Here is a 57,671-nt window from a genome sequence, read left to right as displayed (position 1 = left end):
TTATTTCATTCCAATGATTGTGCCAATGATTGCTGGATTTATGCGTTTTAAAGTTAATAATGATAAAAAATATATTACATATATCAATTATATTATTATTTGTTTTAGCATTATTAGTTTGATTTATGTCTCACAAGTTTTAGTGGGAGCTTTAATTTGAACAACGTTATTCCCTGATTCGGTTTGACCTGATTATACAAATTGATTATATTCAATTGTTTATAACTTTATTCATAGTTTTATTTTTACTTATCCAATTATGCAAATTGTCATTCCACTTTCATTACGGAGCTTAGCTCCCGTCTTTTGACAACGTTATTTAAAATATGAAGGTTAAAACCTTTAATAAAAACTAGGTGTTTTCTTCCCTAGTTTTTTTGTTATGATGCAGTTTTATTTTTTTTAATAATAATTCTCATCATGTATCATGTACCCTAATTTTTGTTTGGTGGTGATAAATTGGTTTAAATAAATAAATTAGTAATAGTCCTAATCCAATGATTGGGATTCCTAAAATAAAACTAATTAAGAACTGTCATGGTCGTGCTAAATCTTTTAATCCTAATGCTCATGCAATATCACCAACAATATAATTTTCACCAAAATATTGGTTAAATAATTCCGGTGATAAAACTAGTTTGAATTGCTTTTCGTGAAAACTGATAATTTGTTAATCCATATAAATAAACATACATAAAACCAAATAAAGTAAAAGTATGACCAAAATAAAAAACATAATAACTTCATTCTAACAATGTTGGTTGTTTACTTGGAAAAATTAATGTTAAAATTGGTCCCATAATTCCTAATGGAAAAAAACAATCTAAAAAGATTTTATTTGGATAAAATAACATTAGACTTCTTTCATTACTTGTTAAAAAATTGCAAATATTTGTAAAAAAGATACTAATAGAAAAATATAATTTTAATTAATTATGTTTTTTATTTAAAAATTTAATATTTTTCCACAACGAAAAATTAATTTATTATTTAAATTATTTAATTTTAAATAAATATTTTATGTTAAATATAATAATTGTAAATTATAAATTGAGGCAATTAAATTAAATCTTAAACCAAATCTTTTTCTTCGATTACGATATTTTTCTGTAATAATTTTAAATTTTTTAAGAATAGCAAAAATATTTTCAATAATAATTCTCATTTTTGAAACTAGTCTATTATATTGCTTTTGTTCTTTGTTTAAAGGGTTTTTCTTTGTTTTCTTTGTAGGTATTAGAACATTATTGTGATTTTTTTGTATTCCTTGATAACCACTATCAACTATTAATTTGGTATTTTTTAAAATTGGGATTTTTGATTCTTTAAATAAAGCATAATCATGTTTTTTTCCGAGCGAAAAACTTGTTGCAATAATTTTTTTGGTTTCTTGTTCGATAATTACTTGTGTTTTGATCGTGTGTTTTTTCTTTTTACCAGAATAAGATTGTTTTTGTCTTTTTTTGGGCGTTGGATTGGAGTTTCGGTAGCATCAATAATAATAGTTTTATCATTAAAATAATCATTTATTAGTGCTTTTTTACCAGCAAGTTGTTGAAAATCAGAGTTTTTAATTAAAATATCTTCAATTCACTTAATATTACGATAACAATTAGCCTCACTAATATCAAAACTTTTACCAAGATGAAAATAAGTCTGATATTCTCGTCAATATAATAAAGTCATCAATAATCTATTTTCTAATGATAATTTATTAGTTTTACCACCTTTTTTAAATTTTTCTATTTAAGCAACTTTTAAAATATCTAACATTTTATTAAAAGTGGATTTTTTTATTCCTGTTAATCTTAATCATTTTCTATCATTAAGAGTATTAAATTTATTATTGTTCATATTTTTATGTCCTCATAAATTATATTTTATAATAATATTTTAATAAAAAAGGGTATCGCAAGAAGTCTAATGAAAAGATTATTAAGTATATTAGGTGCAATCAGTTTAATAGGAACAAGCACACTAGGAGTAGTAAGTTGCGGTAAAGAACCAAAATGTGAAAATAAAATTATTGGTAATTTAAAAGAAATGTGTTCTTCAAATAATGCATTTCATACTGAAGATAATAAATGATATTTTGTTATTGCAAGAGGAGATAATACTAAATGAAATGTTGTTAAATTTCAAAATAGAAAAAAACCAAACACAATTTATAATTCTAATGAATATGATATCATTTTAAATGAAGGAAAAAGGTTTAATACTGGTTTAGTTTTATGAGTTAAAAAAGAGGATAAAAAATTTCCTTATACATGGGGGCAAGAAAAGAAAAAATATTTTAAAAATGTTTATCAATGACTAAGTAATAACGAGCCAACCAATAATGATATACCTAAAATTGATAATGATGGAAATATTATTATTTAAAAAATAGGGATAAAACCCTATTTTTGTTTTAAATTAATAAATCCTAGACTATCTGTATAGGCATTAAAATGTCCTTTTACTATTCTTGTATTATTAATTGATTGTTTACCTTTGATACTTAATTCATATAAAATTTTCATTTTTAATTTAACACCCTCATTGTAAAATATAATTTGTGTTTTAAAATGATAACCATCTTTATATTTTTCAAAAGGATATTGATAATCTTTTAAATAATTAAAAACAGTAAATCCACTTTGATTTATTTCCTCAATTTTTATCTGTCTTTCAGTTGCTAATGGTTCTTGTCAATTAAAAGAGGGATCAACACTATTAGAACTTATTTTTATTATTCCAGTATTTAAAAATTTAAAATTATCATAATTATCTTGCACTTGTTTTCGTTCTGTCGCTCCAAATATTCCAAAATCAAATAATAAAATATCTTGTGAATATGGTTTTTCATCTTTTGTACCACCTTGTAAATTATCTTCTGCTGAAACATCAATGGTAGTATTAGATTTTTTAAAATCAACAGTTACTGGATAGAAATTAATACTTGGTGGTGGGTCAGGTAATTTAACAGGTCATTCGTGTATGATATCATCATCTATAAACTGGTCTAAATAACTAAGTGAATAAAGAGTTAATCAATCTCTTACTGAATTATTATATAAACTTGTTGTTTGTAAACTAACAAAATAACTCATAATTGAATACGGATCAAAATTATCAATATCATCTGAAAACATATATATTCTTACAGCGGTTTTACCTAAATTATAAAAACCAACTGCATCAATAATATATCGCCCACTACCAATAATATCAGTTTTTACTTCATCTTCTTTTAAAATGGTTGGTAATGATATACTTTCTTCATTCATTAAAAATAAATAATCTTTATCATCATCTTTATAACTTTCAGGAATAAAAACACTACTAATTCAATTTTGTTTACTTATTTCTTGTTTTGTTTTTTTATCTCATCTTGATGCTGTTATTTTATCTGTTAAAGTAAATGCTCAACTTGTATTACTTGCACTAGCCCCAATAATGTCATTTACCTCATCTTGTGTATTATATCTAAAAACATCTAGGGGGATATTACCTTGATTTTTTGCTTTTGCTTCACTATCAACAATAGGTCAATAACTTTCATCATAAAATGTATAATTTGCTTTACCAATAAATAAAGGTATTCCATTATTAATATTTGGATATAAATTATTAGTATTATTATCTATTGTTTTTCAATAAATCTGAATTCCTAAACTTATTGCATTCAAAAATTTACCAACAATCGGTATATCTCTTTGTGTTCATGCAATACTTTCTGTAATATCTATTGGTAAACTAATAATATGATTAACCATAATACTAAATAAATTTAACATATCTTTTAATTGCCCACGGTTTTTACTTGGATTAATAGTATTATGTCCTATTGCTTCATTATATTTAAAATAACCATTTGCTCTAACATCATAATCTTTATTAATTACAGCATTACTTTTATAATTTAAAGCAACATCTTTAACAGTTAAATTATTTGGATTAGTTGCTTGGGTTAATTTTCTATCAGTATTTAAGTATCCCTCATAATTCTTTTTAACCTCTTGGTTAGATTGACCTTGTTTTCTTTTTAATCAATTATCATACTGTCCATTTACAGCAGGTATTCCATTAGTTAATAAATAAGTTGTTAATGGTTTAGATGATTTAGTTAAACTATCTGCTACTGGCATTTTTAAATCATCAATAAATAATCTTCGTTGTGGATATACTTTTTCATTTCATTTACCTAAATTTTCAATAGGGCGACCAAAAATAACTGGGGCAGTAAATCCATTATTACCTAATAATGTTAATTGAATACTTTTAATGCCATTATCCCCAATAAATTTTTCATTAATTTCATAATCTTTTGGAATTCCTAAATCATCTCATATTATTTTAGGAATAACATAACCTTCACCTGGTGCTGAAAATTGTACGAATTGTTGAATGGTTTGTCCAGTAGTATTAATATAATCTTTAACATAACTAAAAGTAATATTTCAATATACTAATTCATTTAAGTCATTATATTTTGGTTGAGCATTTGAGGTAGTAAGAAAAAAGTTGAGGTTTTATAAAAAATATAAATAAAGTAATTAAATACAAATTAAATTAATCGCTTATTAGAGCGATTTTTTTATTTGCATTATTCATCAGATAGTATCTTTAAAATTAAAAATTAACCTATTTTGCCCTACAAACTAGTTAATTTTTATAATTTCCTTTCTGTGATTTATTATATTTTTTCGGTTTAACAACTAATAATATCATTTTTAATAAAGGTACTATCTGATGAATAATGCAAATAAAAAACCCTTTAAAATTAGTAATAACTTTAAAAAGTATTTTTTAGTGTATCAAAATTCATAAATTTATAAATTATTTATTCAAATAAAAATTATGTTTTTAAAAAAGTTGAATTTTTTATAAATTTTGTTATCATTTAATTATAAGCGAAACTTAATTTGTTTCTAATTACTTAATTTTATTAAAAACCTCAAAATAATGTATACTACCGCATTTGATATAAACATTAATAAATTATCGTCAACATCTTCTTTATCAGATTGTAAAGGAACTAAATAAAATCTTAAAAAATCTTCTCTTTGAAAATTATAAGTAGTTTCAATTGTAATAGAACGATCAAGATATCAAGCAGTATATTCACCAAAATATTCTTCACCACCTAATTTAGAAAACTCAACAGTATCATTAATATTAACAATATGACATTTATAAGCATCACCTTTAAATTTTCTTTTAATAGCAAAATTATCTAATGCTTTATTAATTTTTTGTAAATTTATAACATAAACATTATAATTTAAATATTCATCTGAATTAATTCAATTTCAAACATCATCAACACTAAAATTTTGATTAATTTCTGAATTAGTAAATATTTGATCTTTTTCATTTCATAAATAATTTAATTCACCATTATTAAAATAACTTATTTTATCTGTTAAGCTCTTTTTAAAATCATCAATAGAATAAGTAAATCAATCTTTTTCTTTTTGGAAAAAATCATAATTTCAAATATCAGGGATATGTCTAGATCTAATTTTAATTGCATTTTTTCATTGTGCTATAATTCCCTCTTTCCCAGTAAATATTTGCGACATTTGAGTAAAGTTTTGTGGTACTCCATTATTAGGTTGAAAACCTTTATCAGTAATATTTACTAAACCAGTTTTAATATGGATGGGTTAAGATAAATTGGACAACAATAATGTGGAGTAAGGATTATAATTAAATTAATAAATGGAGGTGTAATTATGGCAAAGAATCATTATACCGATGAATTTAAACAACAAATTGTTAGTCTTTATAAAACAGGTAAAACAGCAAAACAATTGTCCAGTGACTATCAGGTCGGTAAATCAACAGTTTGAAAATGAATTTATGAATTCAATAATTCTGGTTCATTTAAAGCAAAAGATAATCGAAGCCCAGAAGAAAATGAACTAATTCATCTAAGAAAAGAAATTAAACAATTACGAATGGAAAATGATATTTTAAAGCAAGCCACACTGATAATAGGCAAAAAATAGTAATTATTAAAAACAACAAAGAAAAATATGCAATTACTAATTTATGCAAAACACTAAAAGTTCCTAGATCAACGTTTTATTATCAATTGAAATCAAATAATCCTAAATCAAACCATACTATTGATAATGCTGTTATCAGTATTTTCTTAAAAAGTCGTAAAAATTATGGTACAAGAAAAATTAAAGTTATGTTAGCACAACAAAATATTTTATTATCACGAATAAAAATTAGTAAAATAATGCAAAGATATAACTTAATTTCCAATTATACAAAACTTAAATATAAACATCAAAGTAACAAAAACGCTACATACAAATATCATAATTTGTTAAATCAAGAATTTAATAATTATAAACTACATGAAGTTGTTGTCAGTGATTTAACACAAGTTGCTATCAATAGCAAATGATATTATGTGTGCTTTCTAATTGATTTATTTAATCGTGAAGTTATTGGTTATGATGTTAGTTCTCATAAAGATGCCAAATTAGTTGAAAATACTTTTAAAAAGCTTAGTTTTTCTTTAGATAATATTAAAATATTTCATACTGATCAAGGCAGCGAATTTAATAACAATATCATTTACAATCTTTTAGCTAAAAACAATGTTGCAAAATCTTATAGTAAACCAGGCTGTCCTTATGATAATGCTGTTTCTGAATCAACCTATAAAATTTTAAAAACAGAATTAATTAAAAACAGAAAATTTAAAAATATTGAACAATTTAAATTAGAATTATTTGACTATGTTAATTGATACAATAATGTACGAATTCACAGCAAATTAAATTATTTAACACCAATTGAATATAAAAATCTTTACTCTACATAAAATTTGTCCAAAAAACCCTTGCCATTCCAATAATAAATGGAAAAAAGAAATAATTACTTTTAATATCAAGTTCTAATTTAGTTAAATCAGATCGAACACTATTATCCATTATTCGCTCATTTAAGTTTTTAAAAATACTATTAATATTAGGTACTTGCATTATTGTATATCTCCTTTGATATCTTCTTCTCTTGTTTGATTATCATCATCAATATAACTCATTTCTTGCTCCAATTGTTCTTTTTGTTCTGTTTTAATTTCTTCAAACATCATTCGTGCTTTTTTATTTGTCACCTTATCTTGTTTATGAATTGCCTCAACATGAGTAATAGTTCTATTATTAATTCTTTTATCAAAAACATCTGATTGTGTAATATCATCAACAATATCTATATCAATAAATTCTATTGTATAAGGTCTAACATTATCATTATTAGGATTGTTATCATTTAAGTTATCTCATTTTTTATAATGTCTAAATATATAATCAAATAATCGATATAATTTTGGTAATCTTAATTCTCTTTTATTTTTAGTTGTTTGTAAATCATTTTTACCATTCATTAATGATTGTGTTTTATTAGTATAGTTAACAGATCCAAATTCATCATAGTCATAACCTGCTCCTTTATAAATCATAGTCATTGAATAATCACTATCAATAGTAATTTCAGTATAATTTTGTTGAGCATGAATTAATCCAACTCCACTAGTACCAGTCATATTTGAATAAGCTTGAACTGTACTAGTAATAATAGCATCAGCACTCACTAATTCTTCATCGCCTTTACCGTTGTCAACAAGCGAGTGAGTAGTATCTTTTCGTCCGACAAAATGAGTACGATTAATAATTCTTTCAATTCTTTTATAGTAAATATTATCTTGTACATCTTTAATTAAATTAAAGACAGATAAACAATCAGGAACATTATCTACTGTTGTTTTTGTACCCTGAACTAATTTAGGTAAATTAATAAATTCAACAATAGGTAATATATCTATTCCAGTATCATATTCCATTGTAGAAACTGGTCTTAGTTTACTTTCTAATTCACCGTAAGTTTGGAATGGCAAGGGTTTTTTGGACAAATTTTATGTAGAGTAAAGATTTTTATATTCAATTGGTGTTAAATAATTTAATTTGCTGTGAATTCGTACATTATTGTATCAATTAACATAGTCAAATAATTCTAATTTAAATTGTTCAATATTTTTAAATTTTCTGTTTTTAATTAATTCTGTTTTTAAAATTTTATAGGTTGATTCAGAAACAGCATTATCATAAGGACAGCCTGGTTTACTATAAGATTTTGCAACATTGTTTTTAGCTAAAAGATTGTAAATGATATTGTTATTAAATTCGCTGCCTTGATCAGTATGAAATATTTTAATATTATCTAAAGAAAAACTAAGCTTTTTAAAAGTATTTTCAACTAATTTGGCATCTTTATGAGAACTAACATCATAACCAATAACTTCACGATTAAATAAATCAATTAGAAAGCACACATAATATCATTTGCTATTGATAGCAACTTGTGTTAAATCACTGACAACAACTTCATGTAGTTTATAATTATTAAATTCTTGATTTAACAAATTATGATATTTGTATATAGCGTTTTTGTTACTTTGATGTTTATATTTAAGTTTTGTATAATTGGAAATTAAGTTATATCTTTGCATTATTTTACTAATTTTTATTCGTGATAATAAAATATTTTGTTGTGCTAACATAACTTTAATTTTTCTTGTGCCATAATTTTTACGACTTTTTAAGAAAATACTGATAACAGCATTATCAATAGTATGGTTTGATTTAGGATTATTTGATTTCAATTGATAATAAAACGTTGATCTAGGAACTTTTAGTGTTTTGCATAAATTAGTAATTGCATATTTTTCTTTGTTGTTTTTAATAATTACTATTTTTTGCCTATTATCAGTGTGGCTTGCTTTAAAATATCATTTTCCATTCGTAATTGTTTAATTTCTTTTCTTAGATGAATTAGTTCATTTTCTTCTGGGCTTCGATTATCTTTTGCTTTAAATGAACCAGAATTATTGAATTCATAAATTCATTTTCAAACTGTTGATTTACCGACCTGATAGTCACTGGACAATTGTTTTGCTGTTTTACCTGTTTTATAAAGACTAACAATTTGTTGTTTAAATTCATCGGTATAATGATTCTTTGCCATAATTACACCTCCATTTATTAATTTAATTATAATCCTTACTCCACATTATTGTTGTCCAATTTATCTTAACCCATCCAGTTGTCAAATTCCAATTTCTAAATCTTTTGCTGTATAGTAAGTTATTTTTGCTTTTCTAGGATAAAATTGTACTCTTTGATATCACATATAATCAGATTGAGCAGGTAATATTCACATTTCAGCATATTGTTCTATTTCTGAATATTTAGCAATCCGAACATTTGAACCAATTGGAGCAACATCAATAGTTAAATCGCCAGTCTCTGTTTTTAATAAATACATTACACTACGACCATATAAACTATTTGCTAATTCATTTTGATATAGTTTAGAATAAACATAGTTTTTTTCATATCATTCTTCTATTCACTCTTGTGTATCATCATTATCACAATTAAACATTAAGCCTTGTCCAATAGTTAACGGAGCCGCTTTTCTATTAGCAATAATTCAAGGAATATCAATATAATATTTTTGTTCTGATAATATTGGATATTTTCCTTGTTCTAAATAACTTAAATATTCCGGTTTATTAATTAATTCTTTAAAATTTATTTCTTGTTTATTATCCATTTTTACGCCTCTTTTTACATCACCCATTATATAATCACCATAAGGAGAGTGTCAAAAAATGTGAAAATTATTAACATTAATTACTAGTATTTTAGAAAATCCAAAAATAGCAATAAGAATTATAAAATTATTAGAAAAATATGGTAATTCTAAAATAAAAGCAATTTTACAAAGTATTAAAGATATTGAGCATCAATTAGCACAAATACAATATTATTTAAACCCAAATATATTAAGTGATTTATTAGCAAAAATACCTAAAAGTTTAGAAATACAATTATTTAAAGATATTAGTTTTTTAGATAAAAATAAATATAAAGAAATTGTAAAATCATTAACACCAACAGAAAGTAATTGAACTATATTATCTAGTAGTTGATGTAAAAAGGGATTTTTTCAAATAACTAATAAACAAAAATTAATAGGTAATTTAACTATTTTAATTCAATCAGATAATGATAAACAAAAAAGATGATATGGACCATATACTTATCCAAAAGTACATATTCAAGTATGACAAGCAATGAAATCAGCAACTGGTAAAAATGGAACTGGGGCAGGGTCAGTATTTTGAAATATGTGATTACATGTATGATTACGCAGTAAATTAAGAGAATATGTTAATTGACAAATATATACACAACAAAATAAAGGTGGCGGTGATGTTAAATTAAGAGCTAGTCGTATTAATAAAAACCTATTAGAATTAAATAAAGAAATTAATAAATATAGTACTAATTTTTATAATTTAAAAGATAGTAAATTAAATAAAAATAAACAATATATCGATAATAAAAATTGATTATTGGAGCAACGAGACTATGCAACTAATTTAAAAACAGAATATAAAAATTTAAATACTAAAATTATATCTAAACCAAAAACAATAAATCTTTATAAAGAACTTAAAAAAGGAATTAATGTAATTAAACATCCAATAAATACTATAAAAAATAAAATAAAAAAATAGGTTAATACCTATTTTTTATATACTATGAATTTTTAATTACTACATCAATGGGGTTTGTTTGACCAGTAGCATTGTTTTTACCTTCAATTTGAACTTCAACAGTTTTATTGTTTGTAATATCAATTGGTCAATCTTCACCTTTACTTTCAATAAAGTAATCATAATCATTTTCTGTTAAAGAATTATTTACCGCTTTTACTGATTTTAAAACAACATCTTTAAATTGCGGTTTTAATTGTTCTGCTGTTGTTTGTGTCGGGTCTGTAATATGAATAGTTGGTTTATCTAATTTATTAATTCCACTAATATTTATTTTAGAATTACCTTTAATTAATATTTTTTTATCATTAATATTTTGATTATCAATAATACCTGCATTAATATGTAAATAAATATCACCACTTACAATTTCATTAACTGGTAAATAAATACCTGCTGAATTTGATTGAATTGGATAATCATTTTTACCATCACTTAATATCATAATAGAATGCATAAATCCTAAAATTCTTTCTTTCTGTGGTGTAGTTAAATTATTATCTAAAATTTTATCAAATAATTTTTTAATTTCTGCTGTGTCAGGAGTTGATGGAGTAATTCCAAAAAACTCATTATATTTTTTAGATACATCCATATTTAATGCTGTTTGATCTAAATCTAAATTATTAATATTAGTAATAGTATTTTGCATTGCAACTTTAAATGTAGGATTATAAAAATCTTTATAATTTGGATCATAATCTAATAATTGATAAGTTAATTCATTTTCTCATTCACCAGTAAATTCATTAATTTTTTGTCAACTATCACCAGTTGGATTGGATGGGTTAAGATAAATTGGACAACAATAATGTGGAGTAAGGATTATAATTAAATTAATAAATGGAGGTGTAATTATGGCAAAGAATCATTATACCGATGAATTTAAACAACAAATTGTTAGTCTTTATAAAACAGGTAAAACAGCAAAACAATTGTCCAGTGACTATCAGGTCGGTAAATCAACAGTTTGAAAATGAATTTATGAATTCAATAATTCTGGTTCATTTAAAGCAAAAGATAATCGAAGCCCAGAAGAAAATGAACTAATTCATCTAAGAAAAGAAATTAAACAATTACGAATGGAAAATGATATTTTAAAGCAAGCCACACTGATAATAGGCAAAAAATAGTAATTATTAAAAACAACAAAGAAAAATATGCAATTACTAATTTATGCAAAACACTAAAAGTTCCTAGATCAACGTTTTATTATCAATTGAAATCAAATAATCCTAAATCAAACCATACTATTGATAATGCTGTTATCAGTATTTTCTTAAAAAGTCGTAAAAATTATGGCACAAGAAAAATTAAAGTTATGTTAGCACAACAAAATATTTTATTATCACGAATAAAAATTAGTAAAATAATGCAAAGATATAACTTAATTTCCAATTATACAAAACTTAAATATAAACATCAAAGTAACAAAAACGCTATATACAAATATCATAATTTGTTAAATCAAGAATTTAATAATTATAAACTACATGAAGTTGTTGTCAGTGATTTAACACAAGTTGCTATCAATAGCAAATGATATTATGTGTGCTTTCTAATTGATTTATTTAATCGTGAAGTTATTGGTTATGATGTTAGTTCTCATAAAGATGCCAAATTAGTTGAAAATACTTTTAAAAAGCTTAGTTTTTCTTTAGATAATATTAAAATATTTCATACTGATCAAGGCAGCGAATTTAATAACAATATCATTTACAATCTTTTAGCTAAAAACAATGTTGCAAAATCTTATAGTAAACCAGGCTGTCCTTATGATAATGCTGTTTCTGAATCAACCTATAAAATTTTAAAAACAGAATTAATTAAAAACAGAAAATTTAAAAATATTGAACAATTTAAATTAGAATTATTTGACTATGTTAATTGATACAATAATGTACGAATTCACAGCAAATTAAATTATTTAACACCAATTGAATATAAAAATCTTTACTCTACATAAAATTTGTCCAAAAAACCCTTGCCATTCCAATGCTTCTATTTTATTTTTAATAGATAAATCAAATCCACGAGTTCTATTCATTCCTTGTAAATTGACCTCTAATTGTCCATCTGATGTTTTACCATATAAAGGTTTAATATTTTGACCAAGTCATAATTATTTAGAAACCATATAACCTAAAACTTTATCTTGGAATAAAGTACCTGTTACCATTGTATTTGCTGAAATATTTTCACCGATTAATTGAGTATATGCTCGTGTTAAATCTAAATATGAATGTGATTCTCAAACCATTTCTCAATCACTAGTATTTGTACCAATTTGAGATGCATTAATTTTTCTTGTTTCATCTGTCATACGATGTCCTAATTTATACATTAAATCTAATGCATCTTGTTGAGTTTTAATTTTAGTTGTATCATAAACAAAAGCATAATCTTTATTAAATTTAGATCTAGCAATATAATTATCAATTACACCTTTTAAAAAGTATAATTCTAAATTAAACATCATATTTTCTGTAATTGAACCAGTTCATTTTGCTACTAATTCACCTCGTAATGATGGGTCAGTATTTTTTAAACGAGATAAATCAAATCTTCTGAATTGTGTTTTTAAACCAATAGTATGATCAATTACTAAACGACCACGCTTAGCATTTTGATTTTGTTTTGGATTTCCTTTTTCATGGTTTCATTCACTATCTCCATAAAATAATCGTTCTGGAATTGTATAAATTGCTACTGCATAATCTGCACTTTCCATATTAGGACTTGATTGTGCTGTTGCTGTTAAACGATGAAAAGTATAATAATCAGGATTTGATAAAATATCTTTTACTCGCATTTCTTGAGCTGATAATAATAAATGTCCCTCTTTTGTTAAATTTGCTACACCATCACCAATAACAAATCCCTCATGTAATCCTATAATTGATGCCATATTTTATTTTCCTTTCTGATATTCTTCTTCAACTTTTCTTTTAATTCTTTCATTAATAGGAATATCTTTGTTATCTTCTAAACTAGTTTTAATTTTTTGTGTTAATTCTTCAATAAACATATTTTCATCTTTAATTTGAATTCCACCATTCATTAAGTTTTGCATATCTAATGTTGGTTTTTTTCAACTAAATCTTTAAAATTAGTTTTAATATATTCCATATCTTTACCACTATTTAATAGTTCTTCAACTAATTTGTGATTTTCTTGTGGTACTTGTGATAACTCATATTCTTTTATTTTTGACTGATAACTATTAATTTTTTCTTCATATTGTTTTTCTGTTTCAGTTTTAATACGAGTTTCTGCATTTGGTAAGACACTAGATAATACTTGTTTTTCTTTTTGTTCTAATAAAGCATTAATTTCATCTTGTGTCATATTTTCTTTATAATCATATTTAAAGTTTGACATACTTTAATCCCTCCATTATTTTTTTATAGAAAATTTCAAAAACTATCGTCATCATCTTACCATCATTTTAATTTTTGTAAACTTGTGGATATTTTTTCTTAATTTCTTTTCTAGTTTCTTCAATTCCTTCTTTAAAACCTTTTTCATATTGATCTAAATATTCTTTTTTATTATTAACACCATAATCATAAGTTTCTTTCATTAATTCTTGGAATATTTTAGTATGTTCTTCACATGCAGGAACACCAATACCATTTCAATTTTTACTTACTTTTTTAAAACATTCTTTACCATCAATTATCATTCAACATATATTTTTGTCCATTCGCATTTTTTCAACATTTCTTTTAATTTGTTTCTTTGCCATAATTAATCTTTTCCTTTCAATATTTTTTCTGCAAATTGCGAAACAGTTTCTATTGCTGTATCTTTATCAACTTTTTTAATTTCTAAATCTTTAATAAATTTATTTTCAGTTCTTTCATAACTACCATTTGCTTTTAAATATGCTTTACACATAAAGATAATAATTAATCTACCAATAGATCAAACAATTAAAGGCATTAACCCTAAAATAATAAATACAATACCTAATTTTCTTTTTCTAATTAAATGATTACCTTGTGATTTAATATTTTTATCTATTTTAGGTTTACGGCCAATAAACATTAATAAACCTTGAATACCTAATAAAGTAATATGTCCAAATCCTAAACCAATAATATTACTTGATGACATAATACTATCTCAACTAAAACCATTAAATTGACCACTTTTAACTGCTCAGGTTCAACCTAATGCAAAAAATGTATTATAAATTAATGCTCATCATAAATGAGTAAATCCACTCATAAATCTATCTCACTTAAATAATATATATTATTTATAATTCTTTTTATCTAAATCAATTACATAGTTATTTTTATTTCAAAATGCCATAATTTTAACCTCGCTTTCCGAATTGTTTACTTATTAAAAATGGATTATCTAATGTTTTTATAAAATATTCCATAATATCCATAACAGCATAAGTCATAGCATCAAAACCATCATCAAATAATTTATTATCTTCTAATTTATAAGTAGATTTATTTGCAGGTGGTTTTCTTCATTCCATTTTTAACATATCTTTAAATAACTCTGGTGTTAATCGTTGACTAATTTGTAAATAATTCTTATTTAGCAGGATGATTATAGCATCAATTCTATCGGTTCTATATCAAACATCTTTTACCACTGGTTTAAATCTTAATCAATTATGGTCAGGGTAATATTGTCTACGAATATTATTTAATGTATCAATAGAAACTAAACCACCATTTCCATAGTCAACATTTACATCTAAACCATCTTGTAAATAATCTCATTGTCTAGAAGCAGTAATATAAAAATGTACTATTTCATTTAAAATCTTAGTTGTATCTTTATGTATCATTTCAGCATTACTATGCTTATATTCCATTAATGGTGTGGATGGGTTAAGATAAATTGGACAACAATAATGTGGAGTAAGGATTATAATTAAATTAATAAATGGAGGTGTAATTATGGCAAAGAATCATTATACCGATGAATTTAAACAACAAATTGTTAGTCTTTATAAAACAGGTAAAACAGCAAAACAATTGTCCAGTGACTATCAGGTCGGTAAATCAACAGTTTGAAAATGAATTTATGAATTCAATAATTCTGGTTCATTTAAAGCAAAAGATAATCGAAGCCCAGAAGAAAATGAACTAATTCATCTAAGAAAAGAAATTAAACAATTACGAATGGAAAATGATATTTTAAAGCAAGCCACACTGATAATAGGCAAAAAATAGTAATTATTAAAAACAACAAAGAAAAATATGCAATTACTAATTTATGCAAAACACTAAAAGTTCCTAGATCAACGTTTTATTATCAATTGAAATCAAATAATCCTAAATCAAACCATACTATTGATAATGCTGTTATCAGTATTTTCTTAAAAAGTCGTAAAAATTATGGCACAAGAAAAATTAAAGTTATGTTAGCACAACAAAATATTTTATTATCACGAATAAAAATTAGTAAAATAATGCAAAGATATAACTTAATTTCCAATTATACAAAACTTAAATATAAACATCAAAGTAACAAAAACGCTATATACAAATATCATAATTTGTTAAATCAAGAATTTAATGATTATAAACTACATGAAGTTGTTGTCAGTGATTTAACACAAGTTGCTATCAATAGCAAATGATATTATGTGTGCTTTCTAATTGATTTATTTAATCGTGAAGTTATTGGTTATGATGTTAGTTCTCATAAAGATGCCAAATTAGTTGAAAATACTTTTAAAAAGCTTAGTTTTTCTTTAGATAATATTAAAATATTTCATACTGATCAAGGCAGCGAATTTAATAACAATATCATTTACAATCTTTTAGCTAAAAACAATGTTGCAAAATCTTATAGTAAACCAGGCTGTCCTTATGATAATGCTGTTTCTGAATCAACCTATAAAATTTTAAAAACAGAATTAATTAAAAACAGAAAATTTAAAAATATTGAACAATTTAAATTAGAATTATTTGACTATGTTAATTGATACAATAATGTACGAATTCACAGCAAATTAAATTATTTAACACCAATTGAATATAAAAATCTTTACTCTACATAAAATTTGTCCAAAAAACCCTTGCCATTCCAATTACTTTTTCTAGCACCTTGTAATTTAATAAAACTACCATTTGGAAATGTTCAAGTTGGTTTATTAAACCTAGCATTATATTGATAATGACCACCTTTTCATTTTTTAGTAGGATTAAGGATTAAACCAACTTTATCTAATGCATCTTGAATATCTTGTTGCATTTCAGCAGTATCAGCACTATTTAATCTAAAACCATATATTGCTATTTTTTTATCTTTATTTGCTAATACAACACAACTTAATAATGCTATTAATTCATCAATACTATATGTTTTACCCGCTTTACGACTACCTGCTAAATTAATCTCATCTGCTATATATTCTTTATTTTCTAATAAACTAACTACTATCTCATTAAGATAACTATATTCATATAACATTGCCATTATATTTTCCTCCTATCTGTTATGTTAATTACTGGGGGAGTATAATTGATTTCAGTTTCATTTTCACGGCCATAATACTGGGCATATACTGATACACCCCCCTTAGTTTCGTTTAAGAGATGTAATTTTATATTATTTTATAATATTCTTATTTTCATTTTAAGTTCATTGAATGCTAATAAATTAGTGTCTTTTAAGGCATTATATTCATCTTCTTCTAAATTTAAATAAATTAATAATGTTTCTTTTGTAGCTAATTCATAGTTTTTTTCTTTGCAAAAGTCATCAAATTTTATTAATTTATCTTTAATTTGCTGTTCTTTTACACTATTTCATCATTCTTTTGGTACCTTTTTTACCTGTAATTTACGCTTTTTTACCTCTTTTTGCATATTTTTACCTCGTTAAAATCGTCACCATCTTACCATCATCTTTACAAAAATAAAAAAAGACTTTTGCAAGTCTCTAATTTTAGTAATTTTTAAACAAGTGATTAAGGGCTAGTAAATCCTACTTGTATTAAATTACATCATCATCTTACCATCATTTAACGGATTGTCAACAAAATTTTAATTTTTAGTGTATAACTATTTTAATAGAAAGGGCTAGGTTGTCTTATGAAAAAAGAAAAGAAAAAATTTAAACATTTTAAATTACCAGAAAGACATGATTTAAAAGAATATTTAGAATGCGAAAGATTTAAAAAGAAAGATGGTACACCTAATTATTCTAAAATAGGAAAAATAATTAATAAAAGTCGTAATACAATTAGATTAGAGGTTAAAAGACTTAAAGAAGAATACGATCCTAAAAAAGCGAATGATGATTATAAAAATAAAAGAAAAAAATCGATAAAATATACTACAATTACAAAAAAAGTTGTAAATCATGTAATAAAAATTTTAAGTAAAAAAAGTTATTCACCAATGTTAATTATTAGACTTCTTGCGATACCCTTTTTTATTAAAATATTATTATAAAATATAATTTATGAGGACATAAAAATATGAACAATAATAAATTTAATACTCTTAATGATAGAGAATGGTTAAGATTAACAGGAATAAAAAAATCCACTTTTAATAAAATGTTAGATATTTTAAAAGTTGCTGAAATAGAAAAATTTAAAAAAGGTGGTAAAACTAATAAATTATCATTAGAAAATAGATTATTGATGACTTTATTATATTGACGAGAATATCAGACTTATTTTCATCTTGGTAAAAGTTTTGATATTAGTGAGGCTAATTGTTATCGTAATATTAAGTGAATTGAAGATATTTTAATTAAAAACTCTGATTTTCAACAATTTGCTGGTAAAAAAGCACTAATAAATGATTATTTTAATGATAAAACTATTATTATTGATGCTACCGAAACTCCAATCCAACGCCCAAAAAAAGACAAAAACAATCTTATTCTGGTAAAAAGAAAAAACACACGATCAAAACACAAGTAATTATCGAACAAGAAACCAAAAAAATTATTGCAACAAGTTTTTCGCTCGGAAAAAAACATGATTATGCTTTATTTAAAGAATCAAAAATCCCAATTTTAAAAAATACCAAATTAATAGTTGATAGTGGTTATCAAGGAATACAAAAAAATCACAATAATGTTCTAATACCCACAAAGAAAACAAAGAAAAACCCTTTAAACAAAGAACAAAAGCAATATAATAGACTAGTTTCAAAAATGAGAATTATTATTGAAAATATTTTTGCTATTCTTAAAAAATTTAAAATTATTACAGAAAAATATCGTAATCGAAGAAAAAGATTTGGTTTAAGATTTAATTTAATTGCCTCAATTTATAATTTACAATTATTATATTTAACATAAAATATTTATTTAAAATTAAATAATTTAAATAATAAATTAATTTTTCGTTGTGGAAAAATATTAAATTTTTAAATAAAAAACATAATTAATTAAAATTATATTTTTCTATTAGTATCTTTTTTACAAATATTTGCAATTTTTTAACAAGTAATGCAAGAAGTCTATTTATGAATATGAAAAAAAGTATAATGAAAAATTTCCATTTTCACATGTGACACTTTACAAATATATTGATTATGGAGTTTTTGATGATGAAAATACTGAAATTAAGAAAAAATTACCATTTAAAGGTAAAAAATTTAAAACAAAAAAGAGAAAAGATGATCGTGGTCAATTGACTAATATTAGATTTATTGAAGAAGCAGAACATGAAAAAGGAACTTTTGGTTGATTTCAAATGGATTGTATTGTTGGAAAAGAGCATCAATCTGCTTGCTTGACTTTTACAGAAGAAAAAAGTTTATATACGATTTGTTTTAAATTAGACCATCATAATTCAGAAGAGGTTAATAAAGCAATTAAAAGTATTTTTAAAAATAAACTTTATAAAGTAAATATAAAAGGAATTATTACAGATCAAGGTAAAGAATTTAGTAAATGAAAAGAAATTGAAAAAATTACTGAATCTAATGTTTATTTTTGTGACGCTGGAACACCAACTCAAAAACCCCATGTTGAAAGAATGAATAGAGATATTAGAGAATATCTTATTAAGGGAACAGATTTTAACAATATTACTCAAAAAGAAATTAATAAAGTTATGAAAATTATTAATGAAAAACCACGACCGAGTTTAGATTGATTATCCTCCAAAGAGGTATTTTTACAAAATATTTAGTAATTAAATTATTAATTTTAGATTTTTAACAAAAATCATTTTTCGTGGTGCTGAAATAACTACATAATTTAAAAAAATTATTTTTTTTTGAAAAAATAGTTGCATTTTTTAATAAAAGATATATTATCAAATTAATAAGGGCTATTTGTCCTATTTGCATCTTTACTTTACAATTAAAATGCACCCCTTCTAAAAGTTTAGTAAAATCTTTTTTCTTTCTTTTTTGGGGTGCAATCTTAGTGTACTGTTTTTATTTTATTTGTTTTCAACTTTAATATTATGATTCATTGAACTTTTTCTAATGCAATGATTTTTGATATTTAACATCTTAATTATTTAAAAAGTTATAGTAGTTATTGCATTTTTGAAAAAGACATAAAAGATATAGATATTGCTGTTAAATTATCAAAAAATAGAAAAATTTATAATATTTCTTGGACAATTGGATTTTTTCAAGTATCTTCTTCAACAATATTATTTCAAATTTGTTTTGTTAATGGTTTTAAATTTTTAATTTCATTTCTTGTTGCTTCGGTTGCTTTTAATCCCCATAATAAAAAGAACACACCCAAATTATAACCTGATACTTGTGAAGTTGTTTTAATAAATCCTTGCACTTTTTGCTCATCAGTTTGAAAACGAGGATCGACATCAGGATCTTGACCATTATTAATTTCACGATATTTTTGATTTACAAGCATATAAAAATTATTACCAAAAGCCATATTTAATTGTCAAAACATTGACACTTTGGTTGATGTATTATTTCCATAATCTTCTTTCATATCTAAAAAATGTTTATCCTCATCAGGTTGATTCAAATATTTTGTGACAACATCTTGAAATTCAAAAACTTTTGGTTTTACGCCTAAAGATTGTTGGACATAAACTTTACTAACTTCAGCACGAGTTTCACCTGTATTTGAAAAGGTATATTGTGCTGCTGTATAAGTGTGAGCACTTTCGTGTCACAATGCACCTTGGTCTTTAATCGAAAAAAATAATTCTTTGCCCGCATTACTACTATTAGGAAACATTACTCGCCCAGCAGTAGCGTTGGCATAACCAGCACTCTCATCAGCATTGGCAATATGAATATATTGAAGATATTTATGATTAATACCCGGATCCTCTTTATTTAAACCTCAAAATTTATTTGTCATACGTCATCAATAATCTCATCCAGCCACAAAAGCATTAATGTAATTATCCTCCAATCGAGAATTAATAACTTCGTTTTTTATCATATCTGTTTGCATTGTCGCAAAATAATGCTCTGAAACAAATTCCACAAAAGGTGATTTTGTTGCATTAACTTGTTTTTTAAATTCACTTTGGCTTGTTTCGTTTACTTTAAATGTTGGGATTTTAATAATATCCTCTAGATTATTTGTATGGATATCAATTATTTGTAAATCCGTTTGATTATTATCAGCAACATAAAATAGACCAGAATTTTTTGCTGTTAATAAAAATTTCTTATCTGTTATTTCATAATTTGAAAATGTATTATCATTTTGTTTAATCATAGGATTTGCATACTGTCCTCATTGACCAATTGATAATTTAACATTTTCTTTTTCATCATCAGTCCCTTTACGATTTAAAGTGATCTCGTAGGTTACATCTTTTTTTAAGAAATAACCAGTTGGTTTAAATTCAGAGTGTCTAAGATTCCGATTTTCACGTTTTCGCATTTCGTCACTAGTTAATAATTGTTTATTTTGATTTATTTTTGCTGTTATTAGTTCAGAAGTTTCTTCATTATTAGTATCAAAACAACTAATCAAACTTGTTGTACTTGTTCCGATAATTACTACCGTGCTTAATAAGCTCAACAACTTTTTCATCAGTTTTTTCCTTTCCGTAATTATTTTTTAAATAGACTTCTTGCGATACCCTTTTTTATTAAAATATTATTATAAAATATAATTTATGAGGACATAAAAATATGAACAATAATAAATTTAATACTCTTAATGATAGAGAATGGTTAAGATTAACAGGAATAAAAAAATCCACTTTTAATAAAATGTTAGATATTTTAAAAGTTGCTGAAATAGAAAAATTTAAAAAAGGTGGTAAAACTAATAAATTATCATTAGAAAATAGATTATTGATGACTTTATTATATTGACGAGAATATCAGACTTATTTTCATCTTGGTAAAAGTTTTGATATTAGTGAGGCTAATTGTTATCGTAATATTAAGTGAATTGAAGATATTTTAATTAAAAACTCTGATTTTCAACAACTTGCTGGTAAAAAAGCACTAATAAATGATTATTTTAATGATAAAACTATTATTATTGATGCTATCGAAACTCCAATCCAACGCCCAAAAAAAGACAAAAACAATCTTATTCTGGTAAAAAGAAAAAACACACGATCAAAACACAAGTAATTATCGAACAAGAAACCAAAAAAATTATTGCAACAAGTTTTTCGCTCGGAAAAAAACATAATTATGCTTTATTTAAAGAATCAAAAATCCCAATTTTAAAAAATACCAAATTAATAGTTGATAGTGGTTATCAAGGAATACAAAAAAATCACAATAATGTTCTAATACCTACAAAGAAAACAAAGAAAAATCCTTTAAACAAAGAACAAAAGCAATATAATAGACTAGTTTCAAAAATGAGAATTATTATTGAAAATATTTTTGCTATTCTTAAAAAATTTAAAATTATTACAGAAAAATATCGTAATCGAAGAAAAAGATTTGGTTTAAGATTTAATTTAATTGCCTCAATTTATAATTTACAATTATTATATTTAACATAAAATATTTATTTAAAATTAAATAATTTAAATAATAAATTAATTTTTCGTTGTGGAAAAATATTAAATTTTTAAATAAAAAACATAATTAATTAAAATTATATTTTTCTATTAGTATCTTTTTTACAAATATTTGCAATTTTTTAACAAGTAATGCAAGAAGTCTAATTAAAAAAAGAAATTAAAATTTATATAATAAAAATGTGAAAATAAATATTTAATAGCTGGATTAATTATTGATACAATATTTTTTGAAAATATTTTATTATATACAAGTTAATATTTCCTTTTTAATTTAATCAATAAATACCCTAAACTAGTTTAGGTAAATTAATTCTATCATAAACATTTAAAATAGCAATGGTTTTTAAATAAATCTTAATTGCTACGAATATGTTTAAAATTATAAAAATAAACATATAATTTAATATCATTTGTTACTTCATTGATACTTTGATATTCATCAGATAAAACATAAAATGAACCTAAAAATTAGGTTCATTTTAATAACATATTAATTATTTTGTTAATATTTTATTGATAAAATTCATTTTGATAGGTTTTAATAAACTCTCACGCTGTAACCGCATCCCAGTTAACTGATCAAGTCATCATTCCTTTTAAATAAATGTTTTGTTCTTTTAATAAGTCTGTTGCCTTTTTAATATCATGCTGTTTAACTTGTCCATTTGCTGCGGCATCATTATTTGCTGGTAGTCCTAATAATTTATCAGCTGGAATTTGATAAAAATTATCTTCTCCTTGCACAATATATTTTGCAATTAAATATAAGAATTCTGCTTTATATTTAGCATCATTTTGTGTTAACCATCAGCCATTAAAACCTAACGCTTCTTGTTCTTCTAGCGGAACATTAACACCATCACCAGCTTGGTTATAAAATTGTGGACTAACAAAATCAAGATAATCACCTATGGTTTTTAAATATGGTAAATATTTCCCTTGACTTGAATTTGTTCGTAAATATGGGAATTCTGGAGCCATTGTAATTAAAAACTCCTTGTTATTTTTTGCATAATGGTCTTTAAGGCCCATTAAAACTTGCGGAATAATATATTCATTTTCGCCATCTGCAATTGCTGCTTGCTCTAAATCAATATCAATTCCATCGAATCCAAACATACTTATTAAATTCATAATTTCTTCTGTAAAAGGTTGTAAATCAGCAATTTTTAAGTCAATATGTGCATCAGCAACGCCTAATGATAAAATGACTTTTTGACCACGTTCTTGCACTAATTTAACTTGATTCGTAAAATAATTATTTTTTTCAATTTGAGTAAACTGCGTTTTATGTGGTACTTCTGGAATGAAAGTTGGAATTTCACCAATTTTATATGATTTCATAAATGAAACATTTGAAACATTAATAAAATCATATTCCTGCGGAACATTAGCTAAATCAAGGTACTTGGCTGTTCCACCTTGATATCCAGCACCATTATCTCAATTGTGTCAGTAACCAACTAGAATTGGTTTATGTTCTTGTGAACTATGATTAGTGGTAAGATTATTATTTGCTAATGATAACGGAGCATTTGTTACTAACGTCAAAGTACTCAACAATGATATTAAACCATTCATAATGATCACACCTTTCATTGTATAGTATTTTCAACTGTTTTCCCTACCTTTATTTTACTAACAAAAAATAAAAAAGTAAATAATAAAATCTTTTTAAATTCAAAAAGGTTATAATTATTTACTTCCAACAAAAAATATTGTTGTTTTTAATGCCCCAAGAAGGTCTTTTAAATTATGCTTGTCAACGTAGTTTTCAACCAGCAACCCCAATATAAACCCCAATTAGTCCTAACGAAACCCCTAGGTAAATTCCATAAGTTGGCGTAAAGACAAAATCTTGTCCACTTCATGTTTTTAAGAAGGGATCCATTTTATATTTAAATGGATTAATATAAGTAACATATTTTAAAACATCACTACCATTAATTAATTCTGCCGGAATAAAAGCTCCACTTAAGAAAGCAATTTGCATAAAAATAACATTTGACCCAGCAATAAATGATGTTGTTGATTTAAAAATTGACGATAACATCATTCCTAATGAAATTGTTGAAATAAAAACTAAAACAACAAATGGCACTGCTGGTTCAAAGTTATTTGGTGCGGCAATTTCTTTTCAACCAAAACTTGGTCCAAAGAAAATTCCTGCTCATAATAATGTTCATAAAAATGATGTAATAATAAAAATTAAACCAACAAACATTACTGATAAAACAAAGAAAACTGGTTTAATATTTGTCGCCCCAATTCGCTTCATTAAAACACTATTTTTAAACTCTAAAATAGTTTGTGGAATAATAAAAATTCCTACCGACATTGCTTGTACCATTGCAATTGATCCAACTAAAGTATGAATATTCTGCGCTGGATTGTCGTTTAATTGTTTAAAGGCGAATCCTTTCAAAAATAATAATAAAATAGGATATACAATTAAAAAGAATGGTACAAAAAAACCTTTATAATAGTATTTTAGCATTAAGTCAATTAGTGGTTTGTTTTTACCACGAACACGACCATCACAGATTCATTTATCGACTTTATTTACACGAGTGCTTTCTTTGCTTTGCTTAACCATTTTTTGAAATTGCTGATCTAAATCAGTTTTCTTGTTTTGCTCAAACATTTGTCAAGTAAAGTTATGCACTGAACCATATTTTTTAACAATATCTTTGACCATTCCGGCTTCTTTAATTTCACAATTATGAACATAAATATATTTTTCACAAAATTCTTCAACTTCGCTAATCATATGGGTTACTAAAAACATTGCTTTTCCTTTTTCAACAATGTTTTCTCGTAAAAAATAAAAAATTTCTGATCGAACTTCAATGTCTAATCCGGTTGAAATTTCATCTAAAATAACTAAGTCTGGGTCATGGATTACTGACAATAAGATATTTAACCGTTGTTGTTGTCCTCCAGAAAGTCCCTCAACAAATTTATTTTCCATTCCAATTAGTTGATATGTTCGTAATAACTCTCGTAACTGACTATCAGTCATTGGAATATTAAATGTATTTAAATAGTATTTAATCATATCCATAACTGAAATTCCAATTGGATATTTTGATTCTTGGAACTGAAGACCAATGGTTAAGTTCTCTTGGCGAACTACTTTTCCGGCCGTTGCTTGCCGAATCCCACCAATAATTTCACTTAACGTTGACTTCCCACTTCCATTAGCACCAATAACCCCAATTCGGTCACCAGGATTAATAACTAAATTAACTTTATTTAAAGCAACCTTATTTTTGTATTTTTTTGTAATATCAATTACTTCAACTAATGGTTTGGACGCATCAATCGCTTTGCGTTCTTTTACAACTGTTTGCTTCATAGTTTCCCCTTTCCTAGCTATATTTATTTAATGTTAATTAATAAATATGCTTGTTTATTTTATCAAAAAAAAGCATAATCTTACTTTTTTTTCGTTCTTTTTTGATAAATAAATAAAAACCCTAAATTTGATCTAGAATTGAATTGATATAACTAAAATCAGTATCTTCACTATAAAGTTTTAAAATTTCTAAACTTTCATCAATCACAATTGCTTTTGCTAAACCTTGATAATGAATTGCATAAACGCCATACACTAAAACAGCTTTATGATAATTACTTAGTCGTTCAAACTTTCATCCTGGTTTTAAATACTGATTAATAAGAGCAATAATTGTTGGTAAATTTTGCAAAATATTATCAATTTGTTCTGATTCAACATTAGTTTTTACAACTTGTGAAAAATCATAAGCCTCTTGTTTTGTTGTTAAAACATCATGTTTCAAAATAAAATGACGATATAACAAATTGATAATATTAATCCGTTCTTGGCGTTTTGACACGTGACATACTCCTTCTTAAATATAGTGATATAAACAAAATAAACTTCGTTTTTGTAACCGCAAATTATGACGATGACTATGAACGCCAAATAAATGATGTAACATTAAAATTGTTTCATCAGCTAAAAGATCGTTTGTTAAATCATCATTCTTTTCAATATGTTTTATTATATCACTTCAATGATATTGTTGTTGATTAATTATTTGAATATTATCATAACTTGTAGCATCTGTTATTGTAAATGGTTCTTTGCTATTAACAACAACTAAATTAATGGTTGCTGTTCGTAAAAACTGTTTTACATTAATCATTTTCATCATCCGATTAATCATAAATTGTTGTTTCACAATTGGAGAAGTAATCAAAGTATTGTTTTGTTCTCATACCGAAGCAGCCATTGTTGTCTTAACTGGAGCAATTAATGCTTGCATTTTTAAAAAATAAAGATTTTTACGAGTTAAAATTAAGCGAGGAAAATAATATGTTATTTTACTAACATCATCATAAAAAGCAACATTTTTAAAATATCACATATAACTAACAGTTTTAACATACCGTTCAATAATTTTATCAAAATACCGATACTGTTCCAATTTTAATTCTTGTTTTCAATTTAACGCTGGTAATCCTAATTCCTGACGAATTTTTGTTAAATATTGTTGCTTCTTATGACTTAACATTATTTCCCTCCTTTCTCTTAAATTAAGTAAAAAAGAAACCTATGGTTTCTTACGATGTCAAAAATGACTAGTTCGTTTTTGATGTTGATAACGATATTGGCTTTCATCTTCAGCAATTAACTGCTCAATTAAATCATCATTGTCTTTGCGCGTTAATGCTTCTTGATAATCAAAAGTTTTTTCATGAACACGAACATGAATACCATTAAGTAATAGTGGTGCTTTAATTTCTGCTAATTTTAAAAATCTAATTTCCTTTGGATATAAATATAATAATTTCCCATGTAATTTAACATTTCGTAATAATATAAAATCATTTTTAGTTTGGGAATTTGCCACATTGTCTTCAGTATAAACATTATAGCTAATAAAATGATTATAATCTTGTTCATTACTAGCAAAAAACATTTGATTTTTATGCATTCGATCAATACAAATAATTTTTCCATTATGCAAAAAATATAAATGTCCGGTTTTAATATCTCTTATCATTTCTCGTTACCTCCTGTTCTATCTCTCTTTTATTGCTAATTTTGGTTGATAGTTAACGAGTTGATAATTAATACGTTATTTTTTATCGTGTGCTTCTTGCATCAATTGTGCTTGCACTCGTAGCGATTCAATTAAAGCTTGGCGATTTTCTTTTACTTCTTCACGAATTCGTAACAATCGTTGAAATTCTTTTTGGCGTTTAATAAACTCTTCAATATTTCCTTTTGTGTTTTTATATTTAAGGACTTGTTTATCTAACAACTTGATTTCAGCATATTGTTTCTGGTTTAATAACATCACATGTTTTCGTAACAATGCTATTGATTTATTACGATTTTGTAAAATTTCCTCATTTAATTTTTCATCTTTTGTTTTAATTGTTCGTGATAAATTTATTGCTCGGTTAAAGTCAGCTAATTCCTGGGAAATTTGACGATTATAACCTTGTTCATATTGTTGGCGAACTTCCAACAAATACTGTAGCATTTTTTGTTCATAAACTAAACGTTGATCAACATTAGGTCGTTTCTTTTCATCATATTGATGATTATAATTTGTTGTTTTATAACAATCCTCATTTTCCAATTCTGCTTGCTCATTCGCAAAGGCCATTGTTGCATCTTGCCCTTTTTTGTTCTTTGCTTTTTGTGCTGCAGTTTCTTTTTTATTATTTTTTTGTTTTGTTTTCAAAACAAAGGTTGCTTTTAAGTGTTCTAATTGTGTTTGTTCTTCCGCATTTAATTTATAAAAACGAGCCTTGTTTTCTAACCGTAAAATTAATCGTTCTTCCATTGATAATGGATCTTCAGCAGTCCGAATAATTTTAACTGGTGTTGGTTTTGGTGGTACAATATCTCTTGCCGCAAATTCATTTAAGTTAATTTCAACTTGATTTTGTTTGATTAAACGAACAAGAATTTCTTCATCCCCTTTTTCAATTTCAATTTTATCATCAGAATCAACAACAAAGTCAACAACTGATAACCCATTTCGTTTAATTTGCGAAATTTGTTGGGCTAAAATCGGACGTAAATCACGACGAATTGTTGTTATTTCTTCTGTTTCGTTCCGACGAATAATTGTTCTAGTTTCATCTGGTTCTGATCCTGTTGACCCTAATTTTGTTTTAACACGATCAACATCTAAACTATTCCAATTTGAGAAAGTATTAAACTCATCATTAATTAATTCACTGTCTTTTAACGGTGGTTTAATTAAATTAGTTGTTTTCAGAGGGGCATTTTTAGCAGACTTTTTTGTTCCATTCATAGTTTTATTAGTTCTTGGTTGATTTAATGGTGTTGAGATTAGAATGTCTTCCTGAACTGGCGGTTTCACTTTTGCTGCTGATTTTTTACTAGCTGCTTGTTTTGCTTTGTGATTGTTTAATCTTGCAAAAACTGGAATTTCTTTGTCAACACGATAACTATAATCAATAAATTTACTTTTATTTTTTTGTTCTTCTCAAGCATTATCTTTATCTTTTAAACGAATAACACCTTTCTGTTTAGTCCCAACTACCTCGGTTAAATATTTTTGTTTTAATGCTTGGTACTCTGGGCTATTTTCATCTAACTGTCTTAATAAAATTTTAATTGTTGCTGGAGTTAGTTTTTTATCCATTAGTTCTGTTGCATCTCGTTCTGAATCAATAATGCTACCATAATCAGCACGAGTAACGACAACAGTATCTGTGTCTTTTTCTTTTGCCATTTTTTCTAGTCCTCTTTATTTACTTTGTCATTATTTTAATACATACATATATTATATAAAATTTTTGCAGTTTTTTAAATAGTTTTCGTAAAAAACCTTGCTTTTTTTATAAAAATATTTATAATATTATTTCATTATTTTTTAGACCCTATCACCGTGATTTTGGCCCTTTTTTGTAAATTAAACGATACTTTTTCGGTTTTTTCATAGCAACTACTTGCTTAATTGGTTTTTCAATTTGGACAGGATGATATATTTCATATTCATTAGCTAATGCTTGTCCAATTTCACGCATTAGGATTGTGCCATAATTATCCTCTTCATAAGAAGGTCCTATTTTGTTATATTTCTTAAAAAAGGATTTTGGAAAAGAATGCTTTGTTTCAACATCACTATTAAGCATTTTTTTATTTACTTTTGGTAACTTAACTGGTTTTGCTAATGTTGCTAAATATTCTTCTCGTTTTCGTAGTTCAATTAACCGTGCTTGTTGTAAGTCACGCAAAATTAATTCTTGTTGGTGGTGCAACTGTTGGGTTTGAACGTTTTGATTAACTTTTAATACTTGTAATAATTGTTGTTGGATTTCAGCATCCGCTTCTTGCGCTCAAAGTTCTTTTTCTTGCGCTCATTGCAGCGCAACATCTGGTCGTTTTTTAGGATCAATCCCACTTGAGGTAACAACTTCATCAAAATATTTTCGAATTAAGTCTGCTGTTGGCAATGTTGCTTTCATTGTTATTCCCCACTTGTTTATTTCTTTTGCTGTTCCTTACCAGTTTTGTTTTCTCCTGCGTCAACTAAAAAACCATTAATAACCTTTTTTCCTTCTGCCAGATATTTATTAATTAAAATCTGTGGTAATGGTTTTGGTTTAACTTTTCGCTGACGTAGTTTTTTTTGATACCGTGTTTCTTTGCGAATATTTTTTTGAATTAACTTTTCTTTTATTAATCGTTCATGATTGTGTTCTACTTGTCGTCGTTCAATTTTACGAATTTCTCGTGGATGATAACCAGCATAAGTATATTGGTTTTCTGCTAAATTTATTGTTAAATCAGGTGTTTTAGTTGGATCAGCATAATTAATTTGATAATCCTTTAATTCTTTTTGAGTATATAATGTTAAATCAATCAAGCTTGCTTTTCAATTAGCCCCTTTTTTTATTTTAGCATTATCTAACGTTTCTTCTGATTTTATTATTGTAACATCTAATTTTTTGATTCTTTTTTCTTCATAACTATTACCAAATTTTAGTTTTTTAAATTAGGTCGTTTTTTAGGGTCAACTGTTGAAACATATTTATCTTCAACTGGTCCTGAAGAAACAGATGTTATCTTACTTGCAGTACTTTCCTTTGCTGCTCCATTAATTTGTGGTTCTGCTCAGTTTCGATTACTTGGCGCTGAAAATTAAGCAATCACCGAATTTGGCATTACTTTCGCAGCAGCAAATTTTGGTGAAACCTTTGGTTTTGGTTTAGCAATTGATTTAACAAACAATGGTCTAATTTGATTAGTAATTGCTGTATCTAAATAAAGATCTGTTTTAAAAATTGGTTTTCGTTTCGGCTCTTCAGTAATGAAATTTCGAATATATTTACCACCAATTTGTTTCTTTGTTTTTCCTAAACTACGCGCTAAACTTTCTTGAACCATTTGATTTCGTTTTTTAATAACATTTTCTGGATCAATCATAACTTTTTCTTCATTCTCGTCATCTTTTGGCGAAGTAATTTCTTTCATATATTGTTTTCATTCTGACGGATGAGAATCACGACGAGATAATAATTCTAATTGATTTTTACTTAAATTCATTTGGTCCTTAATTTCATCAAGAGAGCGTGGTTTAAGGTCACTATTTACGCGCGAATAATCTTCTTCAGGATGATAGACACCACGTGCTCGATTCAAGTACGGATGCACATCGCGATTTGTAGCATCACGGCGGGCTAATAATTCAATTTGATTTGAATTTAAACCTCAACTTTTTGCATGTTTTTTAACTTGGTTATTAAAAGTTTTTAAGGTTTCACTTGCATCTTCATCAGCATTTACCCTAATCATTTCCTCACGCTTACTTTGAAAACGACCATATTGTTCATTCCGTTGGCGAATTAAACGTTGTTGATTTGGATTTAATTTGCTAATTAAATCTTCAACTTCCTTTGGTGATGATTCCTCTGGTTTTGTTTCAACCGTTAAATTGTCCGTATCTGTTTCAAAAGTAGTACTCATTGTTTCATTTGGTCCTACTTGTTTGTGTTTTTGATCAGTTGCTAATACATTAATATTATTATTTAAAAAACTTTCGCGTGGGGCAGCTAATTCTGATTCAATTGCTGCTTGTGATTCTTGATATCCTCTCACCACGCGTGCTGGAAACAAATCTTCGGAACGATATAATTTTCGTTTTGCTAGCAGATCTAATTGTCCAGGATTTAATCCCATATTACTTTTTTTACTTGCTGTAGTTTTTGTTTTTGACTTTGATAATTTTTTAGTTATTGCTTTTTTAAAGTTAACATTTTCTCCAAGAACTGCTTTAATAAATTTTTCGTACTCTTTTTCATAACGTTCATCTCAATCAACTGTACTAGTTGCATTTAATGTTTGATATTCGGTCATTAATTTTAAATATGGTTCTGATTTTTTTCAAGCTTTTGTTAAAGCTTTAATAACAGTCGCTTCGTTAACATTCATTTTTAAATTGTTATTAACTTCTTGTAGTTGTTTTGTTTCATGTAATTTTTTCTTAGTCATCATCTTAACCTCAATTTTATTCATATCCCTAAGTAAAATGCTTTCCATAAAATTATATCATTTTTTTTCTTGCTTTTCCTATCGATATTTGTATAATAATTAATTAAAAAAAATAAAAGAGGGTTGCTCTTTTATTTTTGTTGAAGAAATGTTTCTAAAATTAATTGTGCTGCTAAACTATCTTTTTTACTTTTCCGTTTTTGTCGCGATAAATTAGCTTCTAACATAATTTGGTGTGCTTGTCTGGTTGTCAACCGTTCATCAACTAAGTGAATTACAATTACAGGACTTAGCATTGGTTTTAATAATGCAATAAAATCATCAACCATCATTGCCCGTGGTCCAATCGTATTATTCATATTTTTGGGATAACCAATAACAAGATCACTAACCTTTTCATTTGCAATTAATGTTGCTAAATATTGTGCTGCATTTAAAAAATTGTGATCAGGAAACTGATAAACCCCATAACTTGTCGCAATCATCCCGTGACTTGTCGCAAGCCCCAACGTTTTAGTTCCGAAATCAACTCCTAAATAATATTTAGCCATGCTGTTGTAAAAACGCAAGGGGGTCTGCTAGTAATTTTGTAATAATAGTTTTATTTTTAAATCCAGTTTGAGCAACACTATTGTTTCCGCCCCCTTTACCATCAAGTAAGGGGTTTAATTGTTGAATAATACGATTAGCTTGATAACGATTATGTAAAGCATCACTAACCCCAATAACTAATTTTTGTTGGGTTGAATCAGTCATATCAACAAAGAAAATTAAAATATTAGAATACCGTGTTTTATAATAATCAATTAATACTTTTAAAGCATTAACATCAACCTTTGTTGAAAATTGATAAATTAAAACTTGAATCCCGTTGTTTTCTTGTACTGGTAAGGCATGATATTGTTTCACAAAATCCCGAATAATAGCATTATCATATTGTTTTTGTCAATGCTTAAAACACTCTTTAAATTGATTTACTAATTGTTTTAATAATTTTCAATTCTGTTTTGAAACAGTTAAATTACTAATTTGGTCTCAAATTTGTTCTAACTGTTGATCAGTTAAAACCAATTTCCCTTGATTATATTTCTCAAAGTAATTAACTGCTTCAGTTTTTTCTTTTAGAAACTGCTCATTTAAATAACTAGCAATTGTTTTATTTGATGTAATAGCATGAATCCGAAATGTTCCTGCTCCTTTTGATTCAATTCCCGTTACTAATAAATCTTCGACATCTTGTGAATTAGCAACATGGGTTCCCCCACAAAGTTCACATGAATAAGTTCCAAATTTAATAATTCGCACTTCTTCATCATACTTTTCAGTAAAAAAAGCTAATGCTTGATGAACGTCTAGTGCTGTTTGCATATCAGTATAAATTACTTCACAAGGAATTGCTGCGCGAATCGCTTTTACAACTGATGCTTCAACAGCCATAATTTCGGCAGTAGTAATTGGCTGATTATGTGTAATATCAATTCGTAATCGTTCATCATCATTATAAGACCCCGTTTGCATAACATGCGTTCCTAAAACTTCTCGTAATGCTGCATGAATTAAATGTGTTCCGGAATGATTTTTACGAGTATAAAATCGACGGTCACTATCAATTGAAGCATTTACTAAATCCTCTTTTTTTAATGTTCCTTCCACTTTAACATAATGTAAGTGTTGTTTATTTGGTCCTTGTTGAACATCTAAAACATAAGCTGTATTATTATCCTTTAAGATTAAACCATGATCAGCAGCTTGCCCACCCTTTTCAGCATAAAAAGGTGTTTCTGCTAAAATAAGATATCCCGTTGTATTTGTTAATTCAGAAACTGCGTGATCATTTGCAAACATAAAAACAATTGCTGTATTATTAACTTGTTCATGTTCATAACCAACAAATTTGCTAACAACATCTAATTGCGTAAAAAGTTCACTTTGCAACTGAATTGCTTTAATATCTTTCCGATTAGTTCGTGAAATTTCTTTGGCATTTGCTAATAATTCTTCAAAACCAATTCGATCAACTTTTATTCCCGCTTCGTGTGCTTCTTCTTCAATTAATTCAATTGGAAAACCATAACTTTCAAATAAGCGAAAAGCATGTTCTTTGGAAATTAGGCCATACTTTGCTTTAACTTCATTAAATAGTTTGTTTCCTTGTTCTAATGTTTTTAAAAATTTATTTTCTTCATCTAATACCGCTTGTTCAATAATTGATTGTTTTTCAATTAAATAAGTATAATATTCACTCATAATCTGAATTACGGTTTGCACTAATTGGGATAAAAATGGTTGTTCTAACCCTAATTTTTTACCATATAAACTAGCGCGACGAATTAACCGACGAATAACATACCCACGATCCTTGTTTCCTGGAAACACCCCATCTGCAATCGCAAATGTTACTGCTCGTAAATGATCAGCAATTACTTTAAAAGCAGTATTAATTTTAATTTGCTGTGCATCATTGGTAAACAATGCCGTTTGATCATAATGATATTTCCCCTGCACTAATTTTTCAACTGCTTTAATAATTGGCATAAATAAATCGGTTTCAAAATTAGTTGGTGTTTCTTGAATAATAGAAGTAATTCGTTCCAACCCAGCACCAGTATCAATGTTTTTCCGTGGTAAATCGGTATAAGTTCCATCCCCATTATTATTGTATTGAGAAAAAACAATATTTCAAACCTCTAAATAGCGATCATTTTCTAAGTCGTCTTGTAATAACTTGATTCCCATATGTTCAGAATCATATTTTTCACCACGATCATAAAAGATTTCGGTATTTGGTCCGCATGGTCCTTCCCCAATTTCTCAGAAGTTAGTATCTTTACCCCCCTTAATAATTCGTTCGGGACTTAACCCAATCACATTATGTCAAACATCATATGCCTCCTGGTCATCTTTATAAACAGTAACATATAATTTGGCGGGATCAAATCCAATTCATTTTTTATCAGTTAAAAATTCTCAAGCATAAACAATTGCTTCTTTTTTAAAATAATCACCAATTGAAAAATTACCTAACATTTCAAATAAAGTATGGTGACGAGCTGTATGTCCCACATTCTCAATATCGTTTGTGCGAATTGATTTTTGGGAATTTGTTAACCGTGGGGCTGGTGGTGTTTTGCGACCATCAAAATATGGTTTTAATGTTGCCACCCCCGAATTAATTCATAATAATGATGGATCATCAACGGGAATTAACGATACTGATGGCAATTCGTAATGATTTTTACTTCGAAAAAAATCTAACCACATTTTTCGAATTGCATTTGCTGTAAGTTTTGTCATCCTAACTTTCCCTTCTTTTTAATAATTAATCAATAGAATTATAGCATACCAAAACAAAAAAACTTCTTTATTTCAAAGAAGTTAAAAGCCAATTATTATTTTCGATAACCACGAAGTAGTAAATAAAATGAACTTAATAAGATGTTAATAAAGAAGAAAATCATAATAACTGGTACGACCGCTGGATATTGGAAATATTGTTTAAATTCAGTTCACATTAAAATTTGTCAAATTAAACCAATTACTAATCATGTCAACATTTGCACAAACATTAATAAGTTATAAGAAAATTCTTGCAACCGTGCTAAACAAAAGAACATAAAATAAAGGGGAATAAAACTAACAATCATTAACACAATCGCAATTGCTAAAATAACTCAATTGGCTGTTACATAGCGAGTTGTTGAAGTAAAGGCTGGGAAAATCATTACGATTAGAAAACCAATCATTAATAAAATCATTCCAATGTTGCTTCCTAACCGTTGGCGTAATTCACGACGAGAAGAAATATTTATATATCCTAACCAAGTGCTAAAACTTGCACCAATGCCACCACGATGACCCGATGATGATGGTAACAATAATTCAATTGCAATTCGAATTCCTAATCCAACCGTTAAAATTACAACCGCAATTGGGGCAATAAAGATAAGAAAAACTGCGCCAACTTGTAAAACTCCTGGTGCTTGGCCAAAAAAGTTATCTAAACCAGTTTGATTAATATTTATCCCTAACACGGAAAAAACATTTGGTTGGTACTGAACATTATTAGTTCATGTCACTAAACCACCGTTCGTTAAATTATATCAATATTTTTCTTGGCCATTAACAAAATTTGAACTGTCCGTAATTGCAACTAAAAATAACCCTAAAAATAAGGCAAGATATAACAGAATACCGCCCCCTGTTGATAAAATCTTTCCAACTAATAAGCGAATATTTCATCTTCAATGCGCAGCGGTTACGTTTGTTAGTAAAACAACAACAAAAATTGCTATCCCAACAGCAAACAAACTTAAAATAGGAACAAAAATATATAAATCAATTACTCAAAATTTAAAAAGACTAAAACCATTTAAACTAAAAATTGCTTGAAATGATCCATATGATAATAAAAAATTTAAAATATTATAAGCACTATCACCTTGTAAACTTTCTAACGGATTGGGTGTCAAACCATTAACACTTAATGATTTAATAATTTCTTCTTTTAACGCATCTACTTGTTGGTTTAAAGTTGGAACAACTGCTCCGGCCATAATAATTACAATTCCTGCTAAAAATCATATGCTACTAAATTTTAGTCAAGACTTTATTGTCATAGCTGCCTCCATTTTCTATTCTCTTAAGTACTTTTATTATACCAAGAAAACCAATAACAATATATATTAATTCATTTTCTAATCTTATTGTTACATCATAACTCGCTCAACAATTTTAATATCGGGAATTGCCAATAATGACGAGCGAATTTGTTGGAACCGATCAGCGTTACTAATTTTAATAATTGTTTTAATAGTAATATTCATTAAATCACTTGAAATATTAGCTGTCATCATTTGCACTGAAGCGTTTAAATGACTTAATACTTTTGTGACATCAACTAACAAAGCGGGACGGTCAATTGCTTCAATTCGAATTGCACAATCATACTGCTTATTTTTACAAACCGCTTCATTTCAACTAACTTTCACTTGACGTTCTTGTTTATCACTACTTTGTAAATTACGGCAAGTTTTCAAATGAACTTTAATTCCTTCTGCTTTTGAAACATATCCGGTAATTTCTTCATATGGTAATGGTAAACAACATTGTGAAATCACAACTTTAATACTTGAAATTCCTTGCACAATAATATCATCTTTTAATTGTGCTTTTTTATATTGTTTATCTTGTAATTTTTTCAGAATTTTTTCATTCTGACTTGTTTCGCGATCTAAGTAAATTAAATTAATTGCTTCTAATACGGTGTATTCATCATTAGCAACATCTAATAAAAAATCTTCAATATTATTATAGTTAATTGCATGTAATCGTTCTAGTTGTGTTTCTGAATCAACTAATTTTCATTTTAAATCTTTTTTTGCAATATACTCTTCAATTTGTCCTTTTGTTTGCTTGATTTTTTCCAGATTAATTGATTTTGTATCATTAGTTGCTTCTGCTAATTCTTTTTTTAAATATTTTTTAATTTTTTGTAATGCTGATGATGTTTTAGCAACCACTAACCACGAATGATTTGGTTTTTGCGTTGCTGCTGTTTTAATATCAACAACATCACCTGATTTTAAAACTGTTGAAATTGGTGAAAATAAACCATTGATTTTTGCTCCAATTGTTTTTTCGCCAATTTCAGAATGAATTTTATAGGCAAAATCAAGGACGGTTGAACCAAATGGCAAGGTTACTACTTTTCCGTTTGGCGTTAAAACATAAATTAACGACGAAAAAATATCATTTTGAATAATCTCTTCCATTAAATGATCAGGTTTATAAACTTCTTGTTGAATTTCATCTCGTTCTTGCACTGAAATATTTTCTAAGTCTAAAATTCGTTTAAAAATATCTAAGCGATCATCAATATCTTTTTGTTTTTTAGCAATATCATAATTTTCACCTTCTTTATATCGTCAGTGCGCTGCAACTCCTTGTTCTGCTAACTCATCCATTTCTTCAGTTCGAATTTGCACTTCAAAAATAATACCATCATCAGCTGCAATTGTGGTATGTAATGATTGATATAAATTATGTTTTGGTGTTGCAATATAATCTTTAAAACGATTATTGAGTGGCGTATAATGTTGGTGCACAAAGCCTAATACTTTATAACATTCATCAACACTATTTGTAATAATGCGGACTGCTAGAATATCATGAATATCATCAAAGTTTTTACCAAATTGATTCATTTTTCGATAAATTGAATAAATTGATTTACTACGGCCATATACTTTGACCGCCATTTCTTTTTCAATAATTAAGACTTGTTTTAATTCTTCAATTTTTTGATTAATTGCATTTTCGCGTTCTTTATTACTTGATTCTAACAACGAAACAATTTTATTATATTGAACAGGATTAATAATTTTAAAACTAATATCTTCAATTTCTTGTTTAACCGCCTTCATCCCTAACCGATGAGCAATTGCCGAATAAATTTCTAAACTTTCTCGGGCAATAATTTGTTGACGTTCTGGTTTTAAATAACCAATTGTTTTTAAATTATGTAACCGATCGGCTAATTTAATAATAATAACACGAATATCTTTCGCCATTGATAAATATAATTTCCGTAAATATTGTGCTTTAAGTTGAGTTCGATTTTCTTTCGCAAAATAACTAACTTTTGTTACACCTTCAACTAAATTAGCGATTTCAATCCCAAACCGTTCTTGTAATTCTTCAAACGTAGCGGGCGTATCTTCTAACACATCATGCAGTAAACCGGCAATTAATGTTTTAGGTCCCATTCGTCATTGGGCTAAAAAAAAGGTTGTTCATAATGGATGATTAATATAGGGAATTCCACTATTACGAACTTGGCCTTGATGTTTTTCTTCTGCATATTCATATGCTTTGTGAATTTCTTTTAACGTTGTCACATCTTTGATGTACAACTTAATTTGGGCTAAGACCTCTTCGTATTTAATATCCCGATCCATTATAAACAACCCCTTTTCTTTGTACTATTTATTAATTATATACCGATTAGGCCGAATATTCAATCAGGGTTTTAATTGGATATGCGGTTAAATCCTTTTTACCATTTAAATATGTTAAGTCCACCACGAATGCTAAACCAACAATCATTGCTTGTTGTTTTTTAACAAGTTCACAAATTGCTTGTGCTGTTCCGCCCGTTGCTAAAACATCATCAACAATTAAAACACGATCATGTGGTTTTAAATCTTCGACATGCATTTCTAACTGATTAGTTGCATATTCATAACTATACTTTGCACTAATAACTTGCCGTGGTAATTTTCCTGGTTTTCGAACCGGAACAAAACGAAGGTTCGTCACATAACTAACTGCTGGTCCAAATAAGAATCCCCGTGCTCCTGGAGCAATAATCACCGTTGCTTGTTGAGCAATTGCATACGCTGCTAACTGATCAACAACCATTTTAAAAGCAGATGGATTATTTAAAATTGGGGTAATATCGCGAAAAATAACTCCTGGTTCTGGATAATTAGGAATATCAACAATAAAGTTTTTTAGTTCCATTTTTGCAAAATCCCTTTCTTGGTTAATGATTAATTATTAATACCAATTACAATTTGTTCATCAATTTCAACTCGTTGTGAATCTAAATAATTTTTAACACGGATTTTATTTAAGGCCCGATATTTTTCTAACACCACTCAAATTGGAATTCCAACAAATAAGGTTGCAAACATTCCAACAATTAACCCAATTAAAATCACAATATTAAAGCCAAACCATGATCCCGAAAAAGCAGCTAAGGTAATTAATAAAATTGTAAACATAATTCCCAATGTTAAACAATGTTGTAACATTTGTTTAATTGTAATATTAGCAACTTTTTGCAAAAAGTTATGTTCATAATTATAAACTCTAAAGTCTTTCCGAACTTCACGAATCACTTTATGATTTTTGCTTTTAATATCTTTTGCCACTAATTGTGTTCGTTTTAACTGGTCATGATATTGTTTTTTAATTTCTCGTAATTTTAGTTCCGGGTGTTTTATTGCTAATTTCTTTAATTCTTCTTGATAATAAACTTTATGTGCGCGACGTAAACGCTTAATTTGGAAACGATGTTCTGACATATATGTAAAGAATGTTTCATATTCACGAATATTAATCGCCTTTTTATTTTGTTTTACACGAACCATTACCATTGTTGTAAAGGCAATCACAAAACCAAAAATTGCTAAGAATGCGATTGACATTTCAAATGTAATTAATAATTGGGTAATAATTGCAATCGCAATAGTTGTAACTAGCGTAAATAAACTAGCTAAAACCATTCCCACAAATTGCGCTCAATCTAACCGGAATAAAGTATAAACAAAGATACATGCTAATCCAATTCCAATACTAATTGCCGCAATTTTTAAAATATATCCTTCCATAACAGGATCAGTTTGTTGCAATGCTAATGAAGGATCATCGGGGGTTGCATTATAAAATGATGCAATGGCTGTTAATAATTCTCGCTCAAAAGTTCCTTTTGTAATATTTGTACTAACAACTAAGATGCGGTTATTAGCACCACTTTCTTGTTTCTTAAGAACATAAATATTATAACTAAAGTTATAACGGGCTGTATTACGAATACTTTCTAATTGCGTTGATAACTTTGTAATTGCTGTTTCATCGTCATCAGTTCCTCATAAATCTTGATTAATCGTAAAATTAATCCCTGACTTAATTGAATTAGCAACATTTGCTTTTCCAGCAAAAGCAATTGCTAAGGCAACGATTAACAAAATAATTCCAACGATTGGGGTTCATTTTGTAATATTATAAAATGTTCATTTTCCGATTTTATGTTGTTTTCCTTTTTTGGCTGGTGCAATCCTGCCATTATCACCGTCTGCCATCACAGGTTCATTCGTTGTTATTGTTTGTAACTGAGCGCTAGCTACTAATGCTTCTGATGCTGTTGTTGTTACAACTCTTTTTTTCGTAAATAGTTTTCCTATTGAAAAACGCGAAACATCTAATCAAGGGTGTTTTTCTTGTCAACGTAACTTAATAACAATTCAATACATTAAACGCGCAACAGCAAACACCATTACTACGGAAATAATTAATCCCACCAATAAAATTGTAGCAAATGATTTAATATTATTTGTTCCTTGTCAGAACAGTGATAATCCCAAAATAATTAAAACAACTAATGCGTCAATGAAGACTGCTATTGTTTGTTTATTGGCAATTTTCATTGCTGGTTCAAAGGGAATTTGATTTTCATACCGCTCACGTTTATACCGTGAAAAGAATAACAAGTTTCCTTCAAGTGCTAAACCAAAAGCAATCAATAATGCCGCAATACTTTCTGGCGAAATTTGTACTTTCAAGAGTGAAGAAAAATATAATATTGCAATTATTGTAAATAATAATGTTAAAATTGCGATAAAAGCAAATAAACGATAATAAACTAATAGAACAATGAAAATTGCTAATACTAATACTCCTAAAATAATTAACGAAATTTTAAAAACATTAGCTGAAACAACAGGCGGAATTTCGCGATAACCACGAATAACAAATTCTAAACCACTTAGTCCCCCATTAATTAAATTACTAATTTGGCGAGCTTCTGTTTCCGTTGAAGTTGTAATTTGATTTGAATTCTCAGCAGCACCTGTTCCCAGTTTAATTGAATTTCAATTAATAATATGTTCTTTGTATAAATCTGTTAACGCAGTATTATACTCAATAATTGTTTGTAAATATGGGCGTAACGGATCAATAAATTGATTTGTTGTTGCTGTTTTATCATTTGGATCAATTAATAATCTATCCGTTGGGACAGAGGTAAAACGAAAACGCAAATCTTCCATTCAAGTACGAACTTGTGAAATTGGGTAACTTAATGCTAAATCTAATAAATTACCAGTACGAAGTTGTGAAGTTCCGGCATCATAATATTCAACATTAAAAATTTGATAAATATTACTTCAATCACCCGCTGACACTTTACTACGAATTTCAGCATTAAAAACAGTTGCAATTGTTTGAATATTATCAGTATCATGTCGTAAATCATCAATAAATTGACCAATATCCGTTCAAATATACAACGGTTCTGATTGACCCCCACCTTGTGATGGTTTTAAACCATTAATAATACTATCTCATTTTGTTTGATCTTTAATTTTTAATGTAATACTTGGACGACGATTTTGATCAACCCCTGTTGTTGAACCTGAAATAACATCACTTAACGGTGTTCGCTCTTTTGTGCCATTATTATCACTAACTAGTAAGTCTTGTCCTTTACCTTTTGTTAAGTAAATTGCTCCTAAACGTTGAATTGTTTTACTCAAGGCATTATAAGATTTAAACATATTTTTTCCAACAACAACTTCAACAGCATTACGACCTAATGTTTGTAAATACAAATTTTGATTTGATAATGGATCTAATTTATTACGTAATAAATCTAATCCTTTTTTACTATCCCCATTTGGAGTATCTGGTGAAAAATTAGGATCACTTTTATCTAATACATTAACTTGAACTTGATATCCACCCGAATAAGCAATTCCAGTTTTATATGAATAACGAAAACTATCAGCTGAAAAATAAGCACCAATAATCATTGCGACAATTAAAACTAACAAAGTTCCAATTCGAATAATTAACTTACTAATTGCCTTTTTGTTTTTTGGTTCTTTAATTGCTTTCACTTGTTCGTTTTTCTTCACGTTTTACACCACTGTTCTATTTTAAAACTTTTCTCTATAAATTGTACACTATTCATTGTTTAATTTTATTATTTAATAAACATATCTTTAAAATCTTCTAAGGATAAATCAGTCGCAGTAATTTTTTGATTATTCAGAAATTCAATCATCCGATTAATCTTGATATTAAAAATATAATAAGCTATTTCACTAACATCAACAATTGCCTTATCAACTAAAATTATTTTTATTAAATAATCGGCAACATCTTGTTCTGTAATATTTGGATTATATAATTTTAAATCAACTGCTTTTAAACTAATCATTTTCCAGGCATAATTGATAATTTGTTCTTGTTCCTTTTTATGATTGTGGCTCATTTTTACACCTTACCTTAGTTCCAATTATTATTATAACCGACTTCTCAAAAAAATTAAGTAAATTATGTAATATTTTTTAAAAATTCTACTGCTTTATTTGTCAAAACTCGACCACGAGATGTTTTTAATAAGTAACCTTTTTTTAACAAAAATGGTTCAAAATTATTTGTGACTGTTAATAATGAATAATGGTTCAGATAAAACTTGGCTTAAGGTATTTAACCCAACTGGTTGGGTTTGAAAGAGAAGATAAATTTGTTTTAAGTAATTTACCTCCCCTCATTCTAAACCATCTTGATAAATCTGCAAATTAGTTAAAATTTCTTGTAAAAAATTTAAACTTACTGGTTGTGGGGTAGCTAAGAAATAGTCATAAATTCGATGAAATAATTTTACCGCTGTGCGCGGATTATTGCGACTATAGCTGGCTAAAAAAGTTAATTCTTTTAATGATAATTTTATTTCTACTTTTAAGAACAAGTTATTTAAAATTTGTTGCATATCATCATTAGTGTATTCATTAAAATGAAAAACTGTTGAAAAACGATTTAATAATGGCTGTGGTACTTGATATAGTAATGTCGTTGCTGCTAACAAGGTAAAAGATGGCAACGGTAAAACAACATGTTTTGTATTATAGTTTTTTCCCAATAGTAAATTTAAACAATTATCATCTAAAACAGGATATAAAATTTCTCCAACTTCACGACTAATTGCATGAATTTCATCAATGAAAACTAAATTAAATGCTTTTACTTTCATTAGGCAACTAATTAAATCACTTGGTTTTTGTAAATTTGGGCCATGTAAAAGTAATAGTTTTTGCTGTAACAAAGTTTTAATTAAATGGGCTAAACTAGTTTTTCCAATTACACTATTACCAACAAATAACATATGTTTTAATGGTTGTTGCTGCTTTTGACTAGCTGCTAACATGATTTTTAAATTCATTTTAATATTTGCTTGACCAATATAACTTTCCAAATCAACCGGACGAAAATTAAACGGTGTCAATCTGACTAATTTTAAATAAAACTATTTTTAAATATTGATCAAGTTTAGTCGGAACTGGGTTAACACTATTAATTGCAGAATAAATAACCACCAACGAATAACCCAATTCTTTTAAACAACTAATTACTTTATTTTGAAGATTATTATAATTTTTTTTAAAATAAATCTTTTGTAAAGTTTGTAATAATAGCCGAACACTATGGGTTTTTAATCCTTGTAATTTCTCGATTTCAGCAATATTATTTTGTTGCACAAACATTAATAAATTTTCAACACTAATTTGTTGTAATACTTTAACTGCCGTTTTGACACCAATTGTTGGAATCGTTAATAAATCACCAAAAATTTTCTTCATTGCTAAATCTAAAAACCCAAATCACTGAAAACAAGCATCATTATCATATTTTAAAAAAGTATACATTTTAATTTGAGCAGCCTTTTTAAAACTAATTCTTTTGTTTGTAACTAAATAAATTTCATATCCATAATTATTTTGTTCTAAGCAAAGGACATTATCATTAAATTGATAAATAGTGCCACAGATAAAATCATACATATTATCATCTCCTATGTTAAATTAACTTTATTAATAAGAAAAATCCTTTCTTAAAATATTAAAACTCATAATAAATGAGTTTTAATATTTTGTTAATTATGATCATTTTACTGTTAAGTTAAAGATTGCTGTATTTTTATAATCCTTAGAACCATTACTTGTAACTATTAAATCAATATCTGTTGCTGGTCCACCCTTACTAACACTGCCATCAATTCGTAATAGCAAACGATTTGCTAAATCTTGAGCATCTTTTAATAATTTGTTCTGTGCTGCAGATAATTGTCCAGTAATGGTAGCATTTGCTAAAACGGCTCTTAAAATTTCTCGTGAATTATCACTATTAATTGCGATTTCTGTTCCTCTTAAATTTTTTGATAAACGATTAATATCAATTCGTTTTGATTTTGCTTGCACAGCAATATTAGTAATTCCATAAAAGCCTGATGCTTTATCAGCATTAATAACAATTGTGGCTGCATAAGCTTCTCGGTCTTCTTGAAAACGATCAGAATTAAAACTTATTGTTGTGTTAGGATCTTTAATTGCTTCTAAAATTGCGGTTCTAACTTACCATCATTTTTTGAACCAACTTCTAATGTTAATAAAGCACTATACAAATCACCAGGACTATTGCGATCCTCAATTGTAATAACTTGGCGGCTTAAATCCCCACCTAATAAGGTAATATTAACGCGATTACCAATATTACCATCACCAGTACTTGTTGCTCCGTTGCTGAAATGACGATATAGTTGTCAAGCCCCAATCCCAAATCCTGTTAATGAAAGCACTAACACAATAATTAATGTTCAAATTTTTCATTGGAATTTTTGATTAATTACATGAACCATTTTTCGCATTGTCATCATTTGATTTTTTTGCATTTGTTTAACTAAAGCAACAGTTTCACCCCCTGCTGGTTCAGTTGCAACAATTAAATTATTACAATCTTTATTATCATTACCATTATCATCATTTGGTGTTTCAATTTCAGCTGAAAATGATTGTTCTGTTTCGTTGTACTCTAATCCATTATTTGGGATATTGTTCTGTTGCTCAAATGGAATAAATGATGAGGCAACCGGTGCTGGAACATTAACTGGTTCTTCATTAGGAACTACAGGGTTCTCACTAGGAAGGCTTGTTGTTGAAGGGCGACTACGTAAAGGGATTTTATTAATTGTCTCTTGTGATAATTCAACGGTATGATCAATAATTGGAATCTTTGGATTTCCTTTATGATCTAATAAATTAGTTTTTCAAAAAAAGCATATTTATTATTAACACAATTAATTAAGGCAATTGGCATTACGCCATGATCATCTTGGATTTCAGTATTTGGATTTACTTCGCAAAAAAATAGTGCTAAATTATTAACATATTTTGTGCGATCATTTCGAATTGCTAAAATAATTTTTTTTAAGCCCAAATATTGAATTATATTTTAAATTTATTATAATTATATCATATTTTTAATAAAAACATTATTCCTTCTCTTATTCTCAAAATGACTATAAAAAATGAGATAGTTTGATAAACTATCTCATTAAAATAATCTAAAATCTATGAAAATATATTTGAACACCAATATATATAAAAGATATATTATCTTTTATAATTCTAAAATATCTCGTAATTCTGTTTCGGAAAATTTCGTAAAATTAGAATTTTCTAAATTATTATTTAAGATTGCTTCAATTACTGCTTGTTTATCATTTTGAATTGCTGTTCCTTTCGCAATTAACTTAATTACTTGCACAGTACTTTGTTGACCAATCCGATGAGCACGATCGGTTGCTTGATTTTCAATTGAAGGATTTCACCAAGGGTCAAAATGAATTACAACATCAGCTGCCGTTAAATTCAAACCAACCCCTCCTGCTTTTAAGGAAATTAGAAAAACACTAATTGTCTTATCTTCGTTAAATTTTTGGGTCATCATTGCCCGACTTTCTGACCGTGTTTTGCCATCTAAATATAAGTATTTTAAATTTAATTTTTGCACAATTGTCTCAATTCGTTTTAAAACAGTTGTAAATTGTGAAAAAATTAAAATTTTATGACCACTACCGGCTAAATCAGCAAAAATGTCTCGTAATGCATCTAATTTGGCACTTTCATTTTGTTATTTTTCATCTAAAATACTAGGATCACAACAAATTTGTCTTAGTTTAGTTAATGTTGCAAAAATTTTTAAACGATTTTGTTGATATTGGTCAGCTCTTAAAATTTTATTAATCTCTTCGCGTGCGTGCTGCAGTAGCAAAAGCAGCATAGATTTTCTTTTGCCGGTCAGTCATCTCTACTAAGATTTTATGTTCAATTTTTGGTGGTAATTCACTCATTACATCTTTTTTTAAACGCCGTAAAATAAATGGTGCAATTTTTTGGAGTAATTCTTTTTTAATTGCTTTATTCTGTTCTCTAATAACTGGAATTTCATATCGTTTTTGAAAATAATGATGTTGAAATAAAAACCCTGGTAAAATAAAGTTAAAAATTGATCATAATTCAGTTAAATTATTTTCAATTGGTGTTCCTGTCAAAGCAAAACGAGTTGCAATATTTAAAGTTCCAATTATTTTAGCATTAATTGATTGTGGATTTTTAATATGTTGTGCTTCATCTAAAAAACAATATTGAAATTGAAATTGGTGATAATAACTAATATCACGGCGAAGTAATGGATAAGAAGTGATAATAACTTGCACGTCATTTATTTTTGAAAATAATAGTTCTCTTGTTTTACGTTCACCATCAATTACCAATGTCTTTAAAACGGGGGCAAACTGATTAATTTCATTTTTTCAATTATAAATTAATGAAGCTGGAACAATAATTAAAACGGGAGCCATATTTGGATTTAACTCATATTCTTTTAAAATAAAACTAATTGTTTGTAATGTTTTTCCTAATCCCATCTCATCAGCTAAAATCCCACCAAAGCCCAATGAAGCAAGGGTTTTTAATCAAAAATAACCTTTCTTTTGAAAGTCACACATTACTGATTCTAATGTTGTTGGAACACTAAATTTATTTTCTTTTAAATTTTTAATTTTAGTAATTAAATGGTCAAAATCAAAATTAAAAGTACAATTAAATTCTGATCATAAATCTAAATTGTTGTAAATTGTTAAGGCATAATATTTTGGTAACTGCAATTTACCTGTTGCAAATTGCTCTTCTTGAAAATCAAACTGATTAATTAAGGACGCAAATTTTTGTAATGTTTGTTCTTGGAGATCAATAATTCCCCCATTTGTTAATTGGTGGTATTTATTGCCCTTATTAATAGCTCCTAAAATTTTACTTAAATTATGATAATCAATATCTGCGACTTGAAAATTAAATTCTAACCAATTATTTTTTTGATTAACATTAATCGTTGAACTATTAACATTGAAATCAACTAAGCGAACATTTTTAAAATTATCAATATAAAAAATTTGTGAAAGTGTTTCTACGGTTGTGATATGCTCAGATAATAATTTAATAACATAATTTAAGTCATTCAAGATTAAATAGTTAGATTTCTTAACAAAACCAATTTGTTTTAAAAAAGTTAAATATTGTTGTTCTTGATAAATATCACGTAACACAATTTTACTATCATCATTAATTTGGTTTAACAAATCAATTGTTATTGTTCCATAACGAAAAATTGGTCGTAACATAATTTCTTTACCTTTAAAATCAAAATAACTTTCAATAATTAATGGTGTTTTTTCTAAGGTGTTTAAAATTGTTTCATCAACATTAACAACATCACGAGAATAGTCTAATAAAGCAACAATTTCTTTAATAACTGCATTAGTTTGATAAGGAGTAAAAGTAATTTGATCCTGATTAGTCATTGCCATTGTCTGATAAATTGGTCCTAATAAAAAGGTATCTTTTGCCCCTAATAAAAAATTTGTTCATAATCAAAGAAACTGCCTTGATTTGGAGTTAAGACAATTGGTGTTATTTTATTGTTAATAATTTAAATTAAATTATCATTTTTTTGAACTTTTAGATTAGGTTGATATTGATCAAAACTAATCTTAATATTTGAATATTCATGGTCATTAATAATTAATTTAATGCTTTCATCTTGTAAGGCTATTAAAAATTGTTCGGTTTGATAAGCAGAAAAACCAAAACTTTTTGTAATGGAAACACCACAAAAATCCATTTTTTGGGTTTGCAAAAAACTAGAAACATTAATAAATTCTCGTTGTAAAAACCGAATTACTTTCTCCGCAAATGGTGAAAAAACCACTTTTGTTGGATATAAAACAAATTTTTGTGAAATCTCATAACCTTTTAAATAATCTGGGTCAAGGGGATTTTTTGCTAAAAATCCTAAAAAATGATAAATGTTTTTAATTTCAAAAAATTGATTATGTTCATAACCTAATTTTAACTGCACAACAGCAGGTTTTTGAAAGGTTGCATCAATAATCAAACTACATTGACAATCAACGACATTTTCTTTTATTTCATAATTTTGTTTATTCTTATTAACAAATGTTGTTAATAACTGATTGGTTGCCGTAAATACTGATCGCCACTGTTGAACGTTTTCTTTTGACTCATAAAAAGCAAACAACAAAGTTGCAATAATATGCTGACAAATTTGATGTTGAAAATTATAGTCAATGCAACTACAATTTTGCCGAGTTAAAAATGTCATTTCAGCAACAATCGCAAAAACGACATTAACTTCATAATAATCACTATTATTTGTTGCTACAACGCGGCAGTTAATTATTAATTCTTTTTCGTTATTTGAGGTTTGCTGTTCATCTATTTTTAATAATAGACTTCTTGCATTACTTGTTAAAAAATTGCAAATATTTGTAAAAAAGATACTAATATAAAAATATAATTTTAATTAATTATGTTTTTTATTTAAAAATTTAATATTTTTCCACAGCGAAAAATTAATTTATTATTTAAATTATTTAATTTTAAATAAATATTTTATGTTAAATATAATAATTGTAAATTATAAATTGAGGCAATTAAATTAAATCTTAAACCAAATCTTTTTCTTCGATTACGATATTTTTCTGTAATAATTTTAAATTTTTTAAGAATAGCAAAAATATTTTCAATAATAATTCTCATTTTTGAAACTAGTCTATTATATTGCTTTTGTTCTTTGTTTAAAGGGTTTTTCTTTGTTTTCTTTGTAGGTATTAGAACATTATTGTGATTTTTTTGTATTCCTTGATAACCACTATCAACTATTAATTTGGTATTTTTTAAAATTGGGATTTTTGATTCTTTAAATAAAGCATAATCATGTTTTTTTCCGAGCGAAAAACTTGTTGCAATAATTTTTTTGGTTTCTTGTTCGATAATTACTTGTGTTTTGATCGTGTGTTTTTTCTTTTTACCAGAATAAGATTGTTTTTGTCTTTTTTTGGGCGTTGGATTGGAGTTTCGGTAGCATCAATAATAATAGTTTTATCATTAAAATAATCATTTATTAGTGCTTTTTTACCAGCAAGTTGTTGAAAATCAGAGTTTTTAATTAAAATATCTTCAATTCACTTAATATTACGATAACAATTAGCCTCACTAATATCAAAACTTTTACCAAGATGAAAATAAGTCTGATATTCTCGTCAATATAATAAAGTCATCAATAATCTATTTTCTAATGATAGTTTATTAGTTTTACCACCTTTTTTAAATTTTTCTATTTCAGCAACTTTTAAAATATCTAACATTTTATTAAAAGTGGATTTTTTTATTCCTGTTAATCTTAACCATTCTCTATCATTAAGAGTATTAAATTTATTATTGTTCATATTTTTATGTCCTCATAAATTATATTTTATAATAATATTTTAATAAAAAAGGGTATCGCAAGAAGTCTAATGATAAAACTATTATTATTGATGCTACCGAAACTCCAATCCAACGCCCAAAAAAAGACAAAAACAATCTTATTCTGGTAAAAAGAAAAAACACACGATCAAAACACAAGTAATTATCGAACAAGAAACCAAAAAAATTATTGCAACAAGTTTTTCGCTCGGAAAAAAACATGATTATGCTTTATTTAAAGAATCAAAAATCCCAATTTTAAAAAATACCAAATTAATAGTTGATAGTGGTTATCAAGGAATACAAAAAAATCACAATAATGTTCTAATACCTACAAAGAAAACAAAGAAAAACCCTTTAAACAAAGAACAAAAGCAATATAATAGACTAGTTTCAAAAATGAGAATTATTATTGAAAATATTTTTGCTATTCTTAAAAAATTTAAAATTATTACAGAAAAATATCGTAATCGAAGAAAAAGATTTGGTTTAAGATTTAATTTAATTGCCTCAATTTATAATTTACAATTATTATATTTAACATAAAATATTTATTTAAAATTAAATAATTTAAATAATAAATTAATTTTTCGTTGTGGAAAAATATTAAATTTTTAAATAAAAAACATAATTAATTAAAATTATATTTTTCTATTAGTATCTTTTTTACAAATATTTGCAATTTTTTAACAAGTAATGCAAGAAGTCTATTATTGTTCATATTTTTATGTCCTCATAAATTATATTTTATAATAATATTTTAATAAAAAAGGGTATCGCAAGAAGTCTAATGTCCCCTTTTTTGTTTGATACAATTGCTCGGCATTATTAAAGGTTACTAATCTCGTTAAATTACGAATAAAATCAAGATTAAAATTTTCCATTTTCTATATGCTCCTTTGATAAAAATAATACTATTTAATAATTATAATACATTTTTTGTAAACAAAAAAGATTCAATTTTTATATTTTTAATAATTTATTATGAAAAAATGACTTACAACATAAAAAATAAATGTTAAATTAATAATTATTTTGCATCGGTCCACTTTTTAACTTCCAAAAAATATGTTTAAAAATATTTAGTCTTTTTCAATAAAAAATTTAGCCGTCAAATAATTATCTGTTAACATTGTCTCATAATGACCAAACCCAATAAAACAGTATAATTTTAATCCTAAATTTGACCACTTAGTATTAATTTTGTTTTGTAAAAATAAATATTTAACAATACCATTATTTTGAATGTCTTTTACTAACTTATTAGCCAGTGTCATTGTTTCAGGAATTGACCAATAAAAAACTTGTTCATCTGGTAAATATTTTGTTAATTTACCATACCCCGTTCCATCTTCATCCGCTAAAATAACTTGATTAACTTTATCAAATGTTAAATAACCAGCTTGAAAAGCAATAATTCGTAATTCCCCCCGTGTTAATAAAAAGTTTGTTCGACCAATAACTGATAAAACTTGTTTAACAGTATAAGTAATTCCTTTTAATAATGGCCTCGTCGTTTCAGAATGCATTTTTAAAGTTTCATGTTCTAATTTATATTGTAAAATAATTAATAATTCTGCCACAATAAGTTGATGATGATTAATAAAATATGTTACTAAATCAGGAATCATTGCATAATTTGGAAATAATGCAGTAAAAACAGCCATACTAGTTACTTCATATAACAATGATGTTATTAATAAATTATCATAATCTAAATTAATTTCGCCCGTGGGAAGCTTTTGACTTAACCGTAAAATAAAATAATTAATAAGGTGGTAACTATCTAAAAATAAGAATTGTTTTAACAAGCTTTTATTCCGGTTAGTATTATTTTCATCCGGTTGATAACGTTCAATATTACGACCAATTTTAACATAAAAATCATTTACATAATTATAAAATTGATATAATGATAAATCATAATCATGTAGTAAATGTTTTAAACCATCATTTTGATATTTTTGATAATATTCACGAATATGACTTTTAATTCTGGCACGGTTATCATATCATTTGCGTAAATTATTTAAAATAACTTTTTGTGATCGTTGTTCTAAAGTAATCGTGCAATTATAAGGTAACCCTTCGTTTGCTAATAATCCTTTTATTGACGTTAATTTTGGATCATATAAATTTTTAATTCCAATCGTAATATCATATTTACTATCAATGTTACTAATCAAATCATAAACTTCTAACCGACTTTTTAATTCTGTTTTTCGTAATCCCCGTCCAAGTTGTTGTAAATAAACTGTTTTAGAATTTGTTGGGCGTAATAAAATAATTGTGTTAATCTCTGGAACATCAATTCCTTCATTAAACATATTAACAACACATAAATAATTAATTCGACCAATTTTAAATTCATGTAAAATTCGTGTTCGTTGTTCACGATTTTCAGAAGTTAGATAATCAGCACGGAGATGATTTGCTCGTAAAAAAGTTGCGACTAGTTTAGCGTGTTCAGTTGTTACACAAAAAATCAGTGCTGTTGGTTTTGCATATAAACCCAAATATTTTTCAATCATTTTTAATAATAAATCATTTCGTGCTTTTGTATTTAACTTTTTAAAAAGTTCACTATCAGCATTTAAATCAACCCCTGTTAAATCAACTGTATTATCATCAATACAATAATAATCAAAGGGACATAATAAACGTTGGTTAATTGCATCTCATAGGCGTAATTCTGCTGCATATTCATTAGCAAAATATTTTTTAATTGATTTACCATCTTCGCGTTCTGGGGTTGCAGTTAACCCAAGCACTTGTTGTGGTTGAAAATAATTAAAAACTTGATCAAAAGTATTAGCAGCAATATGATGTGCTTCATCAAAAATAATCACATCAAAATGATCACGTTTAAACTGTGATAACTTATTAGCCATCGTTTGAATTGTTGCAAATAAATGCGCATTGTTTTCACTATTTTTTCCTTCATACATAACTTCCCCAAAAGTTTTATCCATTAAAACCCCACGAAAAGTTTGCAAAGCTTGATCTAAAATTTCTTTTTGATGGGCTAAAAACAACATTTTTACTGGTTCTCCACCTCTTGCTTGCTGTTGATAAAAATAATCAAAAGCGGCAACTACTGTTTTACCAGTTCCAGTTGCCATAATTACTAAATGCGCATTTTTTCCTAATTGGCGACGATATTGCAATGTTGTTACAATATCTTTTTGAAAATCATATAAATATTTCCGAATTGTTAAAAATTCAGTTGGCGTATTATTAAACATAGTTGCAATAGGAGCTGTCTGGTTTTGACTAATTCGTTCTAACAAATGGTTTCGAGCAAGTTCATCATTAAAATCAACTAAAACTTCATTTCATAATTGTTCAAATTCAGTAATAATTTCTGTAACTAAACGATGATTATTAATTGTTGTTAATTTAATATTCCATTCCCGTCCTGTTACCATCCCCTGATAAGTTAAATTTGAAGAACCAATGATTGCTGTTGAAACCCCATGGAAACGTTTAAAAATTGAAGCTTTAATATGAATTCGCTCACTTCGTTTTTCTAAGTTATCTTCCACTTTAATCTGAATATTATTATAAGTTGTTACTAATCGTGCTAATTATAATAAATTATTATATTCAGCTAAATCATCAAAAGTAGTAGTAATAATTCGAATTGGAATTTTATTAAGACAACAATACTTAATCGATGCTTCAATTTTATTAATAATCGCTTTGGAAATAAAGGGAAAAACAAAACAAACTTCATCAGCGGTTTGCATTTCATAATTTAATTCAACTAATAATTTTTGCTGATTTTGATTTGTAAACAATTTTTCTTGCATTTGTTATCATCTCACTCCTGTTTTCTTAATAAAATTATTTTGTTTGAAATAAATTGCTATACCATCATAATACCAAATTGATTCAATCAAACTAAACATTCTTTTAATCAAATAATATCTGTTTCAATTTTAGTAATAATATCATCAGCTACACGTTCAAAATTTCCTGAAAAATCAACTTGGGTTAATGTCATTTTCCTATCATTTCAATTTTTTACTAAATAAGATTGAAACAAAAATGTTAAAACATTTTGAACCACATCAACGGCAGGAATTGTTGGTGTCTTTGCTGCTAAGACAAGTAAGTTTTTACGAACTTTTGGATTTAAAATACTTTTAATTGCTCGTTCATAATGACCCCCAACGAAAAACACCCGTTCAAATAAATCATCCTCAAAACTAACATAAGTTAACGGATTAAAAAATTTAGTTGATACTCTGCGCGGCTGAATTGTAAATTCAGCAGATAATTTAGTGGTTGGTTGTGCGGTAAAAATTGGTAACCGATAGAATTCGTCTCTATTAATTTTAGGGTTAACTTTATTAATGACATGATGAATAATTGTACCAAACGAAATTTCACCCAAAGTATGTGATAAATTAAAAACAGTATCAATTTTAGTATTAATATTAAAATTAATTAACCTACTAGGTGCTGGTTCAAAAGTTTGACTAATATTTTTTAGAATAGACTTCTTGCATTACTTGTTAAAAAATTGCAAATATTTGTAAAAAAGATACTAATAGAAAAATATAATTTTAATTAATTATGTTTTTTATTTAAAAATTTAATATTTTTCCACAACGAAAAATTAATTTATTATTTAAATTATTTAATTTTAAATAAATATTTTATGTTAAATATAATAATTGTAAATTATAAATTGAGGCAATTAAATTAAATCTTAAACCAAATCTTTTTCTTCGATTACGATATTTTTCTGTAATAATTTTAAATTTTTTAAGAATAGCAAAAATATTTTCAATAATAATTCTCATTTTTGAAACTAGTCTATTATATTGCTTTTGTTCTTTGTTTAAAGGGTTTTTCTTTGTTTTCTTTGTAGATATTAGAACATTATTGTGATTTTTTTGTATTCCTTGATAACCACTATCAACTATTAATTTGGTATTTTTTAAAATTGGGATTTTTGATTCTTTAAATAAAGCATAATCATGTTTTTTTCCGAGCGAAAAACTTGTTGCAATAATTTTTTTGGTTTCTTGTTCGATAATTACTTGTGTTTTGATCGTGTGTTTTTTCTTTTTACCAGAATAAGATTGTTTTTGTCTTTTTTTGGGCGTTGGATTGGAGTTTCGGTAGCATCAATAATAATAGTTTTATCATTAAAATAATCATTTATTAGTGCTTTTTTACCAGCAAGTTGTTGAAAATCAGAGTTTTTAATTAAAATATCTTCAATTCACTTAATATTACGATAACAATTAGCCTCACTAATATCAAAACTTTTACCAAGATGAAAATAAGTCTGATATTCTCGTCAATATAATAAAGTCATCAATAATCTATTTTCTAATGATAATTTATTAGTTTTACCACCTTTTTTAAATTTTTCTATTTCAACAACTTTTAAAATATCTAACATTTTATTAAAAGTGGATTTTTTTATTCCTGTTAATCTTAACCATTCTCTATCATTAAGAGTATTAAATTTATTATTGTTCATATTTTTATGTCCTCATAAATTATATTTTATAATAATATTTTAATAAAAAAGGGTATCGCAAGAAGTCTATTATATTTATTCCTTTCTAATAACATAATTGTTATTTATTTAATTGTTGAATTAAGTCATCTAAACAAGTGGGGTCAAGTTGTATTTTTTTATTAGACTTCTTGCATTACTTGTTAAAAAATTGCAAATATTTGTAAAAAAGATACTAATAGAAAAATATAATTTTAATTAATTATGTTTTTTATTTAAAAATTTAATATTTTTCCACAACGAAAAATTAATTTATTATTTAAATTATTTAATTTTAAATAAATATTTTATGTTAAATATAATAATTGTAAATTATAAATTTAGGCAATTAAATTAAATCTTAAACCAAATCTTTTTCTTCGATTACGATATTTTTCTGTAATAATTTTAAATTTTTTAAGAATAGCAAAAATATTTTCAATAATAATTCTCATTTTTGAAACTAGTCTATTATATTGCTTTTGTTCTTTGTTTAAAGGATTTTTCTTTGTTTTCTTTGTAGGTATTAGAACATTATTGTGATTTTTTTGTATTCCTTGATAACCACTATCAACTATTAATTTGGTATTTTTTAAAATTGGGATTTTTGATTCTTTAAATAAAGCATAATCATGTTTTTTTCCGAGCGAAAAACTTGTTGCAATAATTTTTTTGGTTTCTTGTTCGATAATTACTTGTGTTTTGATCGTGTGTTTTTTCTTTTTACCAGAATAAGATTGTTTTTGTCTTTTTTTGGGCGTTGGATTGGAGTTTCGGTAGCATCAATAATAATAGTTTTATCATTAAAATAATCATTTATTAGTGCTTTTTTACCAGCAAGTTGTTGAAAATCAGAGTTTTTAATTAAAATATCTTCAATTCACTTAATATTACGATAACAATTAGCCTCACTAATATAAAAACTTTTACCAAGATGAAAATAAGTCTGATATTCTCGTCAATATAATAAAGTCATCAATAATCTATTTTCTAATGATAATTTATTAGTTTTACCACCTTTTTTAAATTTTTCTATTTCAACAACTTTTAAAATATCTAACATTTTATTAAAAGTGGATTTTTTTATTCCTGTTAATCTTAACCATTCTCTATCATTAAGAGTATTAAATTTATTATTGTTCATATTTTTATGTCCTCATAAATTATATTTTATAATAATATTTTAATAAAAAGGGTATCGCAAGAAGTCTAATTAATTGTGAATTAAAATATTGGGCCAAACCTAAATTATAAATTTCAACTAAATTAATTTTTTCCATGATTTTATCATAAAGTTTTAATAACCGTGTTCACTTAATCATATAATAAGAAACAACAACAATTAAACTAATTCCAATTAATAACATTAGAAGTGGTAAAAAAATTAAATAAATAGCAATACTTTTAACAACAAATAAAATACTAATAAAAATTCCCATTAATGTTAAAAACGGTCCTAAAAACAACATTCACCGAATTACTAGTTGATGTTGTTTTGTTGGTGGTTGAAATGAAATATTATTGCGATAATATGATTGTAATTGTCTATTAATAATTTCTTTACTTACTATTTTTCAATTCATATCCTTATTTTCTTGATTCATATTAACTTCCTCTTCTAT

At 26.3% G+C, this 57,671-nt stretch carries 68 protein-coding genes and 3 pseudogenes (1 of these 71 running past the window's edge); 15 read left to right on the top strand and 56 right to left on the bottom strand.

Annotated elements, in window-relative coordinates; genetic code table 4:
* Positions 1-337, top strand: partial view of an energy-coupled thiamine transporter ThiT gene (locus MSROBK_RS03990; RefSeq protein WP_040093223.1) — the 3' portion only. The gene continues 689 nt to the left of window position 1, outside the view; the window shows 337 of its 1,026 coding nt (coding positions 690-1,026); its start codon lies beyond the left edge, outside the window; it ends in the stop codon at positions 335-337.
* A 274-nt stretch (positions 338-611) separates the two neighbouring features.
* Here the strand turns inward: MSROBK_RS03990 and MSROBK_RS11490 are convergent, their stop codons facing one another.
* The 3 genes from MSROBK_RS11490 to MSROBK_RS13175 form a co-directional block, all read right to left on the bottom strand.
* Positions 612-854, bottom strand: coding sequence for a TMEM164 family acyltransferase (locus tag MSROBK_RS11490; RefSeq protein ID WP_227991416.1), 243 nt, complete (start codon positions 852-854; stop codon positions 612-614).
* A 164-nt stretch (positions 855-1,018) separates the two neighbouring features.
* A complete protein-coding gene (locus tag MSROBK_RS13180; RefSeq protein ID WP_242441474.1) occupies positions 1,019-1,417 on the bottom strand; it encodes a transposase family protein in 399 nt (132 codons plus the stop codon).
* Entirely contained in the window at positions 1,402-1,686 is a 285-nt protein-coding gene (locus MSROBK_RS13175; RefSeq protein ID WP_040093221.1) for a helix-turn-helix domain-containing protein, read from the bottom strand. The genes MSROBK_RS13180 and MSROBK_RS13175 overlap by 16 nt, the downstream gene beginning before the upstream one ends.
* A gap of 237 nt (positions 1,687-1,923) precedes the next feature.
* On the opposite strand from MSROBK_RS13175, the gene MSROBK_RS03975 reads away from it, so the two are divergent.
* Positions 1,924-2,382: a lipoprotein gene (locus MSROBK_RS03975; RefSeq protein ID WP_040093220.1), complete on the top strand. Its 459-nt coding sequence runs from the start codon at positions 1,924-1,926 to the stop codon at positions 2,380-2,382.
* A 17-nt stretch (positions 2,383-2,399) separates the two neighbouring features.
* On the opposite strand, the gene MSROBK_RS03970 is transcribed toward MSROBK_RS03975, so the two are convergent.
* Positions 2,400-4,130: a hypothetical protein gene (locus MSROBK_RS03970; protein ID WP_040093219.1), complete on the bottom strand. Its 1,731-nt coding sequence runs from the start codon at positions 4,128-4,130 to the stop codon at positions 2,400-2,402.
* Between the two features lie 783 nt (positions 4,131-4,913).
* Entirely contained in the window at positions 4,914-5,567 is a 654-nt protein-coding gene (locus MSROBK_RS03965) for a hypothetical protein (RefSeq protein WP_040093217.1), read from the bottom strand.
* 153 nt (positions 5,568-5,720) lie between these two features.
* Between MSROBK_RS03965 and MSROBK_RS03960 the strand changes: the two genes are divergently transcribed.
* Both MSROBK_RS03960 and MSROBK_RS03955 read left to right on the top strand, forming a co-directional pair.
* Positions 5,721-5,996 carry an IS3 family transposase gene (locus tag MSROBK_RS03960; RefSeq protein WP_040092565.1) on the top strand — a complete coding sequence of 92 codons (276 nt, stop codon included), beginning with the start codon at positions 5,721-5,723 and terminating at the stop codon, positions 5,994-5,996.
* Positions 5,939-6,829, top strand: a complete 891-nt coding sequence (locus MSROBK_RS03955; RefSeq protein ID WP_206750579.1) for an IS3 family transposase — start codon at positions 5,939-5,941, stop codon at positions 6,827-6,829. The genes MSROBK_RS03960 and MSROBK_RS03955 overlap by 58 nt, the downstream gene beginning before the upstream one ends.
* On the opposite strand, the gene MSROBK_RS03950 is transcribed toward MSROBK_RS03955, so the two are convergent.
* The 5 genes from MSROBK_RS03950 to MSROBK_RS03930 all read right to left on the bottom strand — a co-directional run bounded on the left by MSROBK_RS03950 (position 6,822) and on the right by MSROBK_RS03930 (position 9,621).
* On the bottom strand, positions 6,822-6,989 hold the full coding sequence (locus MSROBK_RS03950) for a hypothetical protein (RefSeq protein WP_157944229.1): 168 nt from the start codon (positions 6,987-6,989) through the stop codon (positions 6,822-6,824). The genes MSROBK_RS03955 and MSROBK_RS03950 overlap by 8 nt on opposite strands.
* On the bottom strand, positions 6,989-7,849 hold the full coding sequence (locus MSROBK_RS03945) for a hypothetical protein (RefSeq protein ID WP_040093213.1): 861 nt from the start codon (positions 7,847-7,849) through the stop codon (positions 6,989-6,991). The genes MSROBK_RS03950 and MSROBK_RS03945 overlap by 1 nt, the downstream gene beginning before the upstream one ends.
* 72 nt (positions 7,850-7,921) lie before the next feature.
* Entirely contained in the window at positions 7,922-8,722 is an 801-nt protein-coding gene (locus MSROBK_RS03940) for an IS3 family transposase (protein WP_242441467.1), read from the bottom strand.
* Positions 8,723-8,754: 32 nt separating this feature from the next.
* Positions 8,755-9,030 carry an IS3 family transposase gene (locus tag MSROBK_RS03935; RefSeq protein ID WP_040092565.1) on the bottom strand — a complete coding sequence of 92 codons (276 nt, stop codon included), beginning with the start codon at positions 9,028-9,030 and terminating at the stop codon, positions 8,755-8,757.
* Between the two features lie 60 nt (positions 9,031-9,090).
* Positions 9,091-9,621, bottom strand: a complete 531-nt coding sequence (locus MSROBK_RS03930) for a hypothetical protein (RefSeq protein ID WP_105628910.1) — start codon at positions 9,619-9,621, stop codon at positions 9,091-9,093.
* Between the two features lie 58 nt (positions 9,622-9,679).
* Between MSROBK_RS03930 and MSROBK_RS03925 the strand changes: the two genes are divergently transcribed.
* Positions 9,680-10,591 (top strand): hypothetical protein, encoded by a 912-nt coding sequence (locus tag MSROBK_RS03925; RefSeq protein WP_040093211.1) that lies wholly within the window; start codon positions 9,680-9,682, stop codon positions 10,589-10,591.
* 22 nt (positions 10,592-10,613) lie between these two features.
* Here MSROBK_RS03925 and MSROBK_RS03920 read toward each other — a convergent pair whose 3' ends face one another.
* Positions 10,614-11,282, bottom strand: coding sequence for a hypothetical protein (locus MSROBK_RS03920; protein WP_040093208.1), 669 nt, complete (start codon positions 11,280-11,282; stop codon positions 10,614-10,616).
* A gap of 205 nt (positions 11,283-11,487) precedes the next feature.
* Between MSROBK_RS03920 and MSROBK_RS03915 the strand changes: the two genes are divergently transcribed.
* Both MSROBK_RS03915 and MSROBK_RS03910 read left to right on the top strand, forming a co-directional pair.
* Complete coding sequence (locus MSROBK_RS03915; RefSeq protein WP_040092565.1) at positions 11,488-11,763, top strand: IS3 family transposase; 276 nt, start codon at positions 11,488-11,490, stop codon at positions 11,761-11,763.
* Positions 11,706-12,596, top strand: a complete 891-nt coding sequence (locus MSROBK_RS03910; RefSeq protein WP_206780832.1) for an IS3 family transposase — start codon at positions 11,706-11,708, stop codon at positions 12,594-12,596. The genes MSROBK_RS03915 and MSROBK_RS03910 overlap by 58 nt, the downstream gene beginning before the upstream one ends.
* Before the next feature lie 156 nt (positions 12,597-12,752).
* Here the strand turns inward: MSROBK_RS03910 and MSROBK_RS03905 are convergent, their stop codons facing one another.
* The 6 genes from MSROBK_RS03905 to MSROBK_RS03880 all read right to left on the bottom strand — a co-directional run bounded on the left by MSROBK_RS03905 (position 12,753) and on the right by MSROBK_RS03880 (position 15,473).
* Entirely contained in the window at positions 12,753-13,538 is a 786-nt protein-coding gene (locus tag MSROBK_RS03905) for a hypothetical protein (protein ID WP_040093207.1), read from the bottom strand.
* A 3-nt stretch (positions 13,539-13,541) separates the two neighbouring features.
* Complete coding sequence (locus MSROBK_RS03900) at positions 13,542-13,703, bottom strand: hypothetical protein (RefSeq protein WP_157944228.1); 162 nt, start codon at positions 13,701-13,703, stop codon at positions 13,542-13,544.
* Between the two features lie 2 nt (positions 13,704-13,705).
* Positions 13,706-14,011 carry a hypothetical protein gene (locus MSROBK_RS03895; protein ID WP_040093206.1) on the bottom strand — a complete coding sequence of 102 codons (306 nt, stop codon included), beginning with the start codon at positions 14,009-14,011 and terminating at the stop codon, positions 13,706-13,708.
* 67 nt (positions 14,012-14,078) lie between these two features.
* Complete coding sequence (locus MSROBK_RS03890; protein ID WP_040093204.1) at positions 14,079-14,378, bottom strand: hypothetical protein; 300 nt, start codon at positions 14,376-14,378, stop codon at positions 14,079-14,081.
* Between the two features lie 2 nt (positions 14,379-14,380).
* A complete protein-coding gene (locus MSROBK_RS03885) occupies positions 14,381-14,863 on the bottom strand; it encodes a hypothetical protein (protein ID WP_040093203.1) in 483 nt (160 codons plus the stop codon).
* Positions 14,864-14,954: 91 nt separating this feature from the next.
* Positions 14,955-15,473 (bottom strand): hypothetical protein, encoded by a 519-nt coding sequence (locus MSROBK_RS03880; protein WP_040093202.1) that lies wholly within the window; start codon positions 15,471-15,473, stop codon positions 14,955-14,957.
* Between the two features lie 85 nt (positions 15,474-15,558).
* On the opposite strand from MSROBK_RS03880, the gene MSROBK_RS03875 reads away from it, so the two are divergent.
* Both MSROBK_RS03875 and MSROBK_RS03870 read left to right on the top strand, forming a co-directional pair.
* Positions 15,559-15,834, top strand: coding sequence for an IS3 family transposase (locus MSROBK_RS03875; protein WP_040092565.1), 276 nt, complete (start codon positions 15,559-15,561; stop codon positions 15,832-15,834).
* Complete coding sequence (locus MSROBK_RS03870; protein WP_206780838.1) at positions 15,777-16,667, top strand: IS3 family transposase; 891 nt, start codon at positions 15,777-15,779, stop codon at positions 16,665-16,667. Before MSROBK_RS03875 ends, MSROBK_RS03870 begins: the two co-directional genes overlap by 58 nt.
* Here MSROBK_RS03870 and MSROBK_RS03865 read toward each other — a convergent pair.
* Entirely contained in the window at positions 16,655-17,086 is a 432-nt protein-coding gene (locus MSROBK_RS03865) for a hypothetical protein (protein WP_040093200.1), read from the bottom strand. The genes MSROBK_RS03870 and MSROBK_RS03865 overlap by 13 nt on opposite strands.
* Before the next feature lie 137 nt (positions 17,087-17,223).
* Entirely contained in the window at positions 17,224-17,478 is a 255-nt protein-coding gene (locus MSROBK_RS03860; RefSeq protein ID WP_040093199.1) for a hypothetical protein, read from the bottom strand.
* Positions 17,479-17,703: 225 nt separating this feature from the next.
* Here MSROBK_RS03860 and MSROBK_RS03855 point away from each other — a divergent pair.
* From MSROBK_RS03855 to MSROBK_RS03845, 3 genes and pseudogenes are all read left to right on the top strand, one after another.
* A pseudogene (locus MSROBK_RS03855) lies at positions 17,704-18,024 on the top strand (IS30 family transposase); the annotation flags it as partial.
* A gap of 68 nt (positions 18,025-18,092) precedes the next feature.
* Positions 18,093-18,928 (top strand): IS5 family transposase gene (locus MSROBK_RS03850; RefSeq protein ID WP_105628909.1). Its coding sequence is split into 2 segments (ribosomal slippage): positions 18,093-18,489 and positions 18,489-18,928, totalling 837 coding nucleotides; the frame shifts between segments, so codons are not numbered across the junction.
* Positions 18,929-19,091: 163 nt separating this feature from the next.
* A pseudogene (locus tag MSROBK_RS03845) lies at positions 19,092-19,766 on the top strand (IS30 family transposase); the annotation flags it as partial.
* Between the two features lie 422 nt (positions 19,767-20,188).
* On the opposite strand, the gene MSROBK_RS03840 reads toward MSROBK_RS03845, so the two are convergent.
* On the bottom strand, positions 20,189-21,616 hold the full coding sequence (locus tag MSROBK_RS03840; protein WP_040093194.1) for a M60 family metallopeptidase: 1,428 nt from the start codon (positions 21,614-21,616) through the stop codon (positions 20,189-20,191).
* Positions 21,617-21,717: 101 nt separating this feature from the next.
* Here MSROBK_RS03840 and MSROBK_RS13170 point away from each other — a divergent pair, with 101 nt between their 5' ends.
* Positions 21,718-22,170 carry an IS5 family transposase gene (locus MSROBK_RS13170; RefSeq protein WP_040093193.1) on the top strand — a complete coding sequence of 151 codons (453 nt, stop codon included), beginning with the start codon at positions 21,718-21,720 and terminating at the stop codon, positions 22,168-22,170.
* Entirely contained in the window at positions 22,155-22,553 is a 399-nt protein-coding gene (locus MSROBK_RS13165; protein ID WP_040093192.1) for an IS5/IS1182 family transposase, read from the top strand. Before MSROBK_RS13170 ends, MSROBK_RS13165 begins: the two co-directional genes overlap by 16 nt.
* 531 nt (positions 22,554-23,084) lie before the next feature.
* Here the strand turns inward: MSROBK_RS13165 and MSROBK_RS03830 are convergent.
* From MSROBK_RS03830 to MSROBK_RS13155, 27 genes are all read right to left on the bottom strand, one after another.
* On the bottom strand, positions 23,085-24,155 hold the full coding sequence (locus tag MSROBK_RS03830; protein ID WP_105628907.1) for a glycosyl hydrolase family 18 protein: 1,071 nt from the start codon (positions 24,153-24,155) through the stop codon (positions 23,085-23,087).
* Between the two features lie 172 nt (positions 24,156-24,327).
* Complete coding sequence (locus MSROBK_RS03825) at positions 24,328-25,932, bottom strand: ABC transporter ATP-binding protein/permease (protein WP_157944227.1); 1,605 nt, start codon at positions 25,930-25,932, stop codon at positions 24,328-24,330.
* A gap of 121 nt (positions 25,933-26,053) precedes the next feature.
* Complete coding sequence (locus MSROBK_RS03820; RefSeq protein ID WP_040093190.1) at positions 26,054-26,434, bottom strand: transcription antitermination factor NusB; 381 nt, start codon at positions 26,432-26,434, stop codon at positions 26,054-26,056.
* Between the two features lie 15 nt (positions 26,435-26,449).
* Positions 26,450-27,115, bottom strand: a complete 666-nt coding sequence (locus MSROBK_RS03815) for a hypothetical protein (protein WP_040093189.1) — start codon at positions 27,113-27,115, stop codon at positions 26,450-26,452.
* A gap of 39 nt (positions 27,116-27,154) precedes the next feature.
* Positions 27,155-27,607, bottom strand: a complete 453-nt coding sequence (locus tag MSROBK_RS03810; RefSeq protein ID WP_040093188.1) for a hypothetical protein — start codon at positions 27,605-27,607, stop codon at positions 27,155-27,157.
* Between the two features lie 75 nt (positions 27,608-27,682).
* Positions 27,683-29,320, bottom strand: a complete 1,638-nt coding sequence (locus MSROBK_RS03805) for a hypothetical protein (RefSeq protein WP_040093187.1) — start codon at positions 29,318-29,320, stop codon at positions 27,683-27,685.
* A gap of 148 nt (positions 29,321-29,468) precedes the next feature.
* Entirely contained in the window at positions 29,469-30,056 is a 588-nt protein-coding gene (locus tag MSROBK_RS03800) for a hypothetical protein (protein ID WP_040093185.1), read from the bottom strand.
* Positions 30,057-30,073: 17 nt separating this feature from the next.
* Entirely contained in the window at positions 30,074-30,457 is a 384-nt protein-coding gene (locus MSROBK_RS03795) for a hypothetical protein (protein WP_040093183.1), read from the bottom strand.
* A 275-nt stretch (positions 30,458-30,732) separates the two neighbouring features.
* Positions 30,733-32,106 (bottom strand): hypothetical protein, encoded by a 1,374-nt coding sequence (locus MSROBK_RS03790; protein ID WP_109244071.1) that lies wholly within the window; start codon positions 32,104-32,106, stop codon positions 30,733-30,735.
* Between the two features lie 107 nt (positions 32,107-32,213).
* Positions 32,214-32,633: a Holliday junction resolvase RuvX gene (ruvX, locus tag MSROBK_RS03785; protein ID WP_040093179.1), complete on the bottom strand. Its 420-nt coding sequence runs from the start codon at positions 32,631-32,633 to the stop codon at positions 32,214-32,216.
* Positions 32,626-35,376, bottom strand: coding sequence for an alanine--tRNA ligase (gene alaS / locus MSROBK_RS03780; RefSeq protein WP_040093177.1), 2,751 nt, complete (start codon positions 35,374-35,376; stop codon positions 32,626-32,628). The genes ruvX and alaS overlap by 8 nt, the downstream gene beginning before the upstream one ends.
* Positions 35,377-35,471: 95 nt before the next feature.
* Complete coding sequence (gene scm1, locus MSROBK_RS03775) at positions 35,472-36,698, bottom strand: motility-associated protein Scm1 (RefSeq protein ID WP_040093432.1); 1,227 nt, start codon at positions 36,696-36,698, stop codon at positions 35,472-35,474.
* 90 nt (positions 36,699-36,788) lie between these two features.
* Positions 36,789-39,038 carry a RelA/SpoT family protein gene (locus MSROBK_RS03770; protein ID WP_040093175.1) on the bottom strand — a complete coding sequence of 750 codons (2,250 nt, stop codon included), beginning with the start codon at positions 39,036-39,038 and terminating at the stop codon, positions 36,789-36,791.
* Between the two features lie 46 nt (positions 39,039-39,084).
* The gene (locus tag MSROBK_RS03765; protein WP_040093173.1) at positions 39,085-39,603 is read right to left on the bottom strand and encodes an adenine phosphoribosyltransferase; all 519 of its coding nucleotides are present in this window, start codon (positions 39,601-39,603) and stop codon (positions 39,085-39,087) included.
* A gap of 29 nt (positions 39,604-39,632) precedes the next feature.
* On the bottom strand, positions 39,633-42,779 hold the full coding sequence (locus MSROBK_RS03760; protein WP_040093172.1) for a protein translocase SecDF, variant type: 3,147 nt from the start codon (positions 42,777-42,779) through the stop codon (positions 39,633-39,635).
* Positions 42,780-42,847: 68 nt separating this feature from the next.
* Positions 42,848-43,138: a hypothetical protein gene (locus tag MSROBK_RS03755; protein WP_040093171.1), complete on the bottom strand. Its 291-nt coding sequence runs from the start codon at positions 43,136-43,138 to the stop codon at positions 42,848-42,850.
* Between the two features lie 62 nt (positions 43,139-43,200).
* Entirely contained in the window at positions 43,201-43,287 is an 87-nt protein-coding gene (locus MSROBK_RS12330; RefSeq protein WP_369123221.1) for a Holliday junction DNA helicase RuvB C-terminal domain-containing protein, read from the bottom strand.
* Positions 43,288-43,300: 13 nt separating this feature from the next.
* The gene (locus tag MSROBK_RS03745) at positions 43,301-44,152 is read right to left on the bottom strand and encodes an AAA family ATPase (protein WP_052443472.1); all 852 of its coding nucleotides are present in this window, start codon (positions 44,150-44,152) and stop codon (positions 43,301-43,303) included.
* Positions 44,139-44,708, bottom strand: a complete 570-nt coding sequence (gene ruvA / locus MSROBK_RS03740; protein ID WP_040093169.1) for a Holliday junction branch migration protein RuvA — start codon at positions 44,706-44,708, stop codon at positions 44,139-44,141. Before ruvA ends, MSROBK_RS03745 begins: the two co-directional genes overlap by 14 nt.
* Before the next feature lie 96 nt (positions 44,709-44,804).
* A complete protein-coding gene (locus tag MSROBK_RS03735) occupies positions 44,805-45,125 on the bottom strand; it encodes a hypothetical protein (RefSeq protein WP_040093168.1) in 321 nt (106 codons plus the stop codon).
* A gap of 134 nt (positions 45,126-45,259) precedes the next feature.
* Positions 45,260-45,595, bottom strand: coding sequence for a hypothetical protein (locus MSROBK_RS03730; RefSeq protein WP_040093167.1), 336 nt, complete (start codon positions 45,593-45,595; stop codon positions 45,260-45,262).
* A gap of 359 nt (positions 45,596-45,954) precedes the next feature.
* Entirely contained in the window at positions 45,955-46,140 is a 186-nt protein-coding gene (locus MSROBK_RS03725; protein WP_040093166.1) for a hypothetical protein, read from the bottom strand.
* Between the two features lie 183 nt (positions 46,141-46,323).
* The gene (locus MSROBK_RS03720) at positions 46,324-46,809 is read right to left on the bottom strand and encodes a DEAD/DEAH box helicase (RefSeq protein ID WP_227991516.1); all 486 of its coding nucleotides are present in this window, start codon (positions 46,807-46,809) and stop codon (positions 46,324-46,326) included.
* 136 nt (positions 46,810-46,945) lie between these two features.
* Positions 46,946-48,583, bottom strand: a complete 1,638-nt coding sequence (locus tag MSROBK_RS03715) for an SNF2-related protein (protein WP_227991514.1) — start codon at positions 48,581-48,583, stop codon at positions 46,946-46,948.
* Between the two features lie 110 nt (positions 48,584-48,693).
* Positions 48,694-49,386, bottom strand: a complete 693-nt coding sequence (locus MSROBK_RS03710; RefSeq protein ID WP_040093165.1) for a hypothetical protein — start codon at positions 49,384-49,386, stop codon at positions 48,694-48,696.
* A gap of 290 nt (positions 49,387-49,676) precedes the next feature.
* On the bottom strand, positions 49,677-50,075 hold the full coding sequence (locus MSROBK_RS13160) for a transposase family protein (RefSeq protein WP_242441474.1): 399 nt from the start codon (positions 50,073-50,075) through the stop codon (positions 49,677-49,679).
* Positions 50,060-50,512 (bottom strand): IS5 family transposase, encoded by a 453-nt coding sequence (locus MSROBK_RS13155; protein ID WP_040092446.1) that lies wholly within the window; start codon positions 50,510-50,512, stop codon positions 50,060-50,062. Before MSROBK_RS13155 ends, MSROBK_RS13160 begins: the two co-directional genes overlap by 16 nt.
* A gap of 121 nt (positions 50,513-50,633) precedes the next feature.
* Here MSROBK_RS13155 and MSROBK_RS03700 point away from each other — a divergent pair.
* A pseudogene (locus tag MSROBK_RS03700) lies at positions 50,634-51,077 on the top strand (transposase family protein); the annotation flags it as partial.
* 194 nt (positions 51,078-51,271) lie between these two features.
* Here the strand turns inward: MSROBK_RS03700 and MSROBK_RS03695 are convergent.
* From MSROBK_RS03695 to MSROBK_RS03670, 9 genes are all read right to left on the bottom strand, one after another.
* Positions 51,272-51,415, bottom strand: a complete 144-nt coding sequence (locus tag MSROBK_RS03695) for a hypothetical protein (RefSeq protein WP_157944226.1) — start codon at positions 51,413-51,415, stop codon at positions 51,272-51,274.
* Positions 51,416-51,613: 198 nt separating this feature from the next.
* On the bottom strand, positions 51,614-54,076 hold the full coding sequence (locus MSROBK_RS03690; protein WP_227991413.1) for a DEAD/DEAH box helicase family protein: 2,463 nt from the start codon (positions 54,074-54,076) through the stop codon (positions 51,614-51,616).
* 42 nt (positions 54,077-54,118) lie between these two features.
* Complete coding sequence (locus MSROBK_RS11480) at positions 54,119-54,343, bottom strand: phospholipase D-like domain-containing protein (RefSeq protein WP_227991411.1); 225 nt, start codon at positions 54,341-54,343, stop codon at positions 54,119-54,121.
* Positions 54,344-54,399: 56 nt separating this feature from the next.
* The gene (locus MSROBK_RS03685; protein ID WP_040093164.1) at positions 54,400-54,930 is read right to left on the bottom strand and encodes a hypothetical protein; all 531 of its coding nucleotides are present in this window, start codon (positions 54,928-54,930) and stop codon (positions 54,400-54,402) included.
* Positions 54,931-55,195: 265 nt separating this feature from the next.
* On the bottom strand, positions 55,196-55,594 hold the full coding sequence (locus MSROBK_RS13150; protein ID WP_416375032.1) for a transposase: 399 nt from the start codon (positions 55,592-55,594) through the stop codon (positions 55,196-55,198).
* The gene (locus MSROBK_RS13145; RefSeq protein ID WP_040093163.1) at positions 55,579-56,031 is read right to left on the bottom strand and encodes an IS5 family transposase; all 453 of its coding nucleotides are present in this window, start codon (positions 56,029-56,031) and stop codon (positions 55,579-55,581) included. The genes MSROBK_RS13150 and MSROBK_RS13145 overlap by 16 nt, the downstream gene beginning before the upstream one ends.
* A gap of 359 nt (positions 56,032-56,390) precedes the next feature.
* The gene (locus tag MSROBK_RS13140) at positions 56,391-56,756 is read right to left on the bottom strand and encodes a transposase family protein (RefSeq protein ID WP_416375436.1); all 366 of its coding nucleotides are present in this window, start codon (positions 56,754-56,756) and stop codon (positions 56,391-56,393) included.
* Positions 56,741-57,193, bottom strand: coding sequence for an IS5 family transposase (locus MSROBK_RS13135; protein WP_040093161.1), 453 nt, complete (start codon positions 57,191-57,193; stop codon positions 56,741-56,743). The genes MSROBK_RS13140 and MSROBK_RS13135 overlap by 16 nt, the downstream gene beginning before the upstream one ends.
* Before the next feature lie 19 nt (positions 57,194-57,212).
* A complete protein-coding gene (locus MSROBK_RS03670) occupies positions 57,213-57,653 on the bottom strand; it encodes a hypothetical protein (protein WP_040093159.1) in 441 nt (146 codons plus the stop codon).
* Positions 57,654-57,671 lie beyond the last annotated feature (18 nt).

It is taken from the genome of Spiroplasma poulsonii, assembly GCF_009866525.1.
Classification (GTDB): domain Bacteria; phylum Bacillota_I; class Bacilli_A; order Mycoplasmatales; family Mycoplasmataceae; genus Spiroplasma; species Spiroplasma poulsonii.
This window is presented reverse-complemented; position numbering and strand designations above follow the sequence as displayed.